The sequence below is a fragment of the Acinetobacter sp. Tr-809 genome, from assembly GCF_011753255.1.
Taxonomy (GTDB): Bacteria; Pseudomonadota; Gammaproteobacteria; order Pseudomonadales; family Moraxellaceae; genus Acinetobacter.
The window spans coordinates 346030-403700 of record NZ_VWVZ01000004.1 but is presented as its reverse complement, the minus strand read 5'-3'; the positions used below and the strand labels follow the sequence as shown (position 1 = coordinate 403700).

At 40.4% G+C, this 57671-nt stretch carries 60 protein-coding genes and 1 other RNA gene (2 of these 61 only partly in view); 24 read left to right on the top strand and 37 right to left on the bottom strand.

Going from position 1 to position 57671, the window contains the following annotated elements; all coding sequences use genetic code 11:
- The 8 genes from purF to F3J02_RS11700 all read right to left on the bottom strand — a co-directional run.
- Nucleotides 1–1324: the 5' portion of an amidophosphoribosyltransferase gene (purF, locus tag F3J02_RS11735; RefSeq protein WP_167249488.1), read on the bottom strand. The gene continues 215 nt to the left of window position 1, outside the view; 1324 of the gene's 1539 nt are visible here — the first part of the coding sequence; the start codon lies at nt 1322–1324; its stop codon lies beyond the left edge, outside the window.
- Nucleotides 1325–1348: 24 nt separating this feature from the next.
- Complete coding sequence (locus F3J02_RS11730; protein ID WP_167249486.1) at nt 1349–1942, bottom strand: CvpA family protein; 594 nt, start codon at nt 1940–1942, stop codon at nt 1349–1351.
- Between the two features lies 1 nt (nt 1943).
- Nucleotides 1944–2951, bottom strand: coding sequence for a quinone-dependent dihydroorotate dehydrogenase (locus tag F3J02_RS11725; RefSeq protein WP_167249537.1), 1008 nt, complete (start codon nt 2949–2951; stop codon nt 1944–1946).
- Between the two features lie 90 nt (nt 2952–3041).
- Nucleotides 3042–3521 (bottom strand): type II secretion system protein GspM, encoded by a 480-nt coding sequence (gene gspM / locus F3J02_RS11720; RefSeq protein ID WP_167249484.1) that lies wholly within the window; start codon nt 3519–3521, stop codon nt 3042–3044.
- Complete coding sequence (gspL, locus tag F3J02_RS11715; RefSeq protein ID WP_167249482.1) at nt 3521–4660, bottom strand: type II secretion system protein GspL; 1140 nt, start codon at nt 4658–4660, stop codon at nt 3521–3523. Before gspL ends, gspM begins: the two co-directional genes overlap by 1 nt.
- A 40-nt stretch (nt 4661–4700) precedes the next feature.
- On the bottom strand, nt 4701–5156 hold the full coding sequence (locus F3J02_RS11710; RefSeq protein ID WP_016163358.1) for a SixA phosphatase family protein: 456 nt from the start codon (nt 5154–5156) through the stop codon (nt 4701–4703).
- A gap of 57 nt (nt 5157–5213) precedes the next feature.
- A complete protein-coding gene (locus F3J02_RS11705; protein ID WP_016163357.1) occupies nt 5214–6287 on the bottom strand; it encodes an NAD(P)H-dependent glycerol-3-phosphate dehydrogenase in 1074 nt (357 codons plus the stop codon).
- A gap of 47 nt (nt 6288–6334) precedes the next feature.
- On the bottom strand, nt 6335–6913 hold the full coding sequence (locus tag F3J02_RS11700; RefSeq protein WP_167249480.1) for a nitroreductase: 579 nt from the start codon (nt 6911–6913) through the stop codon (nt 6335–6337).
- A gap of 254 nt (nt 6914–7167) precedes the next feature.
- On the opposite strand from F3J02_RS11700, the gene F3J02_RS11695 reads away from it, so the two are divergent.
- Nucleotides 7168–7551, top strand: a complete 384-nt coding sequence (locus tag F3J02_RS11695; RefSeq protein ID WP_005189541.1) for a hypothetical protein — start codon at nt 7168–7170, stop codon at nt 7549–7551.
- Nucleotides 7552–7599: 48 nt separating this feature from the next.
- Here the strand turns inward: F3J02_RS11695 and F3J02_RS11690 are convergent, their stop codons facing one another.
- Together F3J02_RS11690 and F3J02_RS11685 are read right to left on the bottom strand one after the other, a co-directional pair.
- The gene (locus tag F3J02_RS11690) at nt 7600–7845 is read right to left on the bottom strand and encodes a hypothetical protein (protein WP_167249478.1); all 246 of its coding nucleotides are present in this window, start codon (nt 7843–7845) and stop codon (nt 7600–7602) included.
- Between the two features lie 154 nt (nt 7846–7999).
- Nucleotides 8000–9187 (bottom strand): phosphoglycerate kinase, encoded by a 1188-nt coding sequence (locus tag F3J02_RS11685; protein ID WP_167249476.1) that lies wholly within the window; start codon nt 9185–9187, stop codon nt 8000–8002.
- 139 nt (nt 9188–9326) lie between these two features.
- On the opposite strand from F3J02_RS11685, the gene F3J02_RS11680 reads away from it, so the two are divergent.
- Together F3J02_RS11680 and F3J02_RS11675 are read left to right on the top strand one after the other, a co-directional pair.
- Nucleotides 9327–9710: a DUF2237 family protein gene (locus F3J02_RS11680; RefSeq protein WP_004653014.1), complete on the top strand. Its 384-nt coding sequence runs from the start codon at nt 9327–9329 to the stop codon at nt 9708–9710.
- Nucleotides 9710–10303, top strand: coding sequence for a Maf family protein (locus F3J02_RS11675; RefSeq protein WP_167249474.1), 594 nt, complete (start codon nt 9710–9712; stop codon nt 10301–10303). Before F3J02_RS11680 ends, F3J02_RS11675 begins: the two co-directional genes overlap by 1 nt.
- A gap of 41 nt (nt 10304–10344) precedes the next feature.
- Here the strand turns inward: F3J02_RS11675 and F3J02_RS11670 are convergent, their stop codons facing one another.
- The gene (locus F3J02_RS11670) at nt 10345–11835 is read right to left on the bottom strand and encodes an MFS transporter (RefSeq protein ID WP_167249472.1); all 1491 of its coding nucleotides are present in this window, start codon (nt 11833–11835) and stop codon (nt 10345–10347) included.
- A 126-nt stretch (nt 11836–11961) separates the two neighbouring features.
- On the opposite strand from F3J02_RS11670, the gene F3J02_RS11665 reads away from it, so the two are divergent.
- Nucleotides 11962–12552 (top strand): TetR family transcriptional regulator, encoded by a 591-nt coding sequence (locus F3J02_RS11665; protein ID WP_167249470.1) that lies wholly within the window; start codon nt 11962–11964, stop codon nt 12550–12552.
- Between the two features lie 7 nt (nt 12553–12559).
- Nucleotides 12560–13078 (top strand): GNAT family N-acetyltransferase, encoded by a 519-nt coding sequence (locus F3J02_RS11660; protein WP_167249468.1) that lies wholly within the window; start codon nt 12560–12562, stop codon nt 13076–13078.
- Here F3J02_RS11660 and F3J02_RS11655 read toward each other — a convergent pair.
- From F3J02_RS11655 to F3J02_RS11645, 3 genes are all read right to left on the bottom strand, one after another.
- Nucleotides 13075–14328 carry a serine hydrolase domain-containing protein gene (locus F3J02_RS11655; RefSeq protein ID WP_167249466.1) on the bottom strand — a complete coding sequence of 418 codons (1254 nt, stop codon included), beginning with the start codon at nt 14326–14328 and terminating at the stop codon, nt 13075–13077. The two genes, F3J02_RS11660 and F3J02_RS11655, sit on opposite strands and share 4 nt — an antisense overlap.
- An 82-nt stretch (nt 14329–14410) precedes the next feature.
- Nucleotides 14411–15265 carry a MaoC family dehydratase gene (locus tag F3J02_RS11650; RefSeq protein WP_167249464.1) on the bottom strand — a complete coding sequence of 285 codons (855 nt, stop codon included), beginning with the start codon at nt 15263–15265 and terminating at the stop codon, nt 14411–14413.
- A 158-nt stretch (nt 15266–15423) separates the two neighbouring features.
- Nucleotides 15424–16815, bottom strand: coding sequence for a 3-oxoacyl-ACP reductase (locus tag F3J02_RS11645; RefSeq protein ID WP_005316327.1), 1392 nt, complete (start codon nt 16813–16815; stop codon nt 15424–15426).
- 223 nt (nt 16816–17038) lie between these two features.
- Here F3J02_RS11645 and F3J02_RS11640 point away from each other — a divergent pair, with 223 nt between their 5' ends.
- The gene (locus F3J02_RS11640; RefSeq protein WP_167249462.1) at nt 17039–18574 is read left to right on the top strand and encodes an acetyl-CoA C-acetyltransferase; all 1536 of its coding nucleotides are present in this window, start codon (nt 17039–17041) and stop codon (nt 18572–18574) included.
- Nucleotides 18575–18661: 87 nt separating this feature from the next.
- Here the strand turns inward: F3J02_RS11640 and F3J02_RS11635 are convergent, their stop codons facing one another.
- From F3J02_RS11635 to F3J02_RS11620, 4 genes are all read right to left on the bottom strand, one after another.
- Nucleotides 18662–19015, bottom strand: a complete 354-nt coding sequence (locus tag F3J02_RS11635; protein WP_167249459.1) for a hypothetical protein — start codon at nt 19013–19015, stop codon at nt 18662–18664.
- Between the two features lie 120 nt (nt 19016–19135).
- On the bottom strand, nt 19136–19924 hold the full coding sequence (locus F3J02_RS11630; RefSeq protein ID WP_167249457.1) for a glutathione S-transferase N-terminal domain-containing protein: 789 nt from the start codon (nt 19922–19924) through the stop codon (nt 19136–19138).
- Nucleotides 19925–19936: 12 nt separating this feature from the next.
- Complete coding sequence (rraA, locus tag F3J02_RS11625) at nt 19937–20449, bottom strand: ribonuclease E activity regulator RraA (RefSeq protein WP_167249455.1); 513 nt, start codon at nt 20447–20449, stop codon at nt 19937–19939.
- Between the two features lie 12 nt (nt 20450–20461).
- Nucleotides 20462–21127, bottom strand: coding sequence for a nucleoside-diphosphate sugar epimerase (locus F3J02_RS11620; protein ID WP_167249453.1), 666 nt, complete (start codon nt 21125–21127; stop codon nt 20462–20464).
- Between the two features lie 213 nt (nt 21128–21340).
- On the opposite strand from F3J02_RS11620, the gene rpsT reads away from it, so the two are divergent.
- Complete coding sequence (gene rpsT / locus F3J02_RS11615) at nt 21341–21607, top strand: 30S ribosomal protein S20 (protein ID WP_004807943.1); 267 nt, start codon at nt 21341–21343, stop codon at nt 21605–21607.
- A 48-nt stretch (nt 21608–21655) separates the two neighbouring features.
- On the opposite strand, the gene F3J02_RS11610 is transcribed toward rpsT, so the two are convergent.
- The 4 genes from F3J02_RS11610 to F3J02_RS11595 all read right to left on the bottom strand — a co-directional run bounded on the left by F3J02_RS11610 (nt 21656) and on the right by F3J02_RS11595 (nt 27817).
- Nucleotides 21656–22924, bottom strand: a complete 1269-nt coding sequence (locus F3J02_RS11610; RefSeq protein WP_167249451.1) for a hypothetical protein — start codon at nt 22922–22924, stop codon at nt 21656–21658.
- A gap of 184 nt (nt 22925–23108) precedes the next feature.
- Nucleotides 23109–25979, bottom strand: coding sequence for a M66 family metalloprotease (locus tag F3J02_RS11605; protein ID WP_167249449.1), 2871 nt, complete (start codon nt 25977–25979; stop codon nt 23109–23111).
- Between the two features lie 197 nt (nt 25980–26176).
- A complete protein-coding gene (locus tag F3J02_RS11600; RefSeq protein ID WP_167249447.1) occupies nt 26177–26908 on the bottom strand; it encodes a histidine phosphatase family protein in 732 nt (243 codons plus the stop codon).
- A 51-nt stretch (nt 26909–26959) separates the two neighbouring features.
- Nucleotides 26960–27817, bottom strand: coding sequence for a 3'(2'),5'-bisphosphate nucleotidase CysQ family protein (locus F3J02_RS11595; RefSeq protein WP_167249445.1), 858 nt, complete (start codon nt 27815–27817; stop codon nt 26960–26962).
- Nucleotides 27818–27828: 11 nt separating this feature from the next.
- Here F3J02_RS11595 and F3J02_RS11590 point away from each other — a divergent pair, with 11 nt between their 5' ends.
- The 4 genes from F3J02_RS11590 to F3J02_RS11575 all read left to right on the top strand — a co-directional run bounded on the left by F3J02_RS11590 (nt 27829) and on the right by F3J02_RS11575 (nt 30687).
- Nucleotides 27829–28530, top strand: a complete 702-nt coding sequence (locus F3J02_RS11590) for an HAD-IA family hydrolase (protein WP_167249443.1) — start codon at nt 27829–27831, stop codon at nt 28528–28530.
- Nucleotides 28514–28942, top strand: a complete 429-nt coding sequence (locus F3J02_RS11585) for an RNA-binding S4 domain-containing protein (protein WP_167249441.1) — start codon at nt 28514–28516, stop codon at nt 28940–28942. Before F3J02_RS11590 ends, F3J02_RS11585 begins: the two co-directional genes overlap by 17 nt.
- A 169-nt stretch (nt 28943–29111) precedes the next feature.
- Nucleotides 29112–30158 carry a recombinase RecA gene (gene recA, locus F3J02_RS11580; RefSeq protein WP_167249439.1) on the top strand — a complete coding sequence of 349 codons (1047 nt, stop codon included), beginning with the start codon at nt 29112–29114 and terminating at the stop codon, nt 30156–30158.
- Between the two features lie 46 nt (nt 30159–30204).
- Entirely contained in the window at nt 30205–30687 is a 483-nt protein-coding gene (locus F3J02_RS11575) for a regulatory protein RecX (protein WP_167249437.1), read from the top strand.
- Nucleotides 30688–30697: 10 nt separating this feature from the next.
- Here F3J02_RS11575 and ffs read toward each other — a convergent pair.
- Nucleotides 30698–30794: signal recognition particle sRNA small type (ffs, locus tag F3J02_RS11570), an RNA gene on the bottom strand.
- A 322-nt stretch (nt 30795–31116) separates the two neighbouring features.
- Between ffs and F3J02_RS11565 the strand changes: the two genes are divergently transcribed.
- Nucleotides 31117–31980 carry a YbgF trimerization domain-containing protein gene (locus F3J02_RS11565; protein ID WP_167249435.1) on the top strand — a complete coding sequence of 288 codons (864 nt, stop codon included), beginning with the start codon at nt 31117–31119 and terminating at the stop codon, nt 31978–31980.
- A 61-nt stretch (nt 31981–32041) separates the two neighbouring features.
- Here F3J02_RS11565 and F3J02_RS11560 read toward each other — a convergent pair whose 3' ends face one another.
- The 3 genes from F3J02_RS11560 to F3J02_RS11550 form a co-directional block, all read right to left on the bottom strand.
- Nucleotides 32042–33913 (bottom strand): SurA N-terminal domain-containing protein, encoded by a 1872-nt coding sequence (locus tag F3J02_RS11560; protein WP_167249433.1) that lies wholly within the window; start codon nt 33911–33913, stop codon nt 32042–32044.
- A gap of 139 nt (nt 33914–34052) precedes the next feature.
- On the bottom strand, nt 34053–34325 hold the full coding sequence (locus tag F3J02_RS11555) for an HU family DNA-binding protein (protein WP_004639426.1): 273 nt from the start codon (nt 34323–34325) through the stop codon (nt 34053–34055).
- A gap of 168 nt (nt 34326–34493) precedes the next feature.
- Nucleotides 34494–34949 carry a phasin family protein gene (locus F3J02_RS11550; RefSeq protein ID WP_004807968.1) on the bottom strand — a complete coding sequence of 152 codons (456 nt, stop codon included), beginning with the start codon at nt 34947–34949 and terminating at the stop codon, nt 34494–34496.
- A gap of 208 nt (nt 34950–35157) precedes the next feature.
- Between F3J02_RS11550 and F3J02_RS11545 the strand changes: the two genes are divergently transcribed.
- The 8 genes from F3J02_RS11545 to fdx all read left to right on the top strand — a co-directional run bounded on the left by F3J02_RS11545 (nt 35158) and on the right by fdx (nt 41277).
- Complete coding sequence (locus F3J02_RS11545) at nt 35158–35805, top strand: hypothetical protein (RefSeq protein ID WP_167249431.1); 648 nt, start codon at nt 35158–35160, stop codon at nt 35803–35805.
- A 107-nt stretch (nt 35806–35912) separates the two neighbouring features.
- On the top strand, nt 35913–36386 hold the full coding sequence (locus F3J02_RS11540; RefSeq protein ID WP_004807972.1) for an Rrf2 family transcriptional regulator: 474 nt from the start codon (nt 35913–35915) through the stop codon (nt 36384–36386).
- Between the two features lies 1 nt (nt 36387).
- The gene (locus F3J02_RS11535) at nt 36388–37605 is read left to right on the top strand and encodes an IscS subfamily cysteine desulfurase (protein WP_167249429.1); all 1218 of its coding nucleotides are present in this window, start codon (nt 36388–36390) and stop codon (nt 37603–37605) included.
- Between the two features lie 79 nt (nt 37606–37684).
- Nucleotides 37685–38071 (top strand): Fe-S cluster assembly scaffold IscU, encoded by a 387-nt coding sequence (gene iscU / locus F3J02_RS11530; RefSeq protein ID WP_004652980.1) that lies wholly within the window; start codon nt 37685–37687, stop codon nt 38069–38071.
- Nucleotides 38072–38100: 29 nt separating this feature from the next.
- A complete protein-coding gene (gene iscA / locus F3J02_RS11525) occupies nt 38101–38421 on the top strand; it encodes an iron-sulfur cluster assembly protein IscA (RefSeq protein ID WP_004807977.1) in 321 nt (106 codons plus the stop codon).
- A gap of 83 nt (nt 38422–38504) precedes the next feature.
- On the top strand, nt 38505–39023 hold the full coding sequence (gene hscB / locus F3J02_RS11520) for a Fe-S protein assembly co-chaperone HscB (protein WP_167249427.1): 519 nt from the start codon (nt 38505–38507) through the stop codon (nt 39021–39023).
- A gap of 38 nt (nt 39024–39061) precedes the next feature.
- A complete protein-coding gene (gene hscA, locus F3J02_RS11515) occupies nt 39062–40921 on the top strand; it encodes a Fe-S protein assembly chaperone HscA (RefSeq protein ID WP_167249425.1) in 1860 nt (619 codons plus the stop codon).
- A 17-nt stretch (nt 40922–40938) separates the two neighbouring features.
- Nucleotides 40939–41277: an ISC system 2Fe-2S type ferredoxin gene (gene fdx / locus F3J02_RS11510; protein ID WP_005152126.1), complete on the top strand. Its 339-nt coding sequence runs from the start codon at nt 40939–40941 to the stop codon at nt 41275–41277.
- A 35-nt stretch (nt 41278–41312) separates the two neighbouring features.
- Here fdx and F3J02_RS11505 read toward each other — a convergent pair whose 3' ends face one another.
- The 6 genes from F3J02_RS11505 to aceI all read right to left on the bottom strand — a co-directional run bounded on the left by F3J02_RS11505 (nt 41313) and on the right by aceI (nt 49049).
- Entirely contained in the window at nt 41313–42155 is an 843-nt protein-coding gene (locus F3J02_RS11505) for a hypothetical protein (RefSeq protein ID WP_167249424.1), read from the bottom strand.
- A gap of 125 nt (nt 42156–42280) precedes the next feature.
- Nucleotides 42281–43717: an adenylate/guanylate cyclase domain-containing protein gene (locus tag F3J02_RS11500; RefSeq protein ID WP_005152124.1), complete on the bottom strand. Its 1437-nt coding sequence runs from the start codon at nt 43715–43717 to the stop codon at nt 42281–42283.
- Between the two features lie 51 nt (nt 43718–43768).
- Complete coding sequence (locus F3J02_RS11495; protein ID WP_032857985.1) at nt 43769–44203, bottom strand: HIT domain-containing protein; 435 nt, start codon at nt 44201–44203, stop codon at nt 43769–43771.
- Nucleotides 44204–44401: 198 nt separating this feature from the next.
- Nucleotides 44402–47860 carry a transcription-repair coupling factor gene (mfd, locus tag F3J02_RS11490; RefSeq protein ID WP_167249422.1) on the bottom strand — a complete coding sequence of 1153 codons (3459 nt, stop codon included), beginning with the start codon at nt 47858–47860 and terminating at the stop codon, nt 44402–44404.
- 166 nt (nt 47861–48026) lie between these two features.
- Nucleotides 48027–48422 carry a tautomerase family protein gene (locus F3J02_RS11485; protein ID WP_167249420.1) on the bottom strand — a complete coding sequence of 132 codons (396 nt, stop codon included), beginning with the start codon at nt 48420–48422 and terminating at the stop codon, nt 48027–48029.
- A gap of 198 nt (nt 48423–48620) precedes the next feature.
- Entirely contained in the window at nt 48621–49049 is a 429-nt protein-coding gene (gene aceI / locus F3J02_RS11480; protein WP_167249418.1) for a chlorhexidine efflux PACE transporter AceI, read from the bottom strand.
- 88 nt (nt 49050–49137) lie between these two features.
- On the opposite strand from aceI, the gene F3J02_RS11475 reads away from it, so the two are divergent.
- From F3J02_RS11475 to F3J02_RS11460, 4 genes are all read left to right on the top strand, one after another.
- Nucleotides 49138–50028, top strand: a complete 891-nt coding sequence (locus F3J02_RS11475; RefSeq protein WP_167249417.1) for a LysR family transcriptional regulator — start codon at nt 49138–49140, stop codon at nt 50026–50028.
- Between the two features lie 114 nt (nt 50029–50142).
- Nucleotides 50143–51132 carry a transaldolase gene (gene tal / locus F3J02_RS11470; protein ID WP_167249415.1) on the top strand — a complete coding sequence of 330 codons (990 nt, stop codon included), beginning with the start codon at nt 50143–50145 and terminating at the stop codon, nt 51130–51132.
- A gap of 73 nt (nt 51133–51205) precedes the next feature.
- A complete protein-coding gene (gene leuE, locus F3J02_RS11465; RefSeq protein WP_167249413.1) occupies nt 51206–51856 on the top strand; it encodes a leucine efflux protein LeuE in 651 nt (216 codons plus the stop codon).
- A 108-nt stretch (nt 51857–51964) separates the two neighbouring features.
- Nucleotides 51965–53143, top strand: coding sequence for a benzoate/H(+) symporter BenE family transporter (locus F3J02_RS11460; protein ID WP_167249411.1), 1179 nt, complete (start codon nt 51965–51967; stop codon nt 53141–53143).
- 45 nt (nt 53144–53188) lie between these two features.
- On the opposite strand, the gene F3J02_RS11455 is transcribed toward F3J02_RS11460, so the two are convergent.
- The 5 genes from F3J02_RS11455 to F3J02_RS11435 all read right to left on the bottom strand — a co-directional run.
- Nucleotides 53189–55021, bottom strand: coding sequence for a monovalent cation:proton antiporter-2 (CPA2) family protein (locus F3J02_RS11455; protein WP_167249409.1), 1833 nt, complete (start codon nt 55019–55021; stop codon nt 53189–53191).
- Between the two features lie 114 nt (nt 55022–55135).
- A complete protein-coding gene (locus tag F3J02_RS11450) occupies nt 55136–55855 on the bottom strand; it encodes an MgtC/SapB family protein (RefSeq protein ID WP_167249407.1) in 720 nt (239 codons plus the stop codon).
- Nucleotides 55856–55911: 56 nt separating this feature from the next.
- Complete coding sequence (locus F3J02_RS11445) at nt 55912–56607, bottom strand: hypothetical protein (protein WP_167249405.1); 696 nt, start codon at nt 56605–56607, stop codon at nt 55912–55914.
- A 309-nt stretch (nt 56608–56916) separates the two neighbouring features.
- Complete coding sequence (locus F3J02_RS11440; protein ID WP_167249403.1) at nt 56917–57354, bottom strand: RDD family protein; 438 nt, start codon at nt 57352–57354, stop codon at nt 56917–56919.
- Between the two features lie 66 nt (nt 57355–57420).
- A protein-coding gene (locus tag F3J02_RS11435; RefSeq protein ID WP_167249401.1) for a dienelactone hydrolase family protein crosses the window boundary here: on the bottom strand, nt 57421–57671 show its 3' portion. The gene runs 436 nt beyond the window's last position; the window shows 251 of its 687 coding nt (coding positions 437–687); the start codon falls outside the window, past its right edge — the gene reads right to left on this strand; it ends in the stop codon at nt 57421–57423.

Sequence of the window (57671 nt, the reverse complement as noted above, 5' to 3'; positions counted from 1 at the left end):
AATCTTCCAAATCTTGGAAAATTAAACGGTCTGCACCAATATTTTCACGGATTTCTTCGACTGTACGACCTGATGCAATCAACTCTGCCTTGGCTGGCATATCAATACCATACACATTTGGATATTTCACCATTGGTGCAGCAGAAGCGAAGAATACTTTTTTCGCGCCTGAATCACGTGCCATCTGAATGATTTCATTACAGGTAGTACCGCGAACAATTGAGTCATCTACTAACAGAACGTTCTTATCTTTGAACTCAAGTTCAACAGGGTTTAACTTTTGACGTACTGATTTTTTACGTTGCTGCTGACCTGGCATAATAAAGGTACGTCCGATATAACGGTTTTTCATAAAACCTTCACGGAATTTCACACCTAAAATATTTGCCAGTTCTAATGCAGAAGTACGACTGGTATCTGGAATTGGGATCACCACATCAATATCGTGCTGCTCACCCCATTCTTTCAAAATCTTATAAGCCAGCTTCTCACCCATTTTTAAACGAGCTTTGTACACTGAAATCCCATCGATTGTTGCATCTGGACGCGCAAAGTAAACATATTCGAAAATACATGGACGATATTCAGGATTGGCCGCGCATTGCTTCGTAAACAATTGACCATTGGCATCAATAAAAATTGCTTCACCTGGTGCAATATCACGTTCAACTTTAAAACCAAGTGCCGTAATCGCCACGGATTCAGAAGCAATGATATATTCAACACCCTGTTCTGTTTCGCGAGAACCATAAACCAAAGGACGAATACCATTTGGATCACGGAAACCAACCAAACCATGGCCTGTGATCATTGCCACAACGCCATAAGCACCTTTGCAACGCTCATGTACACGAGATACGGTGTGGAAAATATCATCTGCGGTTGGATTTAAAGTACCGATCTTTTGTAACTCATGCGCAAATACGTTGAGCAAAACTTCAGAATCAGAATCAGTATTCATGTGACGTAAATCTGTCTTGAACAGGTCATCATGAATTTCAGCAGCGTTGGTCAAGTTACCATTGTGAGCAAGGGTAATACCATACGGTGAGTTCACATAAAACGGTTGCGCTTCAGCACTGCTTGATGAACCTGCAGTTGGGTAGCGAACATGTCCAATCCCGTAGTTCCCAAGCAATGCACGCATGTGACGCGTATGGAACACATCGCGTACCATACCGTTATCTTTGCGGAGGAATAAACGCCCTTGATGGCAGGTTACGATTCCTGCAGCATCTTGTCCTCGATGTTGCAGCATCGTTAAGGCATCAAATAACATTTGGTTCACTGGTGATTTACCGGCTATCCCAACAACTCCACACATAGCAACCTCGCGACAAGCTAGCGATTAATAAAAAGGATTTTTCGTCGAATGATCAGAACGCTCATTCACTGAAGCACGTTCTGATTCGTCCATTTCTGATGAAGGGCGATGTAATAACGCACCTTCAGATGTCATTTGATGTAAAGCTTGATTTGCCGCATCCTTGGATAATTCAGTAGCCAAAGGTGCGTAAGGTAATAAAATTTGTACGAATTTCGACTGTTTCCAGTGCGGTGAACTCTCAACCCAAGGTCCTAAACCTTGCATAGCAATCAGTACAATTAAGAGTCCTTTCAAAGAACCAAATGCACCACCCGCTAAACGATTTAATGGGCCCAATTTCAAACTTTTCAAGAGCCCATTCAGTAATGCAGACACTATCCACGTACACACCACTATGATCAATACGATAAAAGCAAAAGCTGCAATTTTTTGCACGACAGGATCGTGGCTTAGACTACTCATCGCAGGTGCCAAGATTACCGCATATTTTGCCCCAACGATCAATGCGAATATCCATCCGATCAAGTTCGCAAAGGCTTTGATAAATCCTTGTCGCAAACCGTTCAGCCCTCCAATGAGCAAAATGACCAGAATGATGATATCAAGTGTGTTCATTTCACACAGTCATCGCATTAACACAATCTTTCACAAGTGTTGGACCGGTATAAACAAGCCCACTATAAACTTGTACCAAGCTCGCTCCAGCTTGCTGTTTGGCAACTGCTTGTTCGCCAGACAAAATACCGCCAACACCAATCAATGGAATTTGACCCGCCAACACTTTGGAAAATTGGCGTAGACATTCGGTACTCTTTTCAAATACGGGCGCACCTGACAAGCCACCTGCCTCATTTCCATTTGGCAAGTTTTCAACACCTTCACGCCCAAGCGTGGTATTGGTCACGATCAAACCATCAATTTTGAATTGTAATAATTGTGCAGCAATAAATTGAATATCTTCTGGGGTTAAATCTGGTGCAACTTTAAGAACCAGAGGAACATAATGATTATATTGATCTGCCAATTCAAGTTGACGATCTTTTAAGGTTTGCAATAATTCGGTAAGCGCATCACCACTTTGTAAACTACGTAAATTTTTGGTATTTGGCGATGAAATATTAACAGTAATATAAGAAGCGTAATTATAAACTTTTTCTAGGCAAATCAGATAATCAGATACTGCATCTTCAACAGGCGTATCTGCATTTTTGCCGATATTGATTCCCAAAACACCCTTAAACTTTGCAGCTTTTACATTTTCAATCAGTTTATCCACGCCATCATTATTAAACCCCATGCGGTTAATAATCGCTTTTGCCTGAGGAATACGGAATAAACGTGGTAGAGGATTACCAGCTTGTGGTCGTGGTGTAATGGTTCCAATTTCGATAAAACCGAAGCCCAGTGCAGCTAAAGCATCAATATGCGCACCATTTTTATCTAAACCAGCGGCAAGACCCACGGGATTTGGAAATTCAATTCCCATACATGTCACAGGTTTTGCTGCAACTTTCTGATGCATAAAGCCAATTTTGTGGGCTTTATCTAGCATAGAGAGCGTAAGTTCATGTGCACGCTCTGGCGCTAAAGTAAACAACAAAGGGCGAGCCAATGAATATAACATACCAATCACAGTCTACTGATTTTCAAGTAGCCGTATTATAGGCATAGGCTTAACAAAACACCATGCCTGACATAGGGTTATTTTTAGCGCTTATTGTACTGTTGCGGTTAATTTAATCTGATTATTATTTGAAACCATATCCATTTTTTGGATGCTGAGACCCATTTGAGACAACTGCATCAAAAAGTTAGCCAGTACAGCATAATTCTGATGTTCGGCCACCAGCTGAATCTGTTCTCCATTTTGCTGTGAAGAAACTGCCAAGCCTTGTTGCTGAGCTGTACGTTGGATTTTATCTGCTGCAGTTAAGCCAGGATCATTAGCTGGCTTCATCGTTGCAGCATTGCTCTGCATCCATACCGTGAGATCTTTCAAATCATTTAAACGCTTTTGTTGCTGCTCTGCCAAGGTGTGCATTTTCCACAAAGAAAATCCAATGACAGTCACAATCACAAAAATGGTCGTAAAAATCACCATTACACGTTCACGCACAGACAAACTTTGTAGATATTCATTAACTGCTTCAATTTTTTGATCAAAGCTGTTTTGTAATTGAGTTAATGCTTTCATTATTTTATTTTCACCACCCCAATTGCTCCAACACTATCGGCTTGCACATTGCCTAACTCTGCTTGAAAACCTTGTTGATTTAATTGTTGTGCTAAGCCTTGTAAATCATCGGCAGATTTTGCTTTGAGAGACATTGCCAAAGTAGAGGCATCATAACTCACTTGTTGGGCAACAATTTGTTTTTGCATCAAAATTGGTCCAACGCGACTTAATAATGAAAGTGCTTGTGTATCGCCAAGTTGACTCATACGCAATTGACCTTCAAATGAGCTTTTAAGATTTTGCTCAGTCACTCGCCCACCTTCACCAAACCAAGATTTATACTGATCAATCGCTTGACTCGCAGTTTGATCAGCAACTTTTTTCAGCTTTGCCCAGCGCAAAGCATCATAACCAAGTTGCACGATAATTACTGCCAATAATACTGCTGCTGCCGCTTTCCAATAACCAGACCACTGTACTTCTGCATTTTTTGATTTTGGCAAAACATTAAATGGATGTTGTTTGGGTCTTAATAATTGTTCAAATTGATAACCAAATTCAGTCCGCTGATCTTTACTTGATGCAGTCGCGAGGCTATCCAATTGGTCGGCATTCAGATTGGCAAATTTATACTGTGTTTCTGCCGTCTGAAACTCCAAAAACAGTCCCAAATCATCAACAGAGTTACCTGTCCATGCATTTTCTCTCACCAATAAATGATCATACAGGTTGAGCAACACCACTTGATTCGGTTCTGGTTCAGGTAAAATCAAAAAGTCTGGTAAAAATGCTGCTATCTGGATCGGTAAAAGACTCAGCGCATGTTGCCATGTTTCAATTGAATATTGCGCGACACCTAAGATATTGAGCTGATCGTTGTGAAAGTGATGAACCACTTTCATTTGATCGATTGGCAAGGTCACAAACTCTTCCAAGAGGTATTTAACACCCTCTTGCCCCAATTGTTTGTAATGTGCTTTGGTCATTGGCTGTTGTAATAATTGCGCATTTCGACTTGGAAAATAAACCACAGCCTCTTTTCCATGATGCTCTTGCAAGTCCTGAATCAACTGTTCAAGACTCTGTGCCTGCAACCAATTTTCCCCTGCCGACCAATACCATGTTCCATTGGTTTCGGGCATCCATAAATACAGCATCGGTGTTCAGTACCCTTATCCTATTGCGGATATATAAAAATTATAATGTTGGTGTAAAACGATTCTTTTGTGTCGACAAACCATTCGCGATCACAGCTTGATCATAAATACGTGCTTCTGCCAATGCAAATGGATTAAAGCCTTCATGTGTCAATTGTTCTTCAATATGTGCCACCACATTCATATGACACACCACTGCTATCGACTCATACGGTAATTTGGATAACCACTCAATCGCATCCTTGGCATCATCATCTGGTTTAATCTTATCGCAAATTAACACAGGAATGCCGTGAAAATGCGCCTTGATATGGGCTAAAGTTTCTTGAGCACGTAATAAAGGACTCACCACAAAAATTTCAGGCTGAATCACATCTTTTAAGAAATGTCCTGTTTGTTCAGCTTGTTGATGCCCACGTGTTGTGAGTGGGCGTTGAATATCATTTCCATTGATGGCTGGAGATGCTTCACCGTGACGAACTAAAGTTAACTGCATAAAACGACCTTATTTTTTATAGCTGCATCATAACGCGAATAGATGACAGTTTTTTGATTAGACTTCATGATGAGGTAAAACAAATTCCACATCACTACGATGACCATTCTTCATCAAAGACAACGCAATGGTCATTGGTGGTGCACCTTCAAAAATCACTTCATATAGTGCGTTAGTAATTGGCATATATACATCCAACTCTTCTGCTTTGGTTCGCACCTGAACAATGGTATTAATCCCCTCCGCAGTCTGACCCAGTTCCTTGGTCGCTTGATCTAATGTTTTCCCAGAACCTAATGCGAAACCAATTTGATAGTTACGACTTAATGGACTGTTACAGGTGGCGAATAAATCTCCAACACCTGACAATCCCAAAAAGGTTAATGGATTTGCACCCTGCTTCACCGCAAAACGGCTCATCTCTGCCAATGCACGAGTGAGAATCATACTTTTGGTATTTTCACCAATCTTATAAGCCCCACCCATACCCATCGCAACTGCATAAATATTTTTTAACGCACCACCCAGTTCAACACCATGTACATCATCACTGCCAAACACGCGGAATAAAGCACTATGTAAAGCGTGTTGCACCGCATAACGAACCAACTCTGACTCACTGGCAATTACAGTCCCAGATGGCATACCCGCCATGATTTCTTTGGCAAGATTTGGGCCAGATAGAACACCATACGGTACTTCTGGCAATTCTGTGCGAATAATATCGCTCATAAAACTAAAGGTTTTTGCTTCAATGCCTTTGGTCAATGAAACCACAGCCTGAGAAGTAATAAACGGCGCAATCTGTTTGAGTACGTCACGGAATGAATGACTTGGAATAGCCACCAAAATAATGTCACGATCCCGTACAGCAAGCTCTAGATCAGCCACTGCACGCAAAGCAGGTTCCAATGGATAATCAGGTAAATAGCGTTTATTGATATGCGTTTGATTAATTTCTTCAGCAACAGCAGCATCACGAATCCAAATCATGGTATCGCAACCATTTCTAGTGGCTAAATTTGCCATCGCTGTGCCAAAACTACCACCGCCCAAGACCGTAATTCTTAATGCTGTTTTCTGATCTACGGCAACTGGCTCAACTAAATCACTAAAATTTAACTCTGTCATTTTTTATCCTGAAACGAATTTCTTTCTTTAATCATGCAAAACAAAGCTTAGGTTACTTGCCATACTTTTACAAAATCTTGACTGTCTATTTCTGCTCTTGGCGCAATCGCTTTCGCTGCTGTTCCGATATAAATAATTCCAGAAATGAGATCTTGTTGTTTTAACCCTAATTGCTGTTTCAACCAATTCGACTCAACCACTACCCCAGAACGCCACATGGTTGCAAAGCCTTGCGCTTGTAATGACAACAAGAAGTTTTGAATCGCAGCACCTGTACTTAAAATCTGTTCAAAGTGCGGAACTTTAGGATGATCTTGAATCGTGGTTAAGGCTAAAACCAACAAAGGCGCACGAAACGGATGCTGTTTCACTCGATCAAGTTGTGCAGAATCAGTTTCACCTAAATCGGCTAAAGCTTTTGCTAAATTCTCACCGAATGCCGCACGTAGTTCAGGGGTCACAATCACAAAACGAGTTGGTTTTAAACGATGGTGATCAGGTGCAGTAAGTGCTGCTTGCACTGCTTTTTCGAGTTGTTCTGTATTTGGTGCAGGCTCAATCAGTTGCCCAATAGATTGACGTTGATGAATATTTTGATGAATTGTCTCTATATTTGAGTCCGTCATTGAAATGAATCTAACTAACACAAGGATGGCGCTAGATTAGCATAATCTGCATGATTTCCACTATGCTTAATTCATGCTTGTCACATACATCCACATTGAATTTCGTGAGTAAATAACCAATATCATCATCGCTAAACTCATCATTCATTTGAGAAAATTAACAGAGTCCCTGCATAAACTGTACAGAACCTGCAAAAGCAATCAGAAATTCTATGTTCAAATAATACAATTAAGCTGTAACTTGAGAACAAGCAATGAAAAAAACGTTAATCATGAGTTTAGTTGGTGGTTTAGCACTCGGTCTAACTGCATGTGCATCGACACCAACCAATACTTTGGCAATTCAAAAAGAAAATAATCAATACGAAGTAACAGGCATTGGTAAAACTAACCTGATTGCAAAAAACAATGCTGTAACTGCCGCTCAAAAAACTTGTACTCGTAATACAGCCCCAGTTGTTGTTGACGAAAAAACCGCATACCAAGGTGTACTAAAAGGTGTTGTCGATGAACAAACAGGCAAAATGGTCGAAGCTGCCGCTGGTGTAATCGGAACAATTACAGGTAAAAATGCTTCTCTTGCACGTGATGACGATTATCAGACCACGCTTACCTTCTACTGCAAAGCTAATTCATAAATACAAAAAAGCCGATGTTTTAACATCGGCTTTTATTTTCTCAATCACTTAGTGCGCTTCGCTCGCAGCGACTTCAGATGCTGCACTGTGTTCAGCAACATCTGTATTATTTTCATCTAAATTCGGTTTATCAATCGCATCAATTGCAGCTTGTTGCTCTGGGGATGTCTGTGTTGATACAGCAGAAGCTGCTTGATCTTGCTGTTCAGCATTTTTCGCTTCTTCTTTCTTTGCACATGCAGTCAGCATGATTGGAGCAATAATTAGAGCGGCAAGGGTTAATTTAAATTTCATCACGGCTTTCCACAGTTACTTGGTTAAGTTGTGACAAGCATATTTCAGATATGTGACATTTTGATGACGACAACGTTGTGCAAAAGTAAAAAGAGCCGATTTAAATCGACTCTTTTAAAGCTATCTCTTGATTAATCAATAAATTAAAACTTGATTAAGCACGCTCAAGCAATACCGCAACCGCTGGTAAAGTTTTGCCTTCGACGAATTCTAAGAATGCACCGCCACCTGTTGAGATATAGCCAATTTGATCAGCAACTTGATATTTATCAATCGCGGCCAATGTGTCACCACCACCCGCAATCGAGAAACCAGCAGATTCAGCAATCGCCAATGAAAGTGTTTTGGTTCCTTCACCGAATTGATCTACTTCAAACACACCCACTGGGCCATTCCAAAGAATTGTTTTTGAAGATTTTAAGATGTCCGCAAATGCTTTAGCAGTTTCAGGACCAACATCCAAAATCATATCAGTATCAGTTACATCAGCAACCTTCTTCACAACGGCTTGTGCACTTGCCAATGAACCAAGGAAATCTTCAAAGTTGATTTGGCTTGCATCTGCAACCACAACATCAGTAGGTAATGGAACACTGACTTTTGCAGCAATTTGTTTGGCAGTTTCAACTAAATCTGCTTCGTAAAGTGATTTACCGACATTAAAGCCCGCTGCAGCCAAGAATGTATTGGCAATACCACCACCCACGATCAATTGATCACAGATTGTAGACAATGAAGTCAACACATCAAGTTTAGTTGATACTTTAGAGCCTGCAACAATTGCAACCATTGGTTTTTCTGGGGTTTGCATTGCACGACCAAGTGCATCTAACTCTGCTGCCAATAAAGGACCCGCAGCTGCGATTGGTGCAAAACGTGCTGCACCTTCAGTTGATGCTTCTGCGCGGTGCGCTGTACCGAATGCATCCATAACAAATACATCGCATAATGCAGCGTATTTCTTCGCAAGTTCTTGGTTATTTTTCTTTTCGCCGTGGTTGAAACGAACGTTTTCAAGTAACACAACTTGACCCGCAGTCACTTCAACGCCATCTAAATAATCTGTGAATAATTTAACATCTTGACCCAAAGCTTTACTTAAATAAGCAGCAACCGGTGCAAGCGATTGTTCTGGTTTTGGCTCACCCTCTACAGGACGACCAAGATGAGAAAACACCATCACTGCTGCGCCTTTTTCTAAAGCAGCTTTAATTGTTGGCAATGCAGCACGTAAACGTGCATCACTGGTAATTTCCCCATTTTTTACAGGAACGTTTAAGTCTTCACGAATAAGGACACGTTTACCTGTTAAATCAAGATCAGTCATGCGCTGAAAATTCATGGATGGCTCTCTAGTTGATTTTAAAAACGGCATAATTTTAAATGATTCTCTGAAATAAAGGTGAGTTTTTTTGCAGAAAAGCTGCCGAAAGCTTCAGTTTTGATTATGATAATCACCGTCACTAAATCTTTCTATTATTATGTCAATTCATCCAGATCCAAAAATTAATCGTTTAAACGTGCTTGGCGAACCTTTAGCCAGTTGTTGTTATGACCCAATCACTGGGTATTTTCGTAATGGCTTTTGCCACACAGCGGTCACAGATTTAGGTCAGCATACGATGTGTGCACAAATGACTTCTGAGTTTCTAAATTTCTCACAAAAAGTCGGCAATGACCTCATTACACCATTGCCTGAAGTGGGCTTCCCAGGTCTCAAACCAGGTGACTTCTGGTGTATCTGTGTGACACGTTGGGTTGAAGCTTATCAAGCAGGACAAGCACCACCAATTAAGTTAAATGCTTGCCACAATGCCGTTCTGCATTATGTTCCCTTGAATATCCTTGTGGAATACGCGGTGTAATGAACCAACATGAATTGATTTTGGCATCCAGCAGTCAAACCCGTAAAGATCTGATGGATCGTTTAAGCTTGGATTATCGCTGTATCTCCCCTGATATTGATGAATCCGCATCAGGTGAACTACATGCCGATGATTTGGCTAAACGACTTGCTTTTGAGAAAGCAGGTGTGATTGCTCAGCAACATCCTGATGCGATTGTGATTGGTTCCGATCAAGTGGCTTGGCGTGAACATGCTCCGTATGACTTTATAGGTAAACCCTTAAGCATTGAAAATGCCATTCAACAATTGCAGGCAAACTCAGGTCAGATTGTCTTTTTCAGTACCGCGCTCAGTGTTCAACATTTGCAATCTGGCTTTGAAACGACACTGGTTGAACATTACCAAGTTAAATTTCGCCAGCTGACATTGGCAGAAATTGAGCGTTATATTGCAATTGACCAACCCTTGCATTGTGCGGGTAGTTTTAAATGTGAAAGCTTGGGGATTAGCTTATTTGAAAAAATGGTGGGTGATGATCAAACCACATTGATGGGTTTACCAATGATTCAACTGTGTAAGATCTTACGTCAGTTTGGAATAAGTGTACCTTAAGAGTATCCTCATCCAAACTCAGTTTGGATGAGGATAAACCATTACTCTTCAACCACTGTAACTCGCTTTGGTAAAGCAAACCAAATAAAAATCGACAAGATCAAGAATAAGAGCGCTGCCACATTCAGCACTGAACGATGCGATTGGCTAAAGGCCTGTTTCGCAGCTGTGATAACATGTTCAGCAATTGCAGGTTGTAATTGCTTGGCAGCTTGAACCGCCTCTCCAATTGAACTGCTCACCTGTTCAATGATGTTAGACGGCACATCAGTTGGTATCACAATCGAGTTGGCATAGAACCATGACAACATCAGACCGAAAAAGGCAATGCCTAAACCAGCTCCCAACTCATACGCCATCCCCTCAATTGCCCCTGCTGCTGTCGCCTTACTTGGCGGTACTGAAGACATAATGGCAGAGGTTGAAGCCAATAAAGCAATTTCCACACTTAGGCCTAAAACAACCATCCAGCTCCAGACCTGCATCTTCGACTGCATAAAGTCAGTATTTGCCAAGCCCCATAAACTTAAAGCACTCATCAACATACCAAGCGATGCAACTGAACGCAGACCGAAACGGTTGACCAGCATACTGGCGATTGGGCCGCCTAAACTGATTGCAATCATAAACGGTAAAATAAATGCCCCAGCAGCCAATGGTGAAAGTTGGTAAACAAATTGCAACTCCTGAGAAATCAGTAACTCGAATCCGACCAAAGCCATCATTGATACAATTGCCATCACCACACCTGTTGCAATGACAGGATGTTTGAATAATTGAATATCAATCATTGGAGAAGTTGATGTGAGCTGTGTACGAATAAAGCCAATCAATAAACTAAAACCAACTGCGAATATCAAAACTGACCAGATACTAAAACCGTGCATCACAGTCTTAACCGCATAGATCATGCTCAGGATCGCAACCACCAATACAATGGCCTGTAACAAGTTAAGATTCTGCTTAGGTTGCCCTGCCTGCTTTGGAATCACAAAGACAGTTAAAGCAAGTACAGCAATCATAATCGGAACATTGATCAGGAACACTGAGCCCCAATGAAAGTGCTCGAGTAAGAAACCGCCAAGCAAAGGGCCAAATGCAGCACCACCACCACCGACAGTTGCCCAAACACCTAAAGCAAAGTTGCGCTGTTTTTCATCAAGAAAAGTATTACGAACCGCAGATAAAGTGGCAGGCAAAATCATGGCTGCACCAACGGCCAATAAAGCGCGAGAACCAATTAATGCATATGCTGTTGAAGAAAAAGCAGCGGCCAATGATGCAAGGCCAAATAAGATACCACCGATGATCATGAGCTTTTTAAAGCCAATACGATCACCCAAGGCACCCATTGGCAAGATCAAACCTGCCATGACCAAGGAATAAATATCAATAATCCACAGCAACTCATTTGCAGATAATGAAAGTGACTCACTCAACGTCGGTGTCGCCACATGTAAAACGGTTGCATCAATTGATACAGGAAGATAAATCAGTACAACGATTGCAAGAATTAACCACTTGCGTGACATAAATGCCTCTAAATTGGACAATTGTTCAAGTTGGCGTTATTATAACCAAAATTGAACACTTGTCCAACTTTTAAAGTTGAGTTAATTTGTCTCTGATTTGTATGTACTCATAGGTGCTAAAAAAGAATGGCTTATTTAAACCGCGAACAACGTCGTGAAATGATTTTACAAGCTGCGATGCAGGTCGCATTAAACGAAGGTTTTTCCGCCATGACGGTTCGCCGTATTGCCACTGAAGCCCAAACATCTACAGGACAAGTACATCACCATTTTGCTTCCAGCTCGCATTTAAAAGCAGAAGCCTTTATCAAATTGATGCAACAACTAGACGAAATTGAAAATCAAGTCAGTACAGTCAACGCTTTGCAACGCCTTTCCTTGTTACTTGGTTGCGAAAATATTGAGCAAATCCAGCCTTATTTAAGATTATGGAATGAAGCTGAAGTCCTTATTGATCAAGATGAAGAAATAAAACGGGCCTATAATATTGCCATGCAAGACTGGCATCGTTCAATTGTACGGATGATTGATGAAGGCCAAACATTAGGTGAATTTCATTTTGAGACCAATAGCGATGACATCGCATGGCGACTAATTGCATTTGTCTGTGGTCTAGAAGGGATTTACAAACTGGGGTTGATTGGCTTAAATGAAAACGATTTTAAACGCCACACCGAAGCCATTATTCAAGCAGAACTATTTAAAAAATCAAAATGAGTAAACAATGAAACGAGCATTATTACAAACAGCAAGACTCGATTTATTTGTATTTCAAATGGATGATCTTGCTGATATCTATCCTTGTGTAACAACAACATTAACCCGTTATATGGCTTGGGAACCTGCTCAAAGCTTCACTGAGCAAGAAAAAATTGGTCAACAATGGTTATTGGCAGAAGCAAAAAATACCGACCGACATTTTGTGTTACGTCGTAAACAAGATCAGGCGTTTATTGGTCTTATCGGTGTGCATCGAATGCAGACCGCAACACCCGAACTAGGACTATGGATTCGGGAAGATTACCACAATCAAGGCTTTGCCAAAGAAGCGATTTTAGAAGTATTCCGTTGGGCTTCTACACATCTCTCTACCCAATATTTCTTATACCCTGTTGCAGTGGATAATCAGCCAAGTCGTAAACTGGCTGAATTTTTAGGTGGGACAGTGGCTGCGTATAAAACTGAAAGGAAATACGAGGCGGTGATTTACCACATTCCACCCTATCAAACAAAGGCGAATTAAAACCAGCCTTTTCGACCTGTTCGTATTTCATCTGCACAGCGTAGCGTTTCTTGGCTTAAACCCCACAAACGATAATCCCCTGTTGCCGAAGTCACATTAAAATTATGGGTATAAGCAAAACTGAGTTCACGCTCAAAATCACACCATGCTCCTGAGCCATTAAAGCCGACATGTCCAAAACCATGCGGTGCACGTTTGCCCATCGTTAAAATACGGTGATAACCCAAACGCCAATGCATTGGAATCGGCATCACGCGATCACGGGCTTTGCTTTGTACCGTACTGAGTTGCTTAAATACTTCTGGGCGAATCAGCTGCTGACCCTGCCACTGCCCTTGATTGGCGAGCATTGCATAGACTCTGGCCAAACTATCTGCTGTAAATACCCCATTGGCCGCAGGAATAACAGCTTGCAATCCTGCATCACTATAGAAGCTAAAATTGCGCATCCCTTTAGGAATCATGGCATCCTGAAAATCTTGCGGGCTTTGTCCTGAAAGCTCTAACAATCTTTCCGATAAAGATGCTTTACGTGGCTGACTGTCTTTCTTATGCTGAGGTTTAGCTTGAGATGCCATTTTTGGCTGTTCCAACAAACGCGCAACACGATTTAATTCCGATGTTGGTGTCCCAAAATACGCGCCATCCAATTCAAGCGGTTGTACTAGGTAACGCTGCATAAGCCAACTTAACGGCTGTTTAGCTGCTTTCTCAAGCACACCACCCAAAATCCACCCATAGGTCAAAGGCTGATAGGCAAAACTTTGTCCAGCAGCAAAACGTGGTGTCGCTGCTGCCATCACATCCAGCATATGCGACCAATCCAGCATTTCAGTCGCTGTTTCAATGGTATTGCGAATATCAAATAGACCACTTTGATGTGATAAAACATGACGTAAGCTAATATTAGCTTTACCGTTTTGGGCAAACTCTGGCCAGTAATGTGCAATCGGTTGCTCGTAATCCAGCACCCCTTCACTCACCAAAATGTGCGCAAGTGTCGCCAGAATCCCTTTCCCTGTTGAATAACACATCGCCAAGGTATTGGATTGCCAATCTTCTTCTTGAGATTTCTTCCCCGTAAAAATATCAACAACTTTTTGACCTTGGAAATACACCACCAGTGCTGCACCGCCTTGCTGGCTACGTGCATCTTGTAGACGACTAAATTGGCTCGCCAAGTCAATGAAACGTTCATCAACACTACCGTGATAATTATGCGTATCGGCAAATAGAATTTCTTTAATCAAAGCTCAATTCCTTATGATATTTATGTTTCTTATAATATCCCTGTTGCGAACAACAGGGAGCATTTACACGACATGATCGTGATTAGAGTGCTTTCACTGTACCTGCGACATGCGGCTTTTTAGATTTCACATTACGAATCAAGAAATCTGTTTGTTTTGGCTCGGCTGCAGTTAAAAACTCCACCGTAGATGGTAAGAACATCGGTAGTTTAAACCAAACATCTGCCTCATAAGCCGCAGGTAATTCAATGCTAGCTAAGGCTTTTGCCTTGCTCCACATACCATGTGCAATCGCCTGTTTAAAGCCAAAAGCTTTTGCAGTTACAGCATGGATATGAATCAAGTTAAAATCACCCGAAATCACGGCATAACGACGACCTGTGTTTTCAGAAATATTCCATTCTGCTTGTGGCTGATAAGCAGGTTCTTTCACTTCTTTTGCTTTTTCAGTCACTTTTTTCTCAGTTTTTTGGCGTGATAAATAAGTGGTTAAACTTTCCATCACCACTTCACCACCGACTTTCGCAGTCGTGATGAAATCAAACTGTAAACCTTTGTCATGCGGTTTTAGCTCGCCAAACTTGCACGATAAAGTGATTTGCTCATTCACAGCAATTTTGCGAGTTTGCTTGATTTGGTTACGAATATGCACCAAACCCAAGATCGGGAATGGAAATGCTTCACTGGTCATCATGTGCATTTGCAAACTTTGCGACAAAACTGCCAAATAGATTGCTGGTACGAAACCATCATTTTTAAAACCACAAATCTCGTTATAACTTTCTAAATGTTTGCTATCAATCTTAAGTGTATCCACCACATACTCAACTTGTGGCAATACCTTTTCGCCCTTTGGCTTTTTAAAAATCAGACCTTGAATGACTTTTGGATAAGCTAAATAAGGTTTTGGCAACTGACTAAAATGACGTGTATTCATAATAAACCTTTTATATTTTAGGAATCCTCCCCAACCCTCCTTTCATAAAGGAGGGAGCTTCCACAAATTATACAGGTTTTAATTTTTAGGAATTCCCCTCTTTTTAAAGAGGGTGAGGAGTATTCGCTCCGCAAGGGAGATTTTATAGCTTGAAGTTCTTAAGCACCTAACAAGCTTTGACCGCAGACGCGAACAACGTTACCTGTTACTCCTGTTGAACCAGTTGATGCATACCATGCAATTGCTTCAGCCACATCTACAGGTAAACCACCTTGGTTCATCGAGTTCATACGACGACCTGCTTCACGAATCGCAAATGGAATTGCAGCAGTCATTTGCGTTTCAATGAAACCTGGTGCAACCGCATTAATGGTAATACCATTCTTTAATGTCGGTGCAGTAAATTTCACCAAACCAATCACACCTGCTTTTGACACAGCATAGTTGGTTTGACCGAGGTTACCCGCGATTCCACTGATTGATGATACACAAACGATACGACCATTTGCGTTTAAACCATCATGAGAAAGTAAGTAATCGTTAACACGCTCGATTGCTGACAAGTTGATGTTGATGACTAGATCCCAAAGCTCTGGCTTCATGTTTGCCAAAGTTTTGTCACGGGTAATCCCTGCATTATGCACAATCACATCTAGGCCACCTTGTTTTGCAGCAGCCGTCTTGATTTTCTCGCCCGCATCAGCAGCAGTAATGTCGATTGCCAATACTGAACCACCGATTGAACCCGCAACACGCTCTAAATCAGCTTGTTGTTGTGGAACATCTAAGCAAATCACATGCGCACCATCACGCGCCAATACATGCGCAATCGCTTCACCAATACCACGACTCGCACCTGTGACCAACGCGGTTTTACCTGCAAGTGGTTTTGCCCAGTCCAAATCAACAACATCTGCTTTAGACACACGGATCACTTGACCAGATACATAAGCAGAACGTGGTGAAATCAAGAAACGTAAAGTTGATTCAAGGTTTGCTTCTGCGCCTTGATCCACATAGACCACTTGTGCAGTAATACCCTTTTTGAATTCTTTACCAACAGACTTGATAAAACCTTCAAGTGCACGTTGTGCAATCGCTTGTTTTACTGTTTTCGCTGTTTCAGGTGTGGTACCAATCACGATCACACGTCCTGAACTTGAAATTTGACGCGCAATTGGATTAAAGAAGTCATATAACGCTTTTAATTGTTCTGAATCTTGAATACCAGACGCATCAAATACAACGGCTTTAAACTTAGACTCTTTGTCATCTGCATTAAGAGGACGAAGGTTTAAACCTACTTTTGCAGCAGTTTGTTGTAATTCAACATTATTGCCCACATAGCTATCTGCATGAATATTGCTAAGAACTTGAGCAATCGCAGCAGAAATCGTGCTTGATGGTGCCGCGCCAAGCAATACTGCACCATTTACAACTGGTTGAGCACTTTCAAAACGATCTAGCGCAACTGGTGATGGTAAACCTAGATTTTTTACGACAAACTTACCTAAAGGTGATTGTGTAAATGCTTGGTACTGATCAGTCATGGTTATTATCTCTCATACAAATGAATTTGTTACAAACACATGAATCATGTTGGGATATGGCATGAAATCAATGTCTGATTGACTCATAGCAAATCATACTTGAGTTCATGTCTGGATGTCTTGACCTGAATGTGGTCTCAAGCGTCATTCTAGTCAATACAGCAGTATTAGAAATATGGTATGTTTGTAGCAAGAATATCGCAATTATGCTTGGAAAAGCCTTATGAGCAAAACAACTCAAGAAAATCCAGCAGTCGAGACTTCCGCTCAAGAGACTGTGTCAAATACATCAAAAGCAGCTTCAACTTCACGTAAAACTGCAAGCACAACATCTAAAGCGGCAACGACGACACCAAAAACTACGCGTGCCCGCTCTACAACACGTAGTGCAAGTACGACAAAAAGCACTGCTGCGTCTACAGCGACGAAGGCAGCTGCAGCTAAAACGACCAAACCTTCTGTTCAACAGGATAAAACCATGAGCCAAAACACTGTGCGCCGTGTTGCCATTATCGGCGGTAACCGTATTCCTTTCGCTCGCTCTAACGGCGCTTATTTCACAGCTTCCAACATCGACATGTTTACAGCTGCGTTAAACGGTTTGGTTGAGCGCTTCAACCTACAAGGTCAACGCCTAGGTGAAGTGGTTGCGGGTGCAGTATTAAAGCACAGCCGTGATTTCAACATGACTCGTGAGTGTGTTTTAAATACTCAACTTGCACCTGAAACTCCTGCATATGACATTCAACAAGCATGTGGCACAGGCTTACAAGCAGCATTTCTTGTAGCAAACAAAATTGCTTTAGGTCAAATCGAAGTAGGTATCGCAGGTGGTGTTGATACCACTTCTGATGCACCAATCGCTTTCGGTGACGGCTTACGTAAAGCCCTGCTTGAGCTTAACATTGCTAAAACAGGTAAAGACCGTTTAAAAGCTTTAGCAAAAATTAATGTTAAAGATCTTATGGATGCACCTAAAAATGGTGAGCCACGTACTGGCTTATCTATGGGTGACCATCAAGCAATCACTGCACTTGAGTGGGGTATTCCACGCGAAGAGCAAGATGCTTTAGCTGCTTCTTCTCACCAGAAAATGGCAAAAGCATACGAAGAAGGTTTCTTCGATGATTTAATTACGCCATTCTTGGGTTTAAGTCGTGACAACAACTTACGTGCTGACTCAACTGCTGAGAAATTAGCAAAATTGAAACCAGTCTTTGGTAAAGGCGAAGCTGCAACCATGACAGCGGGTAACTCTACCCCGTTGACTGATGGTGCTTCATGTGTACTTTTAGCGTCTGAAGAATGGGCTAAAGCAAATGGTCACGAAGTACTTGCTTACCTAACCTTCTCTGAAACTGCTGCAGTTGATTTCGTTGGCAAGAAAGAAGGCTTATTGATGGCACCTGCTTATGCAGTTCCACGTATGCTTGAGCGTGCTGGCCTTAAACTTCAAGATTTCGACTACTATGAAATCCATGAAGCATTTGCATCACAAGTTCTTTCTACTTTGAAAGCTTGGGAAGATGAAAAATTCTGTAAAGAGCGTTTAGGTTTAGATGCACCTTTAGGTTCAATTGATCGTAGCAAGCTAAACATCAAGGGTTCTTCTTTAGCTGCGGGTCACCCATTCGCTGCAACAGGTGGTCGTATCATCGCGACTGCTGCAAAAATCTTAAATGAAAAAGGTTCAGGTCGTATCCTCGTTTCGATCTGTGCTGCTGGTGGTCAAGGTGTAACAGCGATTATTGAAAAATAATAGTTCGTCTAGCTACAGAAAAAGCTGAATCAAATGATTCAGCTTTTTTTATTTTTAATGTTTCTTCTAGTTAAACAACAGACGCATTTATCTCGCCCGTTTAAACTGCACATAATAGTCGTTTAACACTTTAATCGCTTGCTTCAATTCTTTTAGATTCTCTTCTGTATTTCCTAATCGCTCAACAAAACGTTGTGAATACAATTCCAAGTCAATCTTTTCATTAATTTGTGGTGCAATCCGAAATAGCTTTTCTAAATCATCAAATCGATCTAGTTTCCGATTAGAGAAATATTCCAAACGAACGCTCAACCCATTCAACACCACGCCATTTAGAATCGCGCCCTGCTCTATATCAAATACTAAAGCGTGTTCTTTTAAAAATAACTGCTCAGGTGTCTCTTTAGAACTTTTAAATAGGTTGCTCAGCTGGCTTAACATCGATCAATCACATCACTCTACTTTTCACTGGTATTAAACCGCTAAAACGACCAATCAAGCAACACTCACATCACAACCACCTATAAAAAAAGCATCTTCTGCAAGATGCTTTCTCAACATTTATTTTCCGTACTGCATCTTTAAATATTCAATGATCTTGGCAGATTCAAACATTTTTACGCCAGTATTGGGATCGACCAAATACGGAACCTGAATATCTCTCCCCATCACCGCTACAACCTTTTCACGTTTGCCATTAGGCAATGGAATATATTTTCCAGGTTTTAACCGTAAAGCTGCTGGCCCCATATCCTGCCAACGTTCTTTTGAGACATTATGCAAAATATAAGGCAGTTCTAACTCAGTCAAAACCTCGCGTACCAAACGCGTATAAGGACTGGCCTCAAAGCTCCACAGCTCTAATAATTGCACTGGCGCAGGACGATCAACAATCTGCTGATTAATCCATACACCACGCGCTGCATTAGCAACTGTTGCTAAAGTAGAGACATAAGGGAGTTTTGGGTAATGACTAAATTTCTTCGGTGTCTGCCCCGTTTTACCATAATGCTTAAATAGATGATGAATAATCTGCTGTGACTCATATAATTGGTCACCTGTATTTTCATCAATCAAGAATGGAAATTGACGCTTCCCACCCTTTGCTTTGACAATTTGGCGGTACTTTTGACCACCTTTAGGACATGGATAAATTTCCACATCCAAATTCAGCAAAGTGATGACTTCGCGGACACGGCGACAAAATGGAGAACCCTCAAATTCATAGAGCTTGAGTGCTTTTGCAGGTTGATTTGGAAATGGTGTGCCAGAGACGCCTCGCCCACCCTCAATTACACTTGCAAGCACAGATTGTAAAACCTTGAATTGATGATTCACCATTTTCAACATAACGCTATCCTTTTAGCAGTCGGCTAATTTTTCTTTTGCAATCACAATACCGTTGTTATCTGCATAAAGATAATCACCAGAATTGATCGTCACACTGCCAAAATACAATGTGATATCAACTTCACCTATGCCTTTACGATTACTTTTTTGCGGAATTGCAGCCAATGCATGTACGCCTAAATCCAATTCTGCAATCGCATCGACATCACGTACACAACCATAGATCACCACACCATTCCAATGATGCTTTACTGCAGATTCAGCAATCAAATCTCCCATCAAAGCACAACGCATTGACGCACCGCCATCAACAACTAAGACTTTGCCAGCACCATCAGTTGCCAACAGCTCTTTCACACGGGAGTTATCTTCAAAACACTTTACAGTAACCACCTGCCCACCAAAGGTCTTACGTGCACCATAACTTTTAAAGAATTTACCATCGAGAGAAGGTATTACGACTTGTAGATCTTTTTCAGGATTATCATCTAACAAATCACAAGTTACGAAAGGGATCGTTGTCACTGAAATTCTCCATTATTTGCTTTGTTGTATGCTTAAATTGTCATAGAGTTTGAATGCAGCTGTCTGCGTTTGTGCTGCAAACAACATAGTATGCGCCAATTGCTCAGCCGTTACAGGTTTAAGTTTAAACGGTCTGGTCCACGCTTTTTCCACCAGCTTAAATGCCGTCTGTGCCAGATCTTCGAGCAAGCGCACGTCACTTCGTTTACCAATTAATAATGACGGTTGGAAGATCGATAGCTTATAAATTGACAGACTTTTAAGATAATTTTCTAGCTCACCTTTTACTTTATTATAGAAAACTGGTGAATTAGCATTCGCTCCCAACGCGCTCACGACTAATAAATGAATATTTTTGTCCTGAACTAGATCAGCAAAATGGGCATTAATTTCATAATCAATCGCATAAAATGCTTCTTTCGATCCTGCCTGTTTTATGGTGCTACCCAAGCAGCTGAATGCATGTGTATAGGTACTGACATCCTCATCATTGAGTAATAAGAAATCCTCTAAAACAAGCTGATTAACTTTACTGTAAGTTTTTAATGTATCTGAATTTTTTCTGACAACGACGGTAATCGCATTGAAGTCATCCGAATGTTGTAACTCATCAATGAGTGCTTGACCGACCAAACCCGTAGCACCGATGACGATTGCCTTTTTATCACCTATTTTCATTTTTATTTGTTCCAATCAATGACTAAGGCTAATGTAACGTTTTCTTGCACAGTTTTCACCTGTTAAATGTACTTAAAACTATCACAAGACTTGACTTCGCGGCTTAGTTTCCTCAAAATATGGCACTTGTTTACGGGCTGGTGAATGTTGCTAATGTTTTATTGGTTTTAACTTCAGCCCGCCCAGACCAACTTATTTTCAAGGAGTGCACGAGTGGCAAACTCTGCTCAAGCTAAAAAACGTGCTCGTCAAAACGTTAAAGCACGTAAACACAACGCAAGCTTACGTTCTATGGTTCGTACTTATATCAAACGTACTGTAAATGCGATCGCTGCTGGTGATTATGCTGTTGCTACAGAAGCTTACAAAACAGCTGTACCTGTAATCGACCGTATGGCTGATAAAGGCATCATCCACAAAAATAAAGCTGCTCGTCATAAGAGCCGCTTGAACGCTCAAGTTAAAGCATTAGCTAACTAATTTGATGCAAATAAAAAAGCCCGAATTTTTCGGGCTTTTTTATTGCCTTTAATTTTTCACATAAGGCTGTAAGCCTGTTCCCGCCTCTGTCACGATCTTGAGCAGCTTCTGACATAATGTATAACTCTCCTCCAACAAGCCCAAATCGCTCGCTCGGGCATTGCTCTGCATCAACAAAGCCTTATGCTGTTGATAACGTTCTTGCAAATATAACTGATCTTGGCTTAATGCAATCATCATCAACTCAAAACGGAAATCTAAATCAATTTTAAGATCTGCTGGCATATCACCATAAGCCCAAGCCTGTAATACCTCTAATCGACCTTGCCCCAAATTTGAAAAAATGAAATTGATATAAGCATCCAAATTGGTAAAAAAATTCTGAATATCTGTTTGTGTATCCCAACGACCCATCAACGCAAAACTCGGCTCTACATTATTTTTTTGCCCTGTATTTTTATGTACATCCATCGAACGTAGACGAAAAATCAAGCGTTCAGGCAAATGCTCTTGCAATTGATCAGGAATAAAACGATCAGTAAAATCCATCGCAAAAGACAGCATTGGACTAACTGTTAATTTCCTAAGCACCATTTTCAACTGATAGAAAATACCAAGCTGCTTTTGGGTCAGTAAAAAACAGCGATAGCCTGTATCCAACGCCAACTCTGGTCGGCCGATATTGCCCCAATTCGAAATAAAGTCATGCGCAACATTAAATACATCAAGCTTCAGATTTTGGGTATAACACTGTTGCTCAAACCAATGGCTAATCAATTGTTCCGCTTCAGGCATACTCTGCGGGATTTGAAAACTATTCCCGAGTTTCGGTAGCTCAGGCTCAGGTATCGACAACACCTGTTTAATTTGCAAAGGCTCTAACAAATAAGGCTGTAGCATATTGGAAACAGCATTTTCAGGCGACTGCAACTCCCCAACAGCCCAAACATTATAATTTGGCTCATAGAAGCCGATCCCTGTTTCATGCACTGCTTCATAAAAAACCCGGTATACCGCATCATTCTGTGCTTCATGTGCTAGCACATCAAGTTGCACACTGGCATACAAACCTTGAGAAAACCTCTCCCTGATTCCCTGTAACCACTGTTGCGTCTGTTCAGAAAAATAGGACTGATATTGTGGATCACAAATCTTATTGGAAAATAAATCCAACCATGCCTGCAAGGTTCTACCATGACTTGCAATGTTGCGATATTGTTGATGCAGCTCAAAGGCAACTTGATGTGAATCATCTTCTGAAGGGACTTTACCTGTAAAAACTTCAGGCTCCCATAAGTAAATCGTGTTTAATAACATCTTTTTATCCAATTATGCGTCAAGTTTCGCTTTTTATTTTCATATCATGACGAAAATTCATACATTTTAAAAGTACACTTTTATTATTTTTCCAACTTTCTAAGAATTTTTCCATCAAAAAATATGAAGTCCCAAAGGACTTCATATCATCAATTTATGACTTTGAGATAAAACACTCAAATCATTAAGGACTAGATTGTAAAACCTTACTCGCCAATACCAGATTCTTCGCAGACAAACCAGCAAGCACCAAGCTATTATTCATCACTGGAATGCTCCATTTTTGATTCGCACCACTGGTACAACGATAGCGAATTAAACGTGCACGATTATTAGTCAAATAACCACCTTCCAAATCAAAACACTGATTCGATTGCTTAATCGCTTGTGCAGTAGCATCAAGCTCCCACACTTGACTACTTGCACTGCTACAAGGTGTCAGGTTGATAACATTGCCAGCTGTAGTCGTTAAGCACTGATCTATATATTGCTTATTATGGATTTTACCCAATGCATCATAAATCCATTTCTCGGAATCATCACCGACACAGCCTGTTGATCCACTAATAAATGCATTTAAATCACCATTCGCCAACTTTTCAGCTTTTAAACAATTGGTTCTGTTTAATAAACTGGTACTTGATGCAAAATTCAAATCACCTTTAAGCTCTAACTTTTCAACAAAAGTACGGAATGCAGTTAATGCATCAGCATTTAAATTGGTCAAGTCCGAACGATATACATTAATCCAGCGATTGAGTCGATAAAGCTTAATTTGCTGCTGGGTATAACGCACCATCTCATTTTGAGCATCAGGTGATAATTGATCTTTAAAGGTTCTATAAGAATCAAATAATAATTTTGCATCCGTCGAAAGATTTACAACTGGCTTGTTTTTATTCTCGACTAAAGCCTGCTCTAATTGAGGCAACTCAATCGCTCTAAGGGCTGAATATTCAGCCTCTTTCCCAATTTCAACTGCAGGTGTTAGAACCACTGTACTCGTAGGAATAGATGTACTTGAAAGTAGTACTGCCGCTTGATTGGCTTTTTTACAATACAAGCTCACTTGCTGCGGTGCCTCACTTTGCGCAAGGTTGACATGGAACTTATTGGCGTTACTATTTGAATTCATGCGCTGTGGCGCTAAAGCGATATTTTGACTCGTACTGGCAAACTGCACATTCAGCCAACAACTTGCGGTTACTGCACTTGGATTGGCTTGCGGTAGATCAAATACATTACCCCAGTTGCCCTTCGCAGCAGGATAAACTAAGCCAACCTGCACTTCTGGATCATATCCACCCAAGATCGTATAGACTGGCACACCAAACATTTTTGGTTTCAAGTAATTACCATCCGCACGGTTATACCAAACATTACTTGAGTTTGGTGTTTTAGGCTGGGCAACTTCCATCATCCGAGTTGTTGCATTCCATTTTTTATAACCCGTTGGGGAAGTTGCATCCCAAACATAACGATCAAATGCAGGTTGAATTTTTAAATACGTACTATAACCAGTGTAATGGGTATATTTAGAAATGCTACTTGCCGTTGCACCACCAGACATTGCATCCCAACCATAGGCATATTTATTCAAGAAGTTCGGTACACCATTTGCACCATCTCCTAAATTGGTCGTCGTCCAATTGAGATTACCGCGCATTTTATTTCTAAATGCGATATAGCCCCAACCACTATCTGCATGGTGTGCTGCCCAGAACATATTATCCCCGACAGAACCTGGATAATGCCCCAACCCATAATGATGACCAATCTCATGACTAAACTCATTACCTACAGAGTCAATCAAAGTCAGCATACCATTACCGCCACTTAAGCCATGAGTTGCCTCACCGTTGCTATATTTACCGCGTGCATAATGCGCCACCACACTTTGCGTAATTTGCGGCTGTTCTTGGCTTGCCATTGAAGCACTGGTGACCCCCCAGTTGGCTAAATTAATCCCCACACCAAAGGTTGATTTAGCTGTATTTTCACGCATATCACCATTATAAACATCACCAGTGGTTGCACTTGCCGCGTCATAGATTACGCCACTTGCGACCATGACTTTATTGAGCTTTAAATCCTCATATTTGGTCACGATCATACGTGCAGCAGGAATGGTCTGAAAATAATCTGTCCCCGCCTTTGCAGGTTCAAGCAACATATAGTGACCAGTTGACTTTGGTGGATCCGTTAACAAACCTAAACGGATATTTTGTACCACCAATTCCCCTGGTGCAGCCAAATCAATATTGTCCGCAGTTAAATCACCACTACGATTATTCAACGGATCTACCACGCGAAGATGCAGCCCGGCACGAATCTCACTCCATTTCAAAGCAACCGTCCACGCTCTTTTTGAGTAACTCACAGGTGGGCGTCCATCACTATTCGACTGGTCTGAGGCTGCAATTCTTGATGGCTCTTTCAATTTAACCGTTCTGAGTAGTTGATTGCCTTGATAAATCTCAACTTGTAGTTTCTGTAGATCCCCCATTTCGGCAAGTGGTGTCACCAATAACAATGCATCTTTTTCTGTCGTTAGACGTGGCATTGAGTCTTTTTCATTATTTTTAGGATTGACCACATGACTTTGAGCAAATTGCAGCATAGCAGCAAAATTTCCATTTAAATCATTACGTAATAGCCGTGGCAATCCAAGTTTATCGTAATCATAAAAACCCAGTACCGATTCATCTATTACGTTTTTACGAGGCTCTGGATACTTTTCCGCTACCGGTGGAATAGACGGTGTTTCTGTATTCCCGCCTCCGCCTTGACTCGGAGTTTCTGTTGCCGTGTTGCCATTATTTGGTGTTTCAGGTTTTGTATTTCCCGAACCATTATTTGGAGTCTCTGGCGTTCCATCACCCGGTAACTCGTTGGTTCCATCGCCTGGTGTAGGATTAGCTCCACCTCCAGCACCATGATCATTTTTTGGCGGTTCAGTATTATTTGTTGTACCCGAATCAGCCCCACCACCGCCACATGCGACAAGCATGATCGACAGCAGGCAAACCGTTAAATGCTTAAGTTGTAATTGCATCACATTTCCCCAAGAAAAACTTGATAAATTATCGTTAATGAAAAATTAAGTTAATTGGTTAAAATTAATATAAATCATGCATTTATATATACTAACAGCTAAAGTAATTAAGGGGGATTAATTTTTTAAAAATAAAAAAAGAACTGCAACTTAAATAAAAAGTTCAGTTTATCTGCAAAAATAGTTTGTTTTTTATTCTAGGTGTTTTTAAAATCTTGAATAGTCAATTCTTCGCGCTTACCACGCCAAATCCATTTTAACTTACTACTGTTAAAGTCCTCACCCTCAAACCATACAAACAAACCTTCCATCATGTCAGGCCAATCTGTTTGTTCAATTTGGTTTTTACCCGAGATCACCGCAACAATTGCAGCAAGAATCGTGTCATGACTTACAGCTAAACTTAAACCATTTTGTTGGGTCGGATGGGTATGATAAAGCAATTCCAATACATCAAATACACCCGTAATTGGATGTTTCATCCCAGGTAAAGCATTATTGACAAAGCTATTAATAAAACCTAATGCACCCTGTTTACGAAAATAAGGGGCTGCCTGCTGTATATCCAGAACAAAGCTGCCTGGTTCAACCAATAAACGCTGTTCAACAATTTCTATTTGGTGAGTATTAACAACTTTGCGCGTTTCATCAGCTCCTTCAATCATTAAAGCAGCAGTATCCACACAGCGCTGAATCGGGCTAGAAATACAATGCTGAATCGCTCGATCCGTATTTTGAATTAAATATTGCCCCCAAGCATAAGCCAGATCCCGCCCTTGTTCAGTCAATTGCAAATCATAGCCAGCCAAACCCTGACCATTTACCAATTCGCGCAAAGAATGACGTGTAAATAAGGTTACAGGTGTAGAAGCATCTGGAAGTAAATCAATTGCTTCAAACATGCTTTTGGGCAATAAATGTAGAGTCATATTCACATACAAGCTTTAATTTAACTCACTATAGCATGAGCCATATAACTCTCAATCTAAAATGCCAGAACGACTAAGCGCATCATATGCAATATTTTTGCAATGCTGATCTCGATAAGCGATAAAGCCACCATTTAAGACCGTGTCACGCTGATTATATAGAAATGGTTTTTGATCCAAGGTCATCAACCCACCACCAATGCTTTCAAGCAAAGCTTGCCCAGAACTAGTATCCCATTCTGATGTCGGGTGGAAACGAGGATAAATGTCAATTTCACCTTCAAGCATCATACAGAACTTATAAGCACTACCAGCTTCACGACGCTCAACTTCCCGATGCTGCAAAATTGGTTCTATAAAATTTTTATATTTAGGGTTTTTACTGTTATGGCTTAAACCAATTTGAAGTGGTGATGCCACATCATGTTCTTCGATCTGGTATTGAAACCATTCTTGTCGACTAAAGCTATATTTATAAGGCAATTGAGAAGTATAACCAATGTACATCACCTGCTCGCATGGCACTGCAATAATGGCGAAAGTTGTTTCATGACCATCAATCAAGCTCAAATTAATCGTAAATTCATCACGCTCATGGATAAACTCTTTAGTCCCATCAAGTGGATCAAGCATCCAACAACGCTGCCATTCAGCTCTCGCAGAATAATCACTCTCTTCTGACAATACTGGTAATTGCGGTGTCACGCTCGCTAAGTGCTTTAATAAAAAGTGATTTACTTTTAAGTCCGCCTGCGTTACAGGTGAATCATCACTTTTTTCCTGAATATTAAACTCGCAACCAGCACAATAACTTTGGTATTCTTCCAACAATATTTGACTTGCCTGTGCCATGATCGGAACAAGTTGTGAAATTAACTGATCTTGTGGGGCAAGCGTTTTAATAAACATAGACCAACCTTATGTCATATTCAGATTTACAGCAGCCAATCGCCATGTTTGACATGGATGGTACCTTACTCGATTTAGCCTTTGATGATTTTATTTGGAATCATTGTTTGCCTGAACGACACGCTCAAGTACATCAATGTACGCTGGAGCAAAGTAAACAAACATTGTTTCAATTCTACCAACAACATAAGCATACACTATCTTGGTATTCTTCGGCGTACTGGACGGCTAAAGTAGGTGTTGATGTTTTACAACTGCAATACGAACATCGTGAAAAAATTCGTGCACGTATCGGCTGCCACCAACTCTTACAGCAATTAACAGCTAGAGGTTATCGTTGCTGGTTACTGACCAATGCCGATCGCGCTGGTCTACAACTGAAACTTGAAAATGTTGAACTCAGCCCCTACTTTGAACTTATGGTCAGTAGTGAAGAGTTAGGGCATGCCAAAGAGGAAGTCGCTTTTTGGCAAAAGTTACAACAGTCACACCCATTCGATCCCGCACAAGCGGTATTTATCGATGATACGATTGCAGTACTTAAAGGTGCTGAAGATTTTGGTATTACCCAATTATTCAGTATCTTGCAGCCTTCAAGTAACAAACCAGCAAAAGCTGCAACCGAACTGCCATATCCTGCACTTGACCATTTAACCGAACTTTTTGATTATCTTGAAACCAACCAACAGGTAACAGATGCCAAAACAGCATGAAACAGACAGCATGGATGCCATGCGTATTGATAAATGGCTTTGGGCAGCACGTTTTTTTAAAACACGCTCGATAGCCAAAACCGCGATTGAAGGTGGCAAAGTTCATCACAACAATGATCGGGTGAAAGTGTCTAGAGATGTGCGTATTGGGATGGAATTGACCATTCAACAAGGTTTCGAGAAAAAAACCGTGGTTGTGAAAGCACTTTCTTCTGTACGTGGTGGTGCACCAGCCGCTCAACTGCTTTATGAAGAAACAACGGAAAGTATTGCGCGTAGAGAGTTGCATGCATCGCAACGAAAATTGCATAATCTAGCCCGACCAGATCATCGACCAAGTAAAAAAGATCGTCGTGATATCAATCGTTTTAAACAAGAAAATGTTCAGTCTTGGTCTTATCATGATGAATAGATTGGGTGGATTTTTTCTCATTTTGGATACGTCATCTTGTGTCGCACAGTCACAGATCAGATGTAGAATTAACAACTAGAATCTGCCACTATACCCAAGTCCCAACAAGTTGAGATTCAATACATCCACTTGGGTTAGTCGTTAAGAAATAAAGTTTTGAGGTTTTGAGATGGATGATAATAAAAGTAAGGCGTTACAAGCTGCATTAAGTCAAATTGAAAAGCAATTTGGCAAAAATACAGTGATGCGCTTAGGTGATAACACTGTACAAGCAGTTGAAGCTGTATCTACAGGTTCTTTAACACTCGATATCGCATTAGGGATTGGCGGATTACCTAAAGGCCGTATCATCGAAATTTACGGTCCTGAATCTTCAGGTAAAACGACCATGACACTGCAAGCAATTGCACAATGTCAAAAAAATGGCGGTACATGTGCCTTTATCGATGCCGAGCATGCATTAGATCCAGAATACGCACGTAAACTCGGTGTTGATATTGACAATCTATTGGTGTCACAACCAGATCACGGTGAACAAGCGCTCGAAATCGCTGACATGTTGGTTCGCTCAGGTGCAATTGATCTGATCGTTGTCGACTCTGTTGCAGCATTGACCCCGAAAGCCGAAATTGAAGGCGAAATGGGTGACTCACATATGGGCTTACAAGCACGATTAATGAGTCAGGCACTTCGTAAAATTACGGGTAATGCTAAGCGTTCAAACTGTATGGTGATCTTCATTAACCAAATCCGTATGAAGATTGGTGTGATGTTTGGTAGCCCTGAAACCACAACGGGTGGTAACGCACTTAAATTCTACGCTTCAGTACGTTTAGATATTCGTCGTATTGGTCAAGTAAAAGAAGGTGACGAAATCACAGGTAACGAAACGCGCGTTAAAGTTGTAAAAAACAAAATGGCGCCTCCGTTCAAAGAAGCTGTGTTCCAAATCATGTATGGTAAAGGGACTAACCAGCTCGGTGAATTGGTTGATCTCGCAGTTCAACAAGATATCGTACAAAAAGCAGGTGCTTGGTATTCATATCAAGGCAATAAAATTGGTCAAGGTAAGAATAACGTGATTCGTCACTTTGAAGAGAATTCACAAATGGCTCAGGAAATTGAAAAGCTGATTCGTGAACAACTTCTCACCAAGAACAAACCAGCCGAAAGTACAGACATTGAAGAAGAAGAACCAGATTTCTTAGAAAGCTAAGCTGAAACGCCCTTCGGGGCGTTTTTCTTTAATGAGGAAATAAAACGTGTTTAATTCTGAAAAAGCAGAAAAACCTAAAACTCTTACAGGCTCGAGATTACGCTCATATGCCTTTGCCCTACTGACCCGTCGTGACTATTCACAAGCTGAGTTAATCACCAAGCTTAATCTCTATGCAATCAATCCAGAAGAAGTTGCAAAGCTAGTTGAAGAATTAGCACAACACAATTATCAAAGTGACCAACGTGTGGCAGAACTAACGTTAGCCAGCCAGTTGAGAAAAGGCAAAGGCTTACAACGCATTAAACAAGCTTTGAAAGCGAAGCAGTTAGATACAGAACTAATTACTGAAGAGCTTCAAGAAGTAGATTGGCTCGAGCAAGCCTATCAGCTCAAACTGAAAAAATTTGGACAAGAAGTCGTGACTGATCCAAAAATCAAAGCAAAACAGATTCGATTTTTACAATATCGTGGTTTTGATATGGGGGTAATTATGAAAGCGATTGCTCGAACGAGCGAAGAGGAATAAATGGTGGCAGCCCCACCAGCATGACTTCGGCACATCATAGTTCTACTACCGTTGCTACCTTCCGGTCCTGGCGGAGTTCGTAGAGTACAATTGCGAAGCTACCAGCAGGGCTACCATTGCCTGACAAAGTATAGAGATTTTTACCCGAGTTGCAAGACTTGTTACTGTTTTTCAGTGAGTTTTCAATTCAACTGCCTAATTCATCATCAACTGCTATATATTTGTTATCTATTTATTTTCAACATGCACAAACATTAAACAACACCCCCGCATTTCTCTTCAAAAATGCTTGAAGATTGTAAATGCTTATTGCATTTAAATGAGTTGCTGTTTTAATGGCTAGATCAAAAATCTATATCTCGTGTGTTACAAGTAAAAGTGAAGACTTGTTCGACCACAGCTTTATTTTCAACTTATGGATGAATTTTTATGCTAAAAAAGCATTCCGTACTTTTTATTGCCCTGCTCAGTAGTGCGCATTTATATGCCAATGTTCCAATTGAATCGCGCTCTTTAAGCCAACAGCAAGCCAATAACGTTGTTGCAGGCTCTCCAAGTCTAAACTGGGAAATCATGCAAAAGAACCAGAAGCTTGAAGAAGAAATTCGTAAGTTACGTGGTCAACTTGAAGAACATGATAATTCGATCGAACAATTGAAAAAAGAACTCACCAATCGCTATACTGATCTTGATCAGCGCTTAGAGTTACTTTCACAAAAAATTGATCCACCAGAAGATAACCCTGAAGCCCAAGATGCAACCGCTGCAACTGCAACAAACAATGTAGAAGCCGCTGCACCTGCGATCGCACCAACGGCACCAGTACAGCAGCAACAAACAGCACCAGCAGCTAAAGCACAACAACCATCTGCTGCCCAACCACCAGCGAATACAGCAACAACAAGCAATACCACCAACCAAATCGAGTTAGAAAAAGCAGCCTATACCGTTGCGCTTGACGCCTATAAACAAGGTGGTGCAAAAAAAGCAATCCAACCAATGCAAAACTTCATTAAAAACCACCCCAATGGTATCTATGTTGGCAATGCATATTTTTGGTTAGCTGAATTTTATTTGGCTGTTGAGCCAGTAGACTATAAAGCAGCCAAGCAAAACTACAATATTGTAGCCACACGCTACCCTAATTCAGCTAAAGCATCTCGTGCGGTTTATCAGCTATATAGTATTGCCAAAGAGGTAGATAAAAATACTGCTTTAGCAAATCAATATAGAAGCAAACTGCTCAGCCAATACCCACAATCTGAAGAAGCCAAATTTATTCAGAAAAAATAATTACAGCAGCCAATAAAAAAGCCAGTTGATATCAACTGGCTTTTTTATGCTTAGAACAAACTTATTTGATCTTTGCTTGTGATTTCAAGTATTCAGTATAGTCTTCCAAGACTTGCTGACCACGGAACTGCTGATAAAGCTTATTCAGCTCTTGCAACTGTTCTGCAGGCAAAGTGCTTGCAACACTGCTATTTACGTTTGATACCGCAACGATCACCAATTCGTTTGGTAATTTCGCTGTAGTTGCAGACCACAAACCTTCTTTGCTTGGTGCTGGGATACTAAATGCTGCACGTTCAATTGGACGTTTTAAACCTTGTGAACGGGCGAATGTGCCTGCATTTTCAAAAGTGACTTGAGATTTAGCAACCACCTGAGCAGCTGGCTGAGTTTTAAAGTCAGCAAGGATTGTTGCTATTTTCGCTTGAGCCGCTTTATACGCTTTTGCTTCAACTACTTTCGCTTTCACATCAGCAGTTGCTTCGTTTAACGGCTTTACGCCTGCTGCGTGGTAATTGCGTACTTTAATCCAGATTGTATCGCCATTTGCCATTTGAATATTTGAAGATGCATTACGATCACCGTTTTTCACATCATCATTAAACAATTTTGCTTTAACACTCAAATCACTTAAATATGGATTATCAGTTGTTAAAGTTACAGCATTAGCAGATTCGATACGCGCACCCTTCACTTCTTGCGCAACAACATCAAGTGAATCACCACCGACGACCATTTCATTTAAGTTATTCACTGTATCGCTGAATAAATTCGCAGCTTTCGATTTTTCAACCTCAGCCGTTAAACGTGCTTTTTCAGTCTCAAATGAAGGAATATTGGCAGCTGGTGCATTTGCTTCAATGATGTGATAACCATATTGAGTTTTAACAGGTTTAGAAATCTGACCATTTTTCAATGCAGTGACCGCATTATCAAAATCAGCTGAGAATACACCAGGTGCATAGGCTTCAACCAAACCACCATTCGCTTTAGAGCTCGGGTCTTCAGAGTACTGAGCTGCCGCTTGAGCAAATGATTCACCTGCTTGAATTTTTGCATAAACTTCATTTGCAAGCTTTTGTGCAGCTGCATCATCACGCGCATCCGTGGTAATTAAGATATGCTTAACTTCACGCTTTACATCTTTCTGCTGCTTATCAACAAATGCCGTATAAGCCTGCTGTAAATCGGCCTCTGTCACAGCAAGGTTAGCTTTAGGTAATAATGCTGGTGTGAGTACCACATAATCAACATCGACACTGGCAACTTGCTTAAACTCGTTTTTATGCTTGTTGTAGTAATCTGCAATTTCTTGATTCGATACTGTCACGCCTTTTTTATAATCATCTAACTTGATACTCGCAAGATGCAAAGTGCGTTGTTCAGTTTGTAGATTCGCTAACTGCTGTACATCAGATTTACTCACCAATGCATAATCCATCAATGAAGTTGAAATCATCTTCAATGCATGGTCTTGGCGTAAACTTGCAATCAATGCTTGGTTGGTCATTCCCACAGAACGTAAATAGTTTTCATATAATTTCTGCGAAAACTGTCCATTTTCTTGGAAGCTAGGCTGCTGAGCCAACATTTGCTCAAGCTGTACATCACTTAGGGTCATGCCTAATTTTTCAGCTTGTTGCTGCAATAAGCTACGTGCAATCAATGCATCTAATGCTTTTTCTTGAATAACAGGTAAATTTAAAAGTGATTCATCACCTTTGACCAAAGATAAATATTGGTCTTTATAATTTTTGGTTGCACTTTCTAATTCTTTATTAGAAATATCTTGACCGTTTACCGATTTCGCAACGTCTGCTTTATTGCTACCACTAAAATACCCTTCAATACCTACAAGTGCTAAAGGGGTCAAAAACAAAACGAGCAGGACTTTACCCAACCAACCCTTAATGAGAGTACGAAACGATTCCATAAGAATTCCAATATTTTATTTCGGGGCAATTTTAACTGAAAAACAAAGACGAATGAATGGAGAATAAAGATCAAATTAACTTTTTCATTCAATAAATAAAAAACGCACCCTTAATGGTGCGTTTATTGATTTAAAAAGATTACGCAACCGAATCTTTTAAACCCTTACCAGCTTTGAAGCTAGGTACTTTGCTTGCTTTGATTTGAAGCTCTTCACCAGTTTTAGGGTTACGACCTGTACGAGCAGCACGTTCTTTAACGCTGAAAGTACCGAAACCAACTAGAGTAACCGTATCACCTTTTTTAAGTGCTTCAGTGATTGACGCGATTGTCGCATCGAGTGCTTTACCAGCATCCGATTTAGACACTCCCCCTTTTTCAGCAATCGCATCAATTAATTCTGATTTATTCATGATAAAAAATATCCTCTTAATATCGTTTGTTAAGATCCAAGGCTATAGTTTAAAAGGCCATGACGCCTTTATAGCAATGCTTTGGGGGAGAACGCAATACTAGAAAGACCTTTTAATTAAAATAAATACTGAAATACGACATAAACAGACGAGTTACCTGCAATTTTTTTACTTTTTATTCAATTTGGCCTTCAATTGATTATTTTCTTCGATCAAAGCATCCACTTTAATATGAAGCTGAACAAGGAGCTGTTCAATGTGCTGAAGATCCTTCGGCGTAACTAAGCCAATACGATTCAATGAATGATTCACACCCGTATCTAAAATTTTTTCAACCTTGTCTTTAGTATCCGTTACGGACTCTTTGGCTTTCTCTGTCACCTTACCTACAGTATTATCTGCGAAATCGACCGTTTTAGACTCCAGCTCTTCACCGACCTTGACCAGTGAGTCAAACAATTTATTCCCTTCTTCTTCTGCACGTGAAAAAGCACCCAAACCAGCAAGCCAGATTTGTTGTGTATATTTTTTGAAATCCAGTGCAGATTTTTTAGAACTCTTTGATTTTGGCTTAGTTTTTACTTCAGCTTCTTCGTTAGGATTTTCTATGTTTGAGTTATCCATTGACCATTACTCCTAAGCTCTTTACAAACAGTATGTCGTATTTAACCATAAAAATGTTTTTATAATATCAAAGTTAAGACTTGATCGTTTTAAAAAACTGTTCTACAAAGCAATAAAGTCATGTAAATTATTTTTAACAATTGAGTAAGGATACTCAAAGTTTACAGATTTTATTGTTTTAACGTTATTGGTAAGGAAAAAGAGATCTATGAGTGATACGCAACAAAGACATAAACATCCCCATTTGTTGCTAAACATTGTCATCATTGTTTTAGAAACTTTTTTCTCCTTCATCCTTACACACGATGCTGGCTTACGCTTGCAAGCAAAAAAGCTAATTGATAAAAAAATTACGATCCGAATCAACAGCTACATTCCATTCTTTGACTTTTACGTCCAATTTACCGAGAAAGGTCTTTTGTTCGATATGAAAGCCTTGGATCGCAACATCGATTTAGAGATTAATAGCACACTGATCGATCTAATTAAGATTTTTGTGTTTAACAATCAACGAAGCATTAGCAATATGCGAATTTTAGGAGATGCGACGCTTGCTGAAGAGTTTTTAGATTTACTCCCGCATCTCACTCTCTCTAACATTTTAGCGAACTGGAAACAGTGGCTAAATATCTTTAACGATGAAGCGGAAGCAGTTGCATCACAGCAACGCATTGCTCCCCTACTCGACAAAATCGACCAACAGCGTTCTGAAATCAATACCTTGCTGGTTGAAGTAAAGCAATATCAAAACCGTATTCATCGCCTGCAAAAACGTCAGCGCTTGATCAATATTAGCTTCGCGCTATTAAGCTTTATTTTTATAGCCTTTTTTGTTTATAATACGTGGATACAATAATTCCAATATATTTTACTTTTCACACTGATAATGACAATTTAAAACTTGACTATTTTAGTCGGAATTCATAAAATTTACACATCTAGTCTAACCATGTGTACCGAATCATGCGTCTTACAACTCGCGGTCGTTACGCAGTGACTGCTCTACTTGATTTAGCTTTGCAGCCAACTGAACAAACGATCACGCTTGCGGAAATAGCAGCACGCCAATCCATTTCAGTCGCTTATTTAGAACAGTTATTCGCAAAACTTAAACGTCATGGGTTAGTTTCAAGCGTTCGTGGTGCAAATGGTGGCTATCACCTTGCCCGCACTGCAAGTGAAATCACTGTGCTAGAAATTATCGAAGCTGTAAATGAAACTGTCGATGCAACCCGTTGTGACCATAAAGGCAACTGCCAAAATGGTGCAATGTGTCTAACACACGACTTATGGCAAGAACTCTCCCACCATATTGCCGATTATCTCGCAAAAATCACCCTTGCTGATTTAATTGCGCGTGACAACGTTCAAACTGTTGCTTTACGCCAAAATTCACCAAGCTTAGATTCAGCCCTTCTATCGGTTACAGGTATTTGACATGAAACGTCCAATTTATCTTGATTACGCAGCAACGACTCCTGTACTGCCTGAAGTTGCAGAACGCATGATGGAATGTTTAACGTTCGAAGGGACATTTGGTAACCCTGCGTCACGTTCACATGCCTATGGTTGGCAAGCAGAAGAAAAAGCCGAATATGCACGTGAGCAAGTTGCAAACCTCATCAAAGCAGATCCTCGTGAAATCGTTTGGACTTCAGGTGCGACTGAATCTGACAACTTAGCATTAAAAGGGATTGCTCAGTTCTACGGCTCGAAAGGCAAGCACATCATTACAAGTAAAATCGAACACAAAGCTGTGTTAGACCCTTGCCGTGAACTTGAAGAACAAGGTTTCGAAATTACATATTTAGAACCAGAACCACGTACAGGTTTAATTACACCTGAGATGGTTAAAGCCGCTTTACGTCCAGATACCATTCTTGTGTCACTGATGATGGTGAACAACGAAATTGGTACAGTGACAGATGTTGCTGCAATTGGTGAATTAACACGCGCCAACAAGACATTCTTCCATGTAGATGCTGCACAAGCTGCGGGTAAAGTTGAGATTGATCTTTCAACCATGAAAGTCGACTTAATGAGTTTCTCTGGTCATAAAGTTTATGGTCCTAAAGGCATTGGCGCACTTTTCGTTCGTCGTAGCCCACGTGTTCGCTTAAAAGCTCAAATGCACGGTGGTGGTCATGAGCGTGGTATGCGTTCTGGTACTTTAGCGACACATCAAATTGTTGGTATGGGTGAAGCTTTTGAAATTGCTGGCAAAACTATGCAAGCAGAGCAAGAGCGTATCCGTAAATTACGCGACAAGCTTTGGAATGGTTTACAAGACCTTGAACAAGTGTTCTTGAATGGCCACCCAACGCAAAACGTTGCAAACTATCTAAATGTCAGCTTCAACTTTGTTGAAGGTGAATCACTGATGATGGCACTGAAAGATGTTGCTGTTTCAAGCGGTTCAGCATGTACATCTGCAACTTTAGAGCCTTCATACGTTTTACGTGCTTTAGGTTTATCTGATGAGTTAGCGCACAGTTCAATCCGTTTCAGTTTTGGTAAATACACAACTGAAGCAGATATTGATCACGTGTTAACAATTACCAAAGCTGCAGTTGAGAAATTGCGTGAACTTTCTCCGCTTTGGGATATGTACAAAGAAGGTATCGACCTTTCAACAGTTGAATGGGCTGAACACTAATTCATTGAACCCTCAATTGAAAAACGTGTTTTTACCCTCATATTAATATTAGGCTGACCCCGAGGTTTGGAGAAGCAACATGGCTTATAGCGAAAAAGTAATTGATCATTACGAAAACCCTCGTAATGTTGGTGTTTTAGACAAAAATGCAGAAAACGTAGGTACAGGTATGGTCGGTGCACCAGCTTGTGGCGACGTGATGCGTTTACAGATTCAAGTCGATGACAATGGCGTAATTGAAGAAGCTCGCTTCAAAACTTACGGCTGTGGTTCTGCAATTGCATCAAGCTCTCTTGTAACCGAATGGTTAAAAGGTAAAACGCTTGATGAAGCTCAATCAATCAAGAATATTGATATCGCAACTGAGCTTGCACTTCCACCAGTGAAAGTACACTGCTCTGTATTGGCTGAAGATGCAATTAAAGCTGCGATTGAAGATTATCGCGGTAAAAAAGCGAAAGCTTAATTGATCACCGAAATAACATTGGAGTTTTCATGATCCATTTAACTGAAAATGCTGCGAGTCACATCAGCAATTACCTGCAAAATCGAGGTAAGGGTGAAGGCATTCGTATTGGTGTGAAAACTTCGGGTTGTTCTGGGTTGGCTTATGTACTTGAGTTTGTCGATGATGTCGACACCCATGACCAAGTATTTGAACAACTTGGTGTTAAAGTTTTTGTTGACCCTAAAAGCTTGGTTTATCTCAATGGTTTAGAGATGGACTATGTCAAAAATGGTCTTAACGAAGGCTTTGAATTTAACAACCCAAATCAAAAAGGTGAATGTGGTTGCGGTGAATCATTTACCGTTTAACTGACAACACCCTCTTTCTTTTCGTCAAAACAGTGTGTTCCGCACTGTTTTAACGTATTTATCAATAGCGGAATTCATCTCCCATGAATCATTTTGAGTTGTTCCAATTACCCGAAGCACTCGATATAGATTTAGCAGCTTTAAAAAAACAGTTTTTAAGTTTGCAACAGCAATATCACCCAGATAAAGCCACTGACAAAGATCAAGCCTTGATCAAGTCAAGCGAAATCAACCAAGCATATAAAGTACTTTCACAAGTTGATAGTCGTGCTGCGTATCTGCTTGCCTTAAAAAAACAAGATCATCATCTGGATCAATCCATTAGTGATTTTGAATTTTTGCAATCTGCACTCGAAATGCGTGAACAACTAGATGAAGCAACATCTACAGAGCAATTAAATACTTTAAAAGTTGAAATTCAGCAATGGATCGATGGTCTAGTTCGCGAATTTAAAATTGATTTTGCTGACGAAGACTGGGCAGAAGCACGTGATACTGTTCGTAAATTACGTTTTTTCCAACGTGTTATGAATGATATTGATAAAGCTGAAGATCGCATGTTGGACGAAGAAGAAACCTTCGACCTCGATGATGATTTTTAATCCGCTGTTACCGATTATTTTCAAGGGATACCGCACGCATGGCGCTTTTGCAAATTGCTGAACCAGGTCAAGCTACTGCCCCGCATCAACATCGTATTGCGATCGGCATTGACTTGGGGACAACCCACTCTCTAGTGGCGACAGTGCTATCGGGAAAACCGAAAGTTCTACAAGATGACAAAGACCGAGTGCTACTCCCGTCTATTGTTCATTATGCAAAGGATTCAACAACGTTTGGCTATGAAGCTAAACCTTTTATGCTGACCGATCCTAAAAATACAGTTGTTTCAGTAAAACGCTTTATGGGGCGTTCGCAAGCAGATATCAAATTCCAACATCCATACACACTTGTGGGTGCAGAAAATGAAATGCCTGCATTTGAAACTGCGGCTGGTCGTAAAACCCCTGTTGAAATTTCTGCGGAAATTTTAAAACAGTTAAAAGATCGTGCTGAAGCAAGTCTGAGTAACCCTGTAAATGGTGCAGTGATTACCGTCCCTGCCTATTTTGATGAAGCACAACGTCAAGCCACACGCGATGCTGCTCAGCTTGCGGGCTTAAATGTTTTACGTTTACTGAATGAACCTACAGCGGCAGCTGTTGCTTATGGATTGGATCAAGACACCAATCTCAGCACAGACCGTAACTATGTGATTTACGACTTAGGGGGCGGTACATTTGACGTCTCTATCTTACGTTTTTCACAAGGTGTATTTGAAGTACTTGCGACTGGTGGACACACGGCTCTTGGTGGCGATGACCTTGATCGCTTAATCGTAAAATGGGCGAAAAAACAGCTCAACATCGATACGTTAAGTGATGAAGAATACGCTGTTTTCATCATGGCTGCACGTCAAGCCAAAGAACATTTAACAGACCATGATTCTGCTGAATTAAAACTATTGGATGATCGTCTAACTTTAGATCGTTCAACTTTTGAATCAATTATTCAAGTTGCACTCGATAAAACCATGAGTGTCTGCAAACGTGTATTACGTGATGCTAAGCTTGAACTTGATGAAATTGAACATGTCGTTCTTGTTGGCGGTTCTACGCGCTCTTATGCAGTACAAAAAGCAGTTCGTGAATTATTCGAACGTGAACCACTTTGCACCATCAACCCAGATGAAGTGGTTGCGATTGGCGCATCAATTACTGCAAACCAGTTGATTGGTAATAGCCAAGATGGCTCATTATTACTTGATGTGACCCCACTCTCTCTTGGTCTTGAAACCATGGGTGGTTTGGTTGAACGTTTGATTTCACGCAATACAGCAATTCCTGTTGCACGCCGTCAAGAATTCACTACTTACCAAGATGGCCAAACCGCCATGTTGATTCATGTGGTTCAGGGTGAGCGTGATTTGGTTGAACATTGCCGTTCATTGGGTCGCTTTGTTTTACATGGCATTCCCCCAATGACTGCAGGTCAAGCACGTATTGAAGTAACGTTCCAAGTTGATGCTGATGGCTTACTCACAGTATCGGCTAAAGAAACAACTTCTGGTGTTCAAGCGCAAATCGATATTAAGCCATCTTACGGTCTATCATCAGCAGATACTGAACGCTTATTGGTTGAAGGTTTCCAATATGCTGAGGAAGATAAACATCTCCGTCACTTGCAAGAAACCAAAGTTGAAGCACAACGTGAGTTAGAAGCTTTAGAACAAGCTTTAAAAGCAGATACTGATTTACTCTCTCAGCAACAAGCACGTGACTTAATTCTTGCTGCTGAAGCGTTAAAAGCCCGTCTTAAAACAGACGAGCTGGCAGCGATTGAGCATGCTGTTCAACAGCTTAAAATTCATAGTGATGCCTTTGCTGCGCTTCGTATGAACCGACATATTGACCATGCCTTAAAAGGTACGAAACTTGAAGATTGGTCAAACTCAAACTAAAGGTATAGGTGATCAATATGCCACGTATTAAAGTTCTTCCTCATGCACAAATTTGCCCTGAAGGTGCAGAATTTGAAGTCGAACAAAACGCCAATTTATGCCAAAGTTTATTAAAACAAGGCATTAAAATTGAACATGCTTGTGACATGTCAGCGGCATGTACGACCTGCCATGTGGTTGTGCGTAAAGGTTTTGATAGCCTTGAAGAAATGAATGATGTAGAAGCAGACTTGCTTGACCGTGCTTGGGGCTTAGAGCCTGACTCACGTTTGTCATGTCAGGTTGAGATTGTTGATGAAGATTTAGAAATCGAGATTCCTAAATACACCATCAACCATGCTTCGGAAAATCATTAATTTTTCTAAAAAACTCCTCGTTAACGAGGAGTTTTTTATATAAAAAGAAAAAATAGCCCCATTAAGATCGCTACACTAAAGAACATAAAAAACCAGCTAAATTTAATTTTTGATGCCTGTTTAGTAGTGGGTTCTTGAATTAGAGGTGTTTGTTTCTCAAAAATCTGAGCCAATTGAGGTCGAAGTAAAATTTCTTCTAAATATTCATTATTTATAATCTTATTTAACACATCCTTTTCCACATCATACAAACCTCCACCATTACTATGCGTAGCCAAATCCAGCCACTTATCTTTAAAGAAATTATTTGGCCAAAAATAGGATGGTAAAAACATAATATAATTTGGGTTTTGTTCTGACACAATGATTGGAAAAACCTTCATTGCAAGAAGCCCACCTGGTAAATGCCGATACTCAAACCACATTGAAGACATCTTTAACGGTAAAGCCGCTAAACTTTGTGGAAAGGGATAATTAAATACTCGTGTAAATTCATTGGTCAAATGCGCAGCATAATTCTGTTGATCTAAGAAATCTGGAGTAGTTCCTTTTAAGGAAAATAACTGCTCTGCCGCTTCCACAAGTTGAACTGGTTGCATTTCCCCCGATGGATCAAATACAACCTCTCCAGCACACGATATCCACTCAGGTTCGAATAAATTCCTATTCGCTTGCACTAATGATGCCCAGACAATCTTGCCAGTCGTATATAACGTAGGCATTGCTTTGATTTGACCATAAAGTGGATCATCATACATCCACATAGATGGTGCTACCTGTAAATAAGGTCTTAATGGCTTTGGTAATTTTAAGATTAAATCCTTAATATCCAAATCATCCAGCATCGCCGTATTCAGGCTTTCTATCACTTGCTGCATTTTTATTTATTCTCTTTATTAAAATTAAGATATCGATAAAACTTTGATGCAATTCTTTTCAAGAAACCATACAACGGTTGTTTTAATAGAAATAACCGCCTGAATTAAAAAATCTAAGCCAAGGATTATCTGACTTCATCATCCAAAGTCAGTTTTGGGATACCTTGTGCATTGGTAATTTTTTGCTGGGTCTTGATCCGCTGAACCATATTTTCCAATATCTCTACCAGTTCAGGATATTCATAGTTCTGTACTTCTTCCAGATTTAAGACTAGATGGAAGCCTTTATAATCGAAATCGAACCATTTCTGCGTATCTGATTTCTTACCTGTGAATTTCTCCATCACTTGCCAAGTTTTAACAGGACCTTGAATACCTTTTAAATAAATTGGCACTTTAGGCACACATAAAAACTCATTCTTAATCAGCTGATGTGTGTCATCGGCAATCAGGATTTCATCAACTTCAGCCGCAGACTGCAAACGTGCCGCCAAATTTACATCACGACCAACAATGGTATAGGCCATACGATGAGAAGCACCATAGTTACCAACGTGGCAATAACCTGTACTGATGCCCATACGGATATGCAAAGCGGGATAACCCATTTTCTTCCAGCGTTCACGTAATAATTTCATTTGTTGACGCATCGCAATCGCCATTTCTACGCAAGATTTTGCATCTTGCTCAACGCCTTGCGAATTTGGATCACCAAAGAAAATAAGAATCGCATCACCCATAAACTTGTCGACCGTCGCTTCATACTGTTTTGCAATTTCAGTCATATGACTCAAATAATCATTCAGCAAGAAGGCTAAATCGTCTGGGATTAGGGTTTCAGAAAGCTCAGTAAAACCTTGAATATCCGAGAAGAAAATGGTTAGCTTTTTACGTTTATATTCAATTTTTGCCTCTGCCTCACCACGCATAATTGACTGCCATAACTGCAGTGGCGCATAACGGCTCAACTGATTTGCAAAAGCGATATAACGCGTCATTTGATTATGGTAGTGCTGGCGTTGCTGGCCAAGAATATTCAAGCGACGGTGTTGGTAATAGTTACCAATCACAATAAACATCATCAACCCAAGCAAACTAACGACTGTTAATTCAGGATTGGTTGGTTCGAAATATTCTTCCGCGCCAAAAATCACAAAAGTACTGAAATAGAAAACAATGACGCCAATCAAACCAATTAAACAAGAGACTGGCAGAGAAATTTTGTTGTTCAATCCTACATAAAGCAATCCGAATAGAATCGTAAAGGTGGGAACTAAACTGAGATGCAATGCAGCGAGAACCAGCGCAATAATTACTGCCTCATTGCCAAAAAGAACATTTTTTTCTATTTTTTTATCAAATTTATATTGCAGCCATTTTTCTAAACGGGGACAAAGCAGAAAATAAATAAGTAATAAAGGAAGAAGGTAGAGTTGATAGCTAGCACTGGTTGAGGTAAATGTATAAATTACCAGAATTAGTGACAGAATCGAATATCCCATCAAACGATGAAAATAAGCAAACTGTCTAGGTTCTTTATCAATCAACCTATCTAGTGGCACTCTATCCTCCTATTCTTATTATAGAATACTGTATTTATTCTATTTTCTGGATCAGTCCATACGCCAATCAAATGGCATATCACCCTGTCCACGCAATGCCAGCATTAACGTTTGACGCATATGTGCAAGTACTTCATTGCTATATGGTACAGCTGGTGTTCCCCACACTGGCTTAGGCCATGCAACATCATTTTGATAACGTACCACATGATGAAAATGAAGCTGAGGAACAACATTTCCTAAAGCAGCAACATTCATCTTGTCTGCACGGAACACACGCGAAAGTTGGCTAGATAACCAGCTAGACTCACGTAAAAACTGTTCTTGGTCTGCTTGGCTTAATTCATATAATTCTGTTACGCCTGGTACACGTGGTACAAGGATCAACCAAGGAAATTGCATATCATTCATTAAACGACATGTTGAAAGCGGGAAGTCGCCTACAAAAAATGTATCTTGAGCAAGTTGTGGATGCAAACTAAACATATCTTTATAAATGATGCAGAATAATGATGATCAATACTATCACATCAGTTTTGATGTGAATATTATTAGTAACCTGTTTGATTACAAATAACAATGATTTTCCTCATTTATTGCATGAACATCTGATCAAAAACATCAGTGCATCTCGCTAAAAACAGAACTTGCTCAATTAACAATCAAACCGAGATTATCAAAGGCTCAGTTCAACTCGCTTAATAGCTTATTTAATAAGTCGACAATGAACTGAATCCGTTTATCGTATTCAGCTAATTGCACCATGACTTTCAGACGTTGCCCACCTTCCATTCGATAGTAGGTTGGATTCTTCTGCATCAATTGAATGATACTGATGGCTTGAACAGGTGTATCTGGGGCAAATTCGATATAACCTCCATTACTATTGATGTCAATTTTGGTAATTCCCAATTGCTCTGCACGCAAGCGTAACTGATGCACACTAAATAATTGCTTCACAGGCTGTGGCGGAATACCAAAACGATCAATCAACTCCATACGAATATTGTCGAGCTTTTCTTGGCTATCTGTATTACTAATGCGCTTATAAAATAACAAACGTTGATGCACATCACCCAAGTACTCATCTGGGATCAGGGCTGGCATATGCAAGTTAATTTCGGCAGTTAATGATAATGGTGCATCAAAATTAGGAGTTTTACCTTTTTGAATGGCTTTGGTCGCTTTCTCAAGCATTTCCATATACAGACTATAACCAATCGCCTGCATTGAACCACTTTGCTGCTCACCGAGTAACTCACCAGCCCCACGAATCTCCAAATCTTCGGTTGCAAGCATGAAACCAGCACCAAGGGTTGAAGCACGTTGAATGGCATCGAGACGTTTTTCCGCATCACCTTTGAGATGTTTAAGTGATGGAACCAGTAGATAGGCATAAGCTTGATGATGCGAACGCCCGACACGACCACGTAATTGATGCAGTTGTGCAAGTCCTAATTTATCGGCACGTTCGATGATGATTGTATTGGCATTAGGAACATCAATACCCGTTTCGATAATGGTTGAACACACCAACACGTTATATTCTTTATGATAGAACTGCTGCATCACCTGCTCAAGCTCACGTTCACGCATTTGCCCGTGTGCCACAGCCACCCGTGCTTCAGGGACTAGATTACGAATCGTTTCAGCGGCACGTTCAATGGTATCTACCTCATTGTGCAACAAGTACACCTGACCACCACGTAATAACTCACGCAGAATCGCTTCTTTGACCGAATCATCGGTATGTTCTTGTACAAAGGTTTTAACGGCTAAACGACGTGCTGGTGGTGTTGCAATAATTGATAGATCGCGCATCCCTGAGAATGCCATATTTAAAGTACGCGGAATTGGGGTCGCTGTTAAAGTCAACATATCGACATCGGCACGTAATGCCTTGATCCGTTCTTTATCACGAACACCAAAGCGATGTTCCTCATCGACAATCATTAATCCAAGATTCTTAAACTGGATATTTTCTTGCAGAATTTTATGCGTTCCAACCACAATATCGACTTTGCCTTCAGCAAGATCTTCAATGGTTTTTAAGTGGGTTTTATTACTGCCAAAGCGAGATAATACTTCAATGCGTACCGCGGTATCGGCAAAGCGATCTTTAAATGATTCATAATGCTGCTGTGCCAACAATGTCGTTGGCACCAGCACCGCTACTTGTTTGTTGTTTTGTACAGCAACAAATGCAGCACGCATTGCCACTTCAGTTTTACCAAAGCCAACATCACCACAAACCAAGCGGTCCATCGGTTTCGCAAGCTGCATATCATGGATAGTAGCTTCAATCGCGTTAGCTTGGTCTAAAGTCTCTTCATAGGCAAAGCCACTGGAGAATTGCATATATCCAGTATGATCCAGTTCGAAAGCAAAACCAGGTTTGGATTGACGACGGGCCTGAATATGCAATAACTCTGCAGCAACATCATGGATTTGCTCCAAAGCTTTGCGTTTGGCTTTGCTCCAAGTATCTGTACCCAGTTTATGCAATGGTGCTAAATCTGGATCGCCGCCACTATAACGACTGATCAGATGTAAATTGGTTACAGGAACATATACTTTAGCGCCATCAGCATAATCGAGCTGTAAGAATTCATGATCCTGCTCATCAATTTCTAAGGTAATCAAACCCGCATAACGTCCAACACCATGATCGATATGCACTACAGGTGCACCTATACTTAACTCGGTTAAACTACGAACCAAGAACTCTTCAGATACTTCTTGCTGTCGCTTACGACGGCGCTGTACGACCCGATGCTCATAGAGCTGGTTTTCTGAAATAACCGAAAGTTGATTAGTCAGCAACAAACCGCGATCTAGCGGTGCACTGGTAATCGCAACCTGTAGCTGATCTTTTTGGAATTGGGTAAAACTCTCTACATTTTGGATTTCACCCAAAACGCCACGCAATGCATCTTTTAGCGTTTCACGACGCCCTGCACTTTCAGCAACCAACAAAACCGGATGCTTGGCTTGGTCGATATAATGCTTTACCGCTTCGAAAGGCTGTTCTTTTTTCGAATCAACTGCCAGCTTAGGCGGTTGTTCAGCTGCGATATTGAGTACACCAGCTTTGCTCTCGAAAACTTCTGCTGAAGCCAAAATTCGTGGGAATTGATTTAATGCCTGTAATACATGATTAGGCATTAAAAAAAGTTCTTCAGGTGCAAGAATTGGTTGATCAATGTTGTGGCGTCGGTCTTCATAACGACGCATTACTTCTTTCCAGAAGTTAATTAAATCATCTTCAATTTCATTATTTGTAATTACAACGCAATTGCTTGGTAAGTATGTCGTCAGCATACTCTGCGCTTCCATTACCTTCTTATCAAAGAATAATGGTAAATAAAACTCTAAACCTGGCGTTGCAATTCCTTCAAGTACATCTTGATAAATTGGATTTTTTTTAGGATTTGCAGTTGGGAAGCTTTCTGCATAACGATCTCTAAAGGTTGAACGCCCCTCTTTCAATGGAAATTCTTTTGCTGGTAATACCGTAAAGTTTTTTAAAGATTCTGTAGTCCTTTGTGTTTCAGGATCAAAGAATTTTAAGCTTTCAATTTCATCATCAAATAAATCAATTCGAATCGGTTCATCTTGCCCTGAAGCATAAATATCCATGATGCTACCGCGAACAGCAAATTCGCCATGATCATAAACTGTATCTACCAAGCGATAACCCGCTTGTACCAATTGCTTTTTTTGTACTTCTAAATCGAGTTTTTGACCAACCTTAATATCAAAATGTTCACCTACAACCCACGAATACGGTGCAACACGCTGCGCCAAAGTACTGGCAGAAATCAGTAAAATGCCCTTTTGTGGCATATTAGATAAGATTGCCAAACGCTCAGAGACGATATCTTGATGCGGAGATAAACGGTCATAAGGCAAGATTTCCCAATCGGGGAAAATTACAGGTTTGATTCCGTAGAATTCCAGTTCGCTTTCCAACTGAGCAAGATGCTGATTATTTCTTGCAACAATGACGTATAGATTTGAACTTTGAGTGGCAATTTCTTTGAATAATAGTGCCGCTGATGATCCCAATAAGGAACCGATCCAGCGTTTTTCACCCGCTTTGAATTGTTGTAGGTTTAATTGAGAAATTTCTTGTTGAAACATAGAGAAAGTCATGCAATCTAAAAAGATAAGTTCCCTATTTTAGCATGATGTTTTTTAGATAAAGAAGAAATTCGCCCTTTGACCAATATGATTTAGTTTACTTAGGCTATTTTCCTATTTAAAGAAAAGAAAGCCCTGATAGAGCTTTCCTTTTTAAAACCTTGTTCTAAACATCAATTTTAAAACCTAAATTAACATCACAAGCCGCTTGCCCACCGCGTACACCAAAGTTTTCCGAAGGAAGCTCTCGCAGCATAATTTTAACATGGTCTTTGGGTATGCCAATTGGTTCAAGATTGTTCACGATCATTTTATATAACTGTCGTTTTGCATCTAAGGAACGTCCAAGGAACGCATCAATACTGATCAAGGTATAACATTCAGGTTTTGCTTTTTCTGGCGGACATTGAAAACGATGTGCTTGATGCACAATTAAGCGTACATTTCGATCACTTGCCATGATTTTAAAAGCATCTCTGAGTGCAGAATGCACTGCCTCCATAATCTCTAGTTCTTCATCTATTGTGTATTGTTGCCTGACCTCTATAAGTACACTCGGCATGTTTTTATTCTCCTACGATCTAGCGTGATGAAATATTTGTATATTCACTTTTATTTTTTCAAAACTTGCACTTCAGATATTAAATAAACTTCATCGTGCTGACTTTATAGATACTGTAATTAAATTGTGCTTATTTTATTAGCTCAATAAAAAAGCATTCTTCAGAATCCGCTGAAGAATGCTTTTGAACAACCTTGCTTAAGATGCAAGTTTTGCATTTGGGAAGTAACGCTCTTCCACCATGTCATAACACCACTGGAAGATAAAGGTATACACCAAAATACATAGCGTTAAGCCAATATCTAAAATAAATGCTTCAATAATTGTCATATTCATCATATATGCAATCATTGGTACAGTCGCAATGAGCAAACCACCTTCGAATCCAATCGCATGTAAAATACGTACAGGAATCGTTCTTTCCCAATTAAATTTACGTTCGATCTTTTCAAAATAATTATTAAAAATCATATTCCAGACGACAGAAACTGCAGCCATAAATACACCTAGAGTACCAGTCACTTCCATCGGCATACTAAAAATAAAACTTAATGCAATTGCGATGATGACCAATAAAATCACTTCATATACGATTGCATGAATGAGTCTTCTTTTGGAAATCAACATTTCTATAACACTCTCTTGTTTGGATATGCACCATTTTATTTTTATAATACTGATCAATCCAATTAGATTCTTTCAGTTTTTTTGACAGATGAATATTAACCAAGAACAACTCATCATGTTTCAAACCGTGATTGAAACAGGCTCCTTCTCTGCCGCAGCACGAAAATTGGGAAAAGTCCCCTCTGCTGTAAGTATGTCGATTGCCAATTTAGAAATCGACCTCAATCTCAATCTATTTGAGCGCATTGGCCGTGAGCCCGTTCCAACTGATGAAGCCAGAGCGCTCTATGAAAAGACACAGCAGCTATTGATTGAAATGAATCAATGGAAGCAACATGCGCATGCATTGAGTACAGGTTTAGAATCAACTTTAAATATTGTGGTGGTTTCTGAACTGTTGCATACCAACTGGACCGACTACATCACCCTGCTAGAGCAACGTTTTCCGAGTCTCGCTATAAATATTTTTTCTGCACCACAAGAAGATGCTCTACAGATGTTGCTGGATCAATCTGCACAGCTTGCCTTGATGTTTGAGCGTGAGCAATTGGATAGCCGTGAACAATTTGTTGAACTCAAACGGGAAGCTCTCGTCCCTGTTATTGCGAAAAATCACCCCTTAGCAGCGCTTGATCAAGTGTCATTTGAGCAAATGGTGCAGACACGGCAAATTGTTGTAGCCAGTCGTGATCATACCATCAAACCTGAACTGCTTTATTCCAAAGACTATTGGCGAACAGATAATCATCACTCTGCAAGTATGATGATTGTTCGCAATTTGGGTTGGGGGGTATTGCCCTTACAAATGTTTAATGAAAACCCTGAACTTAAAAAGAAACTTAAGATTTTGGATCTTTATGATTTCACGCCTAAATTTGAATATTATGTTGATTTAGTTTGGAGCAGAGAAAGTGACTTGGGCGCTGCGGCAAGGTTCTTAATAGAACACATCAGGAAACAACGTCAGCAAAATGAGTGAGCACAATTGACTTGATCGAATCATCTGTGAATAAAAAGCGGTACTTTGCTTTCACACAGATTGTGTTATAACAGAAGTTACCAATAATATTGTCTATGTAAGAACACGATATAAATGACTCAGACCGCATTACACCAATTAAAAAATTTAACAACTGTTGTTGCAGATAGTAGTGATCTGGAAGCGATTGAAAAATTCCGTCCATTAGATGCAACCACAAACCCCTCACTCATCACTGCTGCGGCTGAACAGCCAGAAAGCAGAGAGCTGATTGAAGATGCTTATACCCAAGCTAAACAGGAAGGGTATCAAAGTGATGAACTAATTGAGCGCACAATCGATATTCTAACAGTGAAGTTTGGCGTCGAAATTTTAAAATTGATCAATGGCCGTATTTCGACAGAAGTTGATGCGTCTTTGTCCTATGATACTGAAGCAACCATTGCCAAAGCACGTGAGTTGTCTAAACTTTATCAGGGTTATGGCATTGAACAATCCCGTATCCTGATTAAGATCGCGTCGACTTGGGAAGGCATTCAAGCAGCAAAAGTGCTTGAAGCTGAAGGTATTCCATGTAATCTCACTTTATTATTTGGTTTACATCAAGCTCAGGCTTGTGCTGATGCAAAAATCACTCTTATCTCACCTTTCGTCGGTCGTATCTTAGATTGGTACAAAAAAGCTGAAGGTGTAGAGCAGTATCCGATTGCAAAAGATCCAGGCGTACTCTCTGTGAAAAAGATTTATAACTACTACAAGCAAAATGGCATCGCAACACAAGTGATGGGCGCAAGCTTCCGTAGTACAGCACAACTGCTTGGTCTGGCGGGTTGTGACTTACTCACCATTGCCCCAAATCTATTGGCCCAGTTGGAACAAGATCAACAAGTTGTTGAAGCTCAACTCAGTGTTGAATCAGCCCAACAAGCTGAAAAAATAGAACGCTCTGCACAAACCAAAGAAAGTTTTAAAGCTGAACTTGAGCAAGACTTGATGGCATTCCAATTGCTACAGGGCGGTATTGATGGATTTATCAAGGCACGTGATCAACTCAGCTTATTGCTGCGCCAGTCTTTTGGAATTGATGCTGAAATCAAACCATAATTAGTCGATTTTTCACCTATAAAAACCGATTTTTGCTATATTAGCGAAAATCGGTTTTTTTAATGAGTTCATTGTGTTCGGCATAACAGATTTAACCACATATATTATTGGTACAATCTTAATTGTGTTATTACCTGGTCCGAACTCGTTATATGTCATGTCTGTGGCATCACGTTATGGTATCCGTACGGGTTATGCCGCAGCTTGTGGGGTATTTACTGGGGATTCGATTTTAATCCTCTGTACAGTACTAGGTGCAGCTTCTTTACTCAAAGCTTTCCCAATCCTGTTTATTATTCTTAAATTAACAGGTGCTTGTTATCTCGCTTATTTGGGCTTTAAGTTATTACAAGGCGCTTACCAAACATGGAATAAACCACCTCACCATGCCGAACTAGCTGACCTACCTAAACTTGATCAAGTCCATCCATACCGTACTGCGCTCAGTATCAGCTTACTTAACCCTAAAGCAATCTTATTTTTCCTGTCTTTCTTTGTACAGTTTGTTGAACCTGACTACGCCTACCCAGCAATTAGCTTTTTAATGTTAGCGCTGATTGTCCAGATTGTAAGTTTTAGCTATTTAACCGCCCTTATTTTTTCGGGAGTGAAACTTGCTGGCTTCTTTAAACATAATTATAAATTGGCAGCGACGGGTATTTGTCTTGTTGGAATATTATTCTTTGGTTTCGGTTTAAGGCTAGCAACTTCAACGTTAAGCTAATTCAGTTTTTGATTGAACGATCAATTTATTCAATCATTTTAGAACTACGATTTCAGGCGCATTAACGATATACTTTTCAACAAATTTTAATCAAGTATAGATGCATAGATGCAACGTCTCATCCAAGATTTCTCGATTCCTGCCGTTTTTGCTGGCTTTATTACTTTCTTAATCGGAATTAGTGTTTCCGCCATCCTTGTCATCCAAGGTGCACAGTCTTTAGGTGCCAATACCGCGCAAATCAGTTCTTGGTTTTGGGCATTGGGACTTGCGATTGGTCTCTCGGGCTTGATTCTATCTTGGAAATATAAATATCCCGTTGCTACCGCATGGTCGACTCCGGGGATTGCACTGATCATTGCCTCGACAGGCCATTATGATTTGTATGAAGCGATTGGTGCCTTCCTTATTTGTGGTATTGCTATTGCCATTGTTGGCTTTTCAGGTATTTTCCAGAAGTTATTGGCACATATTCCACAAAGTTTAACCTGTGCCATGCTGGCAGGCATTTTATTAAAATTTGGTATTCAGATTTTTAGCAGCTTAGAAAGCCATCTTGGTTTTATCTTGAGTATGCTGGTGATCTATTTGGTTTCAAAACGCTTATTTCCACGATACAGCATTGTGCTGACCGTGATTTTAGGTGCAGCGATCTGCCCTTTGTTTATTGACTTTAAACTACAGGCAATTACATGGTCACTGACTCAACCGATCTGGATGCAACCCTCTTTTTCTTGGTCTGCTATTTTAGGTCTAGCTTTGCCACTGTTTGTCATCAATATGACTTCGCAAAACCTACCCGGTATTGCCATGATTAAAAGCTATGGCTATCACCCACATGTCAATCAATTGGTCGGCTGGACAGGTGTTGCTCATGCTGTTTTTGCGCCTTTCGGCTGTTTCTCAATAAACTTGGCGGCAATCAGTGCCGCAGTAAGTTTAGATGATCAAGTTCATCCTGATCCGAGCAAACGTTATATTGCAGGTATTAGCTGTGGTCTGTTCTATATTCTCATGGGACTTTTCGCAGCAACACTTGTCAGCTTGCTGATGTCATTCCCACAAATCTTTATTGTGGCACTTGCGGGAATCGCTTTATTTGCGACAATTAGCCATAACATTGCGGTTGCTTTCTCCAATGTTGAAGAACGTGAAGCTGCGCTACTCACCTTTTTATGTAGTGCTTCTGGTGTTCAATTTTGGGGAATTGGTTCAGCATTTTGGGGCCTGCTATTGGGTATCTTCGTGCTGATCTTATTTAGATTTAAAGCAAAAAATAAGCCCTAGTTAAACTAAGGCTTATTCAAATCATGCACGGAAAGCATTGTGAAATCACTTTTCCTCTAGGTCTTTCTGTGCATCCTCGTCATTTAAAATTCGACCAACCTGTTTAGGTCGAATTAATGGTGCAGTTGGGCGTGGATGAGCATGGGTATACTGCAAACCCACACCTGCATAGACATCATCCGCAGCGATCTCTGTTTCAAAACGCTCTTCATCACGCTCTCGAATCTCATCGCTAATAAGCCTTACTTCATCTTCATCAACACCCAACTCTTGCAGAATCACCTCACCAAACTTGATCGCAGATTCGAAAGTTTCCCGAATCATATAATCCACTTTTTGTTTGACGAGGTACAACGAATGCTCACGGTCATAAGAACGTACCAAAAGTTTTGCCAATGGGAATTCATGCGTAACCAATTCGACAATACGATTCGTGGTCTCTTTGCTATCCACACAAACCACAATCGCTTGCGCAGTAGACGCGCCAGAAGCATGCAGAATGTCTAAACGGCCACCATCACCATAGTAGATTTTAAAACCAAACTTTTCCGCATTTTGGATCATGTCGATGTCATTATCAATAATCGTAACATCAACACCTCGCGCCAGTAACAATTGACTGGTTACCTGCCCAAAACGACCAAAACCAATCATCAGCACACTACCACTCAAGCCTTCAGCAATATTGACATTTTCCAAGCTGATTTGATCTTTGCTTTCAGTAAAGCGTTTAAAAATGATGCCCAGAATTGGGGTGAGTACCATCGATAGAACCACAATCGCAGTTAAATTCGACTTCACTGAATTATCAATGACTTGCGCACTGACTGCGGCTGCAAACAGTACAAAAGCGAACTCGCCACCTTGAGCCATCAGTAATGCCCGATCCAGAGCTTCAGTATGCGAACTTTTGGTGACACGTGCCACGATATAAATCAGCAAGGCCTTGGCAAACATCATTGCCAAAACCCCACTGATAATCAGTTGCCAGTTTTGTGCGACAACCGATAAATCCAATGACATTCCGACACCAAGGAAGAATAGCCCCAATAGTAATCCGCGGAATGGTTCAATATCGGCTTCGATTTGATGTCTAAAGGTTGACTCAGATAGCAATACACCTGCGAGGAAAGCACCCATCGCCATGGATAATCCACTGACCTGCATCAACAATGCCGCACCTAACACGACCAAAAGTGCAGCAGCTGTCATGACTTCTCTGGCTTTTGCCGCAGCGAGCAATCTAAATAACGGATTCAGTAACCAATACCCTGCTGCAATTAATCCAGCAATCGCAATTAAACCAAGGCCAATACTTTCTAAACGGGTAGAAGTTGTCTCTACCACATGGTTAGGTGCCATGAAAGCAACAATTGCCAATAACGGAACAATCAGCAGATCTTCAAACAATAAAATTGAGACAATCTTTTGTCCCTGTGGTTGAGCAATATCACCACGATCACCAAGTAGTTGCATGACGATCGCTGTTGAGGTCAATACAAAACCTGCAGCACCAATAAATGCAACTTGCCATGTAAATCCAAAGAGTAGACCAACTCCAGTCAGTGCTAAAGCACACGCAATAATTTGCAAAGTACCGAGTCCAAAGATTTCACGCCTCAAACTCCATAAATGTGAAGGTTGCATTTCCAAACCAATCACAAATAAGTACATCACAATCCCTAATTCAGCAATATGCAGAATCGAAGCAGAGTCATGAAAGAAGGCCAAACCAAAAGGGCCAATAATGAGACCCGCAATTAAATAGCCAAGTACTGAACCCAAGCCAATACGTTTAAAAATTGGAACGGCAATTACAGCAGCAGCAAGCAAGACCACTGGCGCAATTAAACTGATTGAATGTGCTTCTGAACTCATACTGTTCTCATTGTTATCAAGCTGGCTTCATTTTATGTGAAACAATCGACATTTTATATATCATTAATAGGACAATGTATCCCAACTCCATGATATAGAAAATATTTCTAAGGTTTAATTTATCGCATTTTTGTCCCAAAATGCTTGCCGGATTTGTGGCATGGCATTTAAATGATTGATAATGTGTTGTGCTTCTTCTGCGTCGATGGACGTGGCAATCAAGGTCACCTCAATTTCTACCTCTTTTTCACCAAACGGTGTCACATCAATATCTTTAGCAGGATAATTATGATGCTTTAGAGTTAAATTAAGTTCATCCATCACCGCCTTACTCTGGCTGCGATCGCAAATAATATAGATAACATGTAAAACCTCAGTATCATCATCAATCGGACGACGATCAATTGCATGTACAATCGGTCTGAGCAAAGTATTCGCAGCTAGAATAAAAGCTGTCGCTAACACAGCTTCAATAATTAAGTCTGAACCAGCAGATGCTCCCACGGCGGCTGAACACCATAAAGTGGCAGCCGTGTTTAAACCATGAATATTACCTTCTTGGCGCATAATCACACCCGCACCCAAGAAACCAATGCCTGAAACCACATAAGCAATCACGCGAACTGCCCCTTCTGCACCGGTTAAATTGGTGGCAATATCGACAAAAATCGCAGCGCCAACGGCAACTAAAACATTGGTTCTTAATCCCGCTGTTCGCTGCCGATACTGACGTTCAAATCCAATCAATGCACCTAAAATAAATGCTGCCGAAAGACTGATCAATGTATCAGCGATATTTGATAAATCAATATTTTGTAAAAACTTTAATTGCATCTTACACCTATTTATTTTCAATCATTTTAATGGTGGCTAAAGTGAATTTAAGGCAATTATGATGATGGTGTAAAACTGAGCCCTACTCCAAACCAATGCTGTTTCAAGGAACTTAAACGGTCACCAAATGAGGGTTCTAAGGTCAAAACATTTGGGATAACACTGTACTGTACAGCGGTTTGAAAGAAAGGTGTATGACGATCTTGATTATAGGTTTCAAGCGTTAACCCTAAGCGTTCAGTCATGGCATAGGTAGATGCAATACCCCAGCGCAGCAAACGTTCATCTGCATGTTGATAACCGATATTGCTATCCAGTTGTAAGCGCTGCTCTAAAAAATGAAAGCTTACAGGCACATTTAAAAACCAGTCCAGATCACGACCATGATGTTTTACATCATCTCGTGATAGCAATAAACTACTGGCAACACCCCAATTATTTTCCATTGGCTTTAAAATGGTTTTGGCTTGAGCTGAAAAGCCATGAATCTGATCTTGATCTTTACTTGAATGATAACCTAACGATACTTCTAAATTTTGATTGAGGTTACATGCTGGAACAACTTGATAAGACCAAGTTCCATCTTTGTTATAGCTATAAGTACTTTCTAGCTGACACTGTTGTGCCGCTGTAATAGAGACATCATCGGTGTTGATGAGTGGACCCGCCTTACTCTTTTGAGTCAGCAATAATCCACATAAAATAAATACGTTAAGAACAGCAAGCCATTGAATGGAAGCGTGAAAAAACATATGCTTCTCCCCATTTTTGGTGAGAAACTAAACAGGATGCAGTCAATATAATAAATTTTGTGGATACAGCAAAATTTTATAGGAGGGTTTAGATCATTTTAGCAAAGCTATCTCATTGCAAGATAGCCGACCTAAATGGCACGCTTGCTCAGTATTCGCTTTGGCTTAATCCTTTATTAAACCCGAACCTCGAACAACTTCCCATTTAGGATCTCCGTGAATAAACTCACGGGCATTATAGGACATGCGAATTGATTCACAAGCCCTATCGTATGAATTTTTTATTACATGATAAAGTTTTGCTCTAAATTAAAGCTCTTTCACCACAACAGTTTTTGCCATTTTGTCGTGCCAGCCTTGCTTTTTAGAATCAAAAGCCACCCAGATTAAACCAATAAAAAATACTAATGTTGCTGGGATATAACCAATGTAGCGAATGATAGCTTGCCCGAGAGTCACATTTTCACCCGTTTTTTCATCCAACACTTTTAATCGAAGTAGACGTTTACCTGGTGTCCCTGCAAATTTAATCCAGCAGAAAATATAAAATACTGCGGCTAGAATTTGCCAAATCCAATCTGCCGTAGACATAAATTGGAATGATGAAAAACCATCAGAGGCAACTGTGGTATTGCCACCACCAAAAATCATGGTTAATGGAATCATGGCAACCATCACAATGATTGAATCAATAATCGCGGCACCGAAACGTATCCAGAAGCCCGCATATTCATATTGTTGAGACATATTTCCCCTCGCTTTTTTATTTCTATAAATGAATCTTGGTCAATAATACCTTGTTGTTCCAATGATTTATATTGTGTTTTGTTTTAATTCTCGCTCAAAAAAATCAACAGTCCGCTGCCACACGACTTGGGCTTCAGGCAAACCCCGACTAACACTACGGAAACCATGCGGCATATTATAGGTATAAGCTTCAACCCGATCCCCCAATTGCTGAATCAGTTTATTACGCTTGGTCGCTGGGCAAAATGGATCTACGGTAGACCAATGTCCTTGTAGAATACGAACGTCATCCAGAGACTCTTTGTTTGGAACACCAG

What these genes read in the sequence shown, in the direction of transcription:
- F3J02_RS11730 (WP_167249486.1), bottom strand. Translation starts at nt 1,942, where the DNA reads ATGAACACACTTGATATCATCATTCTGGTCATTTTGCTCATTGGAGGG.
- F3J02_RS11725 (WP_167249537.1), bottom strand. Translation starts at nt 2,951, where the DNA reads ATGTTATATTCATTGGCTCGCCCTTTGTTGTTTACTTTAGCGCCAGAG.
- gspM (WP_167249484.1), bottom strand. Translation starts at nt 3,521, where the DNA reads ATGAAAGCATTAACTCAATTACAAAACAGCTTTGATCAAAAAATTGAA.
- gspL (WP_167249482.1), bottom strand. Translation starts at nt 4,660, where the DNA reads ATGCTGTATTTATGGATGCCCGAAACCAATGGAACATGGTATTGGTCG.
- F3J02_RS11710 (WP_016163358.1), bottom strand. Translation starts at nt 5,156, where the DNA reads ATGCAGTTAACTTTAGTTCGTCACGGTGAAGCATCTCCAGCCATCAAT.
- F3J02_RS11705 (WP_016163357.1), bottom strand. Translation starts at nt 6,287, where the DNA reads ATGACAGAGTTAAATTTTAGTGATTTAGTTGAGCCAGTTGCCGTAGAT.
- F3J02_RS11700 (WP_167249480.1), bottom strand. Translation starts at nt 6,913, where the DNA reads ATGACGGACTCAAATATAGAGACAATTCATCAAAATATTCATCAACGT.
- F3J02_RS11695 (WP_005189541.1), top strand. Translation starts at nt 7,168, where the DNA reads ATGAAAAAAACGTTAATCATGAGTTTAGTTGGTGGTTTAGCACTCGGT.
- F3J02_RS11690 (WP_167249478.1), bottom strand. Translation starts at nt 7,845, where the DNA reads ATGAAATTTAAATTAACCCTTGCCGCTCTAATTATTGCTCCAATCATG.
- F3J02_RS11685 (WP_167249476.1), bottom strand. Translation starts at nt 9,187, where the DNA reads ATGAATTTTCAGCGCATGACTGATCTTGATTTAACAGGTAAACGTGTC.
- F3J02_RS11680 (WP_004653014.1), top strand. Translation starts at nt 9,327, where the DNA reads ATGTCAATTCATCCAGATCCAAAAATTAATCGTTTAAACGTGCTTGGC.
- F3J02_RS11675 (WP_167249474.1), top strand. Translation starts at nt 9,710, where the DNA reads ATGAACCAACATGAATTGATTTTGGCATCCAGCAGTCAAACCCGTAAA.
- F3J02_RS11670 (WP_167249472.1), bottom strand. Translation starts at nt 11,835, where the DNA reads ATGTCACGCAAGTGGTTAATTCTTGCAATCGTTGTACTGATTTATCTT.
- F3J02_RS11665 (WP_167249470.1), top strand. Translation starts at nt 11,962, where the DNA reads ATGGCTTATTTAAACCGCGAACAACGTCGTGAAATGATTTTACAAGCT.
- F3J02_RS11660 (WP_167249468.1), top strand. Translation starts at nt 12,560, where the DNA reads ATGAAACGAGCATTATTACAAACAGCAAGACTCGATTTATTTGTATTT.
- F3J02_RS11650 (WP_167249464.1), bottom strand. Translation starts at nt 15,265, where the DNA reads ATGAATACACGTCATTTTAGTCAGTTGCCAAAACCTTATTTAGCTTAT.
- F3J02_RS11645 (WP_005316327.1), bottom strand. Translation starts at nt 16,815, where the DNA reads ATGACTGATCAGTACCAAGCATTTACACAATCACCTTTAGGTAAGTTT.
- F3J02_RS11640 (WP_167249462.1), top strand. Translation starts at nt 17,039, where the DNA reads ATGAGCAAAACAACTCAAGAAAATCCAGCAGTCGAGACTTCCGCTCAA.
- F3J02_RS11635 (WP_167249459.1), bottom strand. Translation starts at nt 19,015, where the DNA reads ATGTTAAGCCAGCTGAGCAACCTATTTAAAAGTTCTAAAGAGACACCT.
- F3J02_RS11630 (WP_167249457.1), bottom strand. Translation starts at nt 19,924, where the DNA reads ATGTTGAAAATGGTGAATCATCAATTCAAGGTTTTACAATCTGTGCTT.
- F3J02_RS11620 (WP_167249453.1), bottom strand. Translation starts at nt 21,127, where the DNA reads ATGAAAATAGGTGATAAAAAGGCAATCGTCATCGGTGCTACGGGTTTG.
- F3J02_RS11610 (WP_167249451.1), bottom strand. Translation starts at nt 22,924, where the DNA reads ATGTTATTAAACACGATTTACTTATGGGAGCCTGAAGTTTTTACAGGT.
- F3J02_RS11605 (WP_167249449.1), bottom strand. Translation starts at nt 25,979, where the DNA reads ATGCAATTACAACTTAAGCATTTAACGGTTTGCCTGCTGTCGATCATG.
- F3J02_RS11600 (WP_167249447.1), bottom strand. Translation starts at nt 26,908, where the DNA reads ATGACTCTACATTTATTGCCCAAAAGCATGTTTGAAGCAATTGATTTA.
- F3J02_RS11595 (WP_167249445.1), bottom strand. Translation starts at nt 27,817, where the DNA reads ATGTTTATTAAAACGCTTGCCCCACAAGATCAGTTAATTTCACAACTT.
- F3J02_RS11590 (WP_167249443.1), top strand. Translation starts at nt 27,829, where the DNA reads ATGTCATATTCAGATTTACAGCAGCCAATCGCCATGTTTGACATGGAT.
- F3J02_RS11585 (WP_167249441.1), top strand. Translation starts at nt 28,514, where the DNA reads ATGCCAAAACAGCATGAAACAGACAGCATGGATGCCATGCGTATTGAT.
- recA (WP_167249439.1), top strand. Translation starts at nt 29,112, where the DNA reads ATGGATGATAATAAAAGTAAGGCGTTACAAGCTGCATTAAGTCAAATT.
- F3J02_RS11565 (WP_167249435.1), top strand. Translation starts at nt 31,117, where the DNA reads ATGCTAAAAAAGCATTCCGTACTTTTTATTGCCCTGCTCAGTAGTGCG.
- F3J02_RS11560 (WP_167249433.1), bottom strand. Translation starts at nt 33,913, where the DNA reads ATGGAATCGTTTCGTACTCTCATTAAGGGTTGGTTGGGTAAAGTCCTG.
- F3J02_RS11555 (WP_004639426.1), bottom strand. Translation starts at nt 34,325, where the DNA reads ATGAATAAATCAGAATTAATTGATGCGATTGCTGAAAAAGGGGGAGTG.
- F3J02_RS11550 (WP_004807968.1), bottom strand. Translation starts at nt 34,949, where the DNA reads ATGGATAACTCAAACATAGAAAATCCTAACGAAGAAGCTGAAGTAAAA.
- F3J02_RS11545 (WP_167249431.1), top strand. Translation starts at nt 35,158, where the DNA reads ATGAGTGATACGCAACAAAGACATAAACATCCCCATTTGTTGCTAAAC.
- F3J02_RS11540 (WP_004807972.1), top strand. Translation starts at nt 35,913, where the DNA reads ATGCGTCTTACAACTCGCGGTCGTTACGCAGTGACTGCTCTACTTGAT.
- F3J02_RS11535 (WP_167249429.1), top strand. Translation starts at nt 36,388, where the DNA reads ATGAAACGTCCAATTTATCTTGATTACGCAGCAACGACTCCTGTACTG.
- iscU (WP_004652980.1), top strand. Translation starts at nt 37,685, where the DNA reads ATGGCTTATAGCGAAAAAGTAATTGATCATTACGAAAACCCTCGTAAT.
- iscA (WP_004807977.1), top strand. Translation starts at nt 38,101, where the DNA reads ATGATCCATTTAACTGAAAATGCTGCGAGTCACATCAGCAATTACCTG.
- hscB (WP_167249427.1), top strand. Translation starts at nt 38,505, where the DNA reads ATGAATCATTTTGAGTTGTTCCAATTACCCGAAGCACTCGATATAGAT.
- hscA (WP_167249425.1), top strand. Translation starts at nt 39,062, where the DNA reads ATGGCGCTTTTGCAAATTGCTGAACCAGGTCAAGCTACTGCCCCGCAT.
- fdx (WP_005152126.1), top strand. Translation starts at nt 40,939, where the DNA reads ATGCCACGTATTAAAGTTCTTCCTCATGCACAAATTTGCCCTGAAGGT.
- F3J02_RS11505 (WP_167249424.1), bottom strand. Translation starts at nt 42,155, where the DNA reads ATGCAGCAAGTGATAGAAAGCCTGAATACGGCGATGCTGGATGATTTG.
- F3J02_RS11495 (WP_032857985.1), bottom strand. Translation starts at nt 44,203, where the DNA reads ATGTTTAGTTTGCATCCACAACTTGCTCAAGATACATTTTTTGTAGGC.
- mfd (WP_167249422.1), bottom strand. Translation starts at nt 47,860, where the DNA reads ATGTTTCAACAAGAAATTTCTCAATTAAACCTACAACAATTCAAAGCG.
- F3J02_RS11485 (WP_167249420.1), bottom strand. Translation starts at nt 48,422, where the DNA reads ATGCCGAGTGTACTTATAGAGGTCAGGCAACAATACACAATAGATGAA.
- aceI (WP_167249418.1), bottom strand. Translation starts at nt 49,049, where the DNA reads ATGTTGATTTCCAAAAGAAGACTCATTCATGCAATCGTATATGAAGTG.
- F3J02_RS11475 (WP_167249417.1), top strand. Translation starts at nt 49,138, where the DNA reads ATGAATATTAACCAAGAACAACTCATCATGTTTCAAACCGTGATTGAA.
- tal (WP_167249415.1), top strand. Translation starts at nt 50,143, where the DNA reads ATGACTCAGACCGCATTACACCAATTAAAAAATTTAACAACTGTTGTT.
- F3J02_RS11460 (WP_167249411.1), top strand. Translation starts at nt 51,965, where the DNA reads ATGCAACGTCTCATCCAAGATTTCTCGATTCCTGCCGTTTTTGCTGGC.
- F3J02_RS11455 (WP_167249409.1), bottom strand. Translation starts at nt 55,021, where the DNA reads ATGAGTTCAGAAGCACATTCAATCAGTTTAATTGCGCCAGTGGTCTTG.
- F3J02_RS11450 (WP_167249407.1), bottom strand. Translation starts at nt 55,855, where the DNA reads ATGCAATTAAAGTTTTTACAAAATATTGATTTATCAAATATCGCTGAT.
- F3J02_RS11445 (WP_167249405.1), bottom strand. Translation starts at nt 56,607, where the DNA reads ATGTTTTTTCACGCTTCCATTCAATGGCTTGCTGTTCTTAACGTATTT.
- F3J02_RS11440 (WP_167249403.1), bottom strand. Translation starts at nt 57,354, where the DNA reads ATGTCTCAACAATATGAATATGCGGGCTTCTGGATACGTTTCGGTGCC.